This is a genomic window from Paraburkholderia steynii, assembly GCF_900100565.1.
GTDB lineage: Bacteria > Pseudomonadota > Gammaproteobacteria > Burkholderiales > Burkholderiaceae > Paraburkholderia > Paraburkholderia terrae.
This window is the reverse complement of record NZ_FNDI01000003.1, coordinates 188,080-245,750: the sequence shown is the minus strand read 5'-3', so window position 1 is coordinate 245,750 and position 57,671 is coordinate 188,080. Positions and strand designations below refer to the sequence as shown.

The window sequence follows — 57,671 nt, the reverse complement described above, 5'->3', positions numbered from 1 at the left end:
GAGGTTCATCGCCAGTTTGAAAAACAGATAGAAGTTGCCGTTCCAGAAGTGAAAGCCGAGAAAGCGCGCCGTGATGTCGTAGTCGACCGTGACGGTGGCCGTGCCGGCAAACAGGACCGCGAAGCCGTAGAAAATGAAGCGGTGCGCGCGGCCGGCCGCCGGGTCGCGGCGCGCGATCGTGCGGTGATTGAGCACGACCTGCACCATCGCGCCGACACGTGCGCGCAGATCGATCGGGCCGGCTACGGGCTTGCCGCGCCGGTACTTGCGCACCTGGATGTAGACGCCCCATGCGAACGCTGCCATCGCGGCGACGCCGGCCAGATAGAACAGCACGATCGCGAACGTGGGGAAGCCCTCGAAGAGGATCCGGGTGACGTTGACGGGGTCGAAAGTCGCTGCGCTCGACATGGGCTCGTCCGTTGAAAGAGTAAAGGGGGTCCCGCGCCACGGCACCTGCCATGCGGGCCATCCGATCCGGGTGACCCACACAGCGCGATGCTCGTGGCGTTCAGACTGCCGTGTGCAGCCGCTTACTTCTTGTAGACGATCTCGAAGGTGCCGCCGGGTTTGTGCGGCGTGCCCCAGACGGCCACTTCACGCTTGTACGGCAGCGGGATCTGGGCGTTCTTCTCTTCGATTTCGCGTGCGACGCGGTGGCCCGTGAAGGTTGCGTCGGCAATCAGGCGCGGCGCTTCGGCATCGCCGATCAGGTACACGGCCTTGATGCCCTTGCCGTCCCATTCGCCCTGGCGTTGCTTCAGTTCGCGATACAGCCCGTCGTTGGAGCGGCGGCCGGTTACGAGCACGAGCGAATCGAATTCGAGCCAGCGGTGGGTCTTGTTCTCGTCGCGTGGCAGTTGGCCCGCGCCCTTGTAGGTGCGGCGGGAACCATCGCCCCAGATGTTGTAGATCTGGATGCGGCCTGGCTCGATGCGGGTCGCGAAGTGGTCGCCGAGTTCATGCACGCCCAGTTCATGCAGGCGGCGCATCATGTTCGGATATTCGAGCGTGAAGTGCATGTAGTTGGCGAGATGCACGCCACTGACGATCGTCACTTCGTGACCAGCCGCGGCGAGCTTTTCAGCAAGACTCGGCGCCATGAAGTACGTGTCGGCATTCAGGATCACGACGCGCTTGCCGATCGGCTTCTTGCCGGCAATCACCTGTTCCGGCGTCAGCTGGTCCGGCTGCGACGCATCGGCGCCCGGAATCGGGTCGTGCGTGAGGCAGTTGGTGCCGTCGCCCACCCAATGCGAGCCCGTTGCGATCACGACCTTCTCGGCGCCGTAATCGAGCACGTCGTCGGCCGTGAGCGGCTTCTGACCCAGCGCAAGCTGGCTGTGGCGGTTCTTCTTCAGGAGCTTGTTGATTTGCGTCTCGCGGTAGTCGCGGTGATAACCCCATTCGCCGAGTCCCGGCAACGTGACCACGCTGTTCAGATGGCCGCCGATCTTGTCGGCCTGATCGACGAGGTGAACGGTGTAGCCGCGTTGCATCAGCACGCGCGCGCATTCGGAGCCGGACGGGCCCGCGCCGACCACGAGCACGGAATCGTTCGAACCGCACTCGGCGAATTTTTCCGGATGCCAGCCGCGGCGGTACTCTTCGCCGGCCGTCGCGTTCTGCGTGCAGATCATCGGCGGGCCGCCGATTTCCCAGCGCGAGATGCACACATTGCAGCCAATGCAGACGCGGATATCATCGATGCGGCCTTCGTCGACTTTCTTCGGCAGGAACGGATCGGCAATCGACGGACGGGCCGCGCCGATGATGTCGGCGATGCCCTTGGTGACGATCTCGGTCATCTTTTCAGGGTCGGTGAAACGGCCGACACCGAGCACCGGCTTCTTCGAAACCTGCTTGATAAAGCGTGTCCACGGAATCTGGTGGCCCTGCAAATTGAAGCGCGACGGGCCGGCGTCTTCACCCCATTCGGCGATGTCGCCCACGTCGACGTCCCACAGGTCCACGAGCGAATCGGCCATCTCGACGAACTTCATGCCGTCCTTCTCGACTTCGATGCCGCCGCTGCCGTACAGCGAGTCGACGGCGAAGCGCGTCGCGATCGCGCAATCGCTGCCCACTGCGCGGCGCACTTTTTCCAGCGTTTCGAGCCAGAAGCGCGCGCGGTTCTCGAGCGAGCCGCCGTAGCCGTCGGTGCGCTTGTTGTAGTACGGCGAAAGGAATTGCAGCGGCAGGTAGGAGTGCGCGCCGTACACGTAGACGATGTCGAATCCCGCATCGCGGGCGCGCAGCGCCGCATCGACGTAGAACTGCTGAACGTCGCGGATGTCGTCGAGATCCATCTCCTTGCAGTACGTGAGCGTCTCGAACTCGGACGCATACTGGCTCGGACCGCGCGGCGTCGCGCGGCTTTCCATGCAGGGGGCGTGCGCGCCGCCGTACCACATCTCGATGCCCGCCAGCGCGCCGTATTTGTGAACCTCTTCCGTCATCGCACGGAGGTTGCGCACGTCGCCTTCGTCCCAGATGCGCGCCGACAGACGGTGCGTGTCGTCCGACTCAGGGTGGATCGAGCAGTATTCGGTGTTCATCGCGGCCCAGCCGCCTTCAGCCTTCATCGAGCGGTGCGCCGCCTGAAAGCCCGGCAGGTTGCTGCCTGCGCCGATACAGTGCGGAACCTGATAGAAGCGGTTGCGCAGGGTCTTGGGGCCAATCTGGATCGGCTCGAACAGCACGTCATGACGGGGATCGCGGGGCATGGAAAGTGTCTCCTTTAACATGGACTACATGAGACAAAGGCGGGGCCCCGGTTGGGTGCCCTGGACAGTTGTTGTACTTCGCTCTGCCTCTGTCTTTCTCGTTGGGTGGCGGAACGCCGTGCGTCGTATGGCGTACCGCCGCCGTATCGTGGGTGCTGCGGGGTCAGGCGGCGACGCGGGTGCGCAGGCGCATCGGGTCGTAGAACGGTGTCTTGCTGACCACACCGCTCAACTTGCCCGCCGCATCGCGAATCTCGAGCTTCGTGCCGAGCGCGGTGTGGTTCGGCTTCAGATGCACCATCGCCAGCGACTGCATCAGATAGCGGCTGAAAATCGCGCTGGTCACGACGCCCACCTGCTCGTCGCCGATATAGATCGGCGAGCCGGCGCTCACGGCTGCATCGTGCTTGACGACGACGCCCGCCTGCTTGACTCGCTCCTTGCCGCGCGCCGCGAGCAGGGCTGCCTTGCCGGTGTAGTCGCCCGCCTTGTCGAGATCGACCATCCAGTCGAGATTGACTTCCCACGGCGTGGTGTCGCCTTCGGGCATATCGAACGGATAGAAGAGCAGGGCGGCTTCGATACGCGCGATTTCGAGCGACATCCACGAAGCGGGCACGGCGCCGTACGGCTTGCCTGCGTCGAGAATGTTGTCCCACAGCGCGACCGCGTCAGTCGACGCGCACGACACTTCGAAGCCCTGTTCACCCGAGTAGCCGCCGCGCGAGACGATGATCTTGCGGCCGAAGAGTTGCGTTTCGACGTGCGCGAAATAAGGCAGCTTGTTCAGTTCGATGCCGATGTGCGCCTGCAGGATGTCGGTCGAGCGCGGACCTTGCAGCGACAGCATGTGGACATCGAAATCCTGGCGCCATTCGACGTTGCGCTTGTGCGCGGCGCGTTCGAGCTGCGTCTGTGTCGTGCCGCCGCCATGCGAGAGCCGGAAATGCTGCGGAGCATCGTAGATCACCATCAGGTCGTCGCAGAGGCCGCCGCGTTCGTCGACCTCAGCGGCGAGCCGGGCCGTGCCGGGCTTCATGCGGCTCACGTCGATCGCGCAAATGCTGTCGATCACAGCGGCGGCATCGGGTCCCGTCACGCGCACGATGTTCAGCGCGCTGATGTCGTAGAGGCCGGCTGCCGTGCGCACGGCGACGACGTCGTCATACGGATCACCCGAGTAGTACCAGGGAATCGGCATGTCGTTCCAGGAATCGCCATCGAGCTTCGAGCCGAGCTCACGATGACGGACGTTGAGAATGGATTGCCTTGTCATGATGTTTTCCCGAAAGTGGAACCCGTTTCTGGGGATGACTGCACGCGTGTCGTGTTGCGAAGGCGGTGGTATCGGACGGCGTGACTACGCCCGCATCGATGACCGCAAGTCTCTGCTGTTCAATTTCGACCCACAATCGCCCGGTGGCACTACCTCCCTGGGGGTAGTGCGTGCTACTCCGGATGCGCCGGTGCAATCAGAAAAAGAGGGTGTGCAGCGTCGATATGAGACTGCAACGTTGTCGAAAGAGGTTGGTAAAGAAGGCGGAAAAGCCAATGCTGGCGCGGCTCGCGCAGCGACGCGCCGGGACTTCGCGGCGATGCTTTTGACGCGCCGGGCAGGGTAGCGCGAGGCAACCATTACTGCGCAGGGACTACCCCCACTGAATCATTGATAACGGATTATTGCCGGCCGATGCTTCTTCCATGAATGCAACGACGCGAAGGCACGGCATGGCTTGCCGCTCACGTCCACCCGCATCCATCCACCCGGACCTATGGAGGTGTCGACGGCATGAATGCATCGAGAACGATCCCCGTGCGTGTCACGCACGTCGAGCCGGTGACGCAAGACGTGCGACGCTTTACGCTCGAGAGCGCCAATCAAAGCCGCCTTCCGGCGTATTCGGCAGGCAGTCACGTCGTCGTGACGATGCGCGGCAAGGAGCGCATCTGGCGCAACGCTTATTCGCTGACGACGCCCGCCGGTACACGCGACGCGTATCAGATCATGGTGCGGCGCGTGCCTCAGTCGCGCGGCGGCTCGGCCTTCATGCACAGCGAAGTGCATGAAGGCAGCGAACTCGACATCTCGATGCCGTCGAATTTCTTTCCGATCGCACGATGCGGCGCCAAGCACGTGATGATCGCAGGCGGCATCGGTCTCACACCGTTTCTGTCGATGCTGCCCGAATTGGCTCAGGCGCGTGCGCGTGTCGAGATGTACCTGTGCTGCCGCCCGGAAGACGAAGCGGCGTTCACGGAGGTGATCGCAAAGCGCACTACGGGGGGCGTCGCTGTCTACACCGATTTGTGCGATGCGAAGGAACGCTTCGGCGACATGCTCGCTGCGCAACCGGCCGGCACGCATCTCTATACCTGCGGGCCCGAAGGCCTGATGAATGGCGTGGCGCGCACGGCCCGCGAGTTGGGCTGGCCCGCCAGCCATTTTCACCAGGAGAGCTTCGGCGGCGGCTCGCATGGCGAGCCTTTTATCGCCGTGCTGGCGCAAAGCGGCCGCGAGATTCGCGTGCGCAGCGACGAGAGCTTGCTGGAGGCACTGGAACGCGAGGGCGTCGACGCACCCTACATGTGCCGTGGCGGTGCATGCGGCACCTGCGCGCTGGAGGTGCTCGACGGCGAGCCGGACCATCGCGATTTCTGCCTCGGCGAAACCGAGCGGGCCACGGGAGGCCAGATGCTGCCGTGCGTGTCACGCGCGCGGGGCGAACGTCTCGTGCTGAACATCTAGGCAAAGGGGGCATCATGGCAATCGATTTCAAGACCGACGAAACCTTCCGCGATACCTTCACGTTCCGGAACAGCGACGAAGCGATCCTGCGCTTTCCGTTTCCGTTTCCCGAGGACAAGTACATGTACTCGGTCAATATCGAGCCGCATGTGAAGGAGGGCAACTCGCCCGTGTTCCGGTCCACGTTCGATATCGATGAACACTATGTCGCCGAATGCCGAGAACGCGCGCTGACGCTCGAACGCGATCCGCTGCGCTGTCAGGTGCTCGATCACATGGGTCCGGCGCAATGGGACACGCTTGAACTGATCATGGAAAGCCTCGCCGAAGACTACCCCGGGCATTTCGCGCTGGAGCGCAACGGCGACCAGTGGAAATGGACGAATCGTCCGCTCGGGCTGGAGCAGAGCTTCACATTCGGTGACGACAGCACGTTGCCCTGTGCGCCATTCGAGTACATCACGCGCCAGGCGCAAGGCGATTTCGTTCTGATCGACCAGCGTGACGACAACCTGTTCATGGACGGCGGCATGGTCACGACGCAGGCCGACTGGTCGCTCGATTTCGACCTGGGGATGAACTTCGTCGAATGGCATGGCCCCGTGCCGCTTGCGCATCAGGCGGGCATCTTCGAGCGCGCGCTCAAGTTTCTGTTGCGCATGCAGCTGGGCGCGCCCGTGCGCCGGTTGAACTGGACGATGACGGTCAACCCGCGGCTCGATACGTCGCCCGAAAGTTACCCCGAATGGGGCCCGGACCGGGCGAGCGTGACGCCGCAAAACATCGGCGACAAGCTTCATCTGCGCGTGGAATTGCAAACGCTGTTCCGCCTTCCGCGCAGTAACGCGATTCTGTTCGGCGTGCGCTGCTATCTGGGTGCGCTCGGCGATCTGGCGCGCGTGCCGAAGTGGGGCAAGCGGCTGCATCGCGTGCTCTCGTCGTTGCCGCCGGAACTGGCGGAGTACAAGGGCATCACACGCTACCGGCAGACGGCCGTCGACTGGCTCGCACCGTTGGACGACGGCTCGGCATTGTCGGGCGGCACGCATCCCGAAGTCGACCGTCTCGGGGTGGAGTTGGTGTAGGTACTGCGGGTACTGCGTCACGGGGTTATACGTCTTACTCAACTACAAGCTGTTGCAGTGTTTCCTTCCCGCGTTCGCGCCACCACGGCGCGGCCCGGGCGCATTCACGCGGAACGATTCCCACAATCGGCATTCCACCCCAAAAGGAAGACAGTTATGAGCGCGGTCTCCGAAGACTATGCCGCCGAAACGGCGGACGGTACCTTACATCGAAAGATCAGCTGGACGGGTGCATTCTGGGTGGCGAGCGGCGTGCCCGCGCTCGTGCTCTTTTCAATAGGCTCGATCGCGGCGACGGTCGGCAAGCTGTCGTGGGCGGTATGGATCGTCTCGATTGGCCTTGGCTTTATTCAGTCGTTCTCGTATGCGGAGATCGCCGGGCTGTTCCCTCACAAGTCGGGCGGCGCCTCGGTCTATGGCGCGATTGCATGGGTGCGTTATTCGAAGCTGTTCGCGCCGCTCTCCGTCTGGTGCAACTGGTTCGCGTGGTCGCCCGTACTGGCCATCGGTTCCGGGCTCGCGGCGGGGTATATCCTCTCCGTGCTGTTTCCAGCGGATGCGGCGATCAATACCTGGCAGATCACGCTGGTGAGTCTCGACTGGCTCCGTTCGGGCCTGAGCCTGCGGATCAACTCGACCTTCATACTCGGCGCGGTGGTGCTGCTCATCACCTTCGCCATTCAGCACCGCGGCATTCTGAACGCCGCGCGAATCCAGACGATACTGGGCATTGCCGCCCTGGTTCCGCTGATCCTCGTCGGCACGGTGCCGCTCATTAGCGGCGATCTGCCGCTGCACAATCTGCTTCCGCTCGTGCCGTTTGCGAAGGACAGCGCCGGTCAGATCGTCGACGGCAGCTGGAATCGCGCGGGCATCACGCTGATGGCGGGCGGGCTGTTCATCGCGGCGTGGTCCACCTACGGCTTTGAAACGGCCGTCTGCTATACGCGTGAATTCCGCAATCCGAAGGTCGATACGTTCAAGGCCATTCTGTATTCAGGCCTCTTGTGCATCTTCGTGTTTACCATCGTGCCGCTGGCGTTTCAGGGCGTGCTGGGTCTCGGCCATATGGTGACGCCCGCCGTCAAGGATGCCGCCGGCAATATCGTCACACCCGCCATCTACGACGGCATGCTCTCGCCCGATATCTATAGCGGCATGGGCGTCGCGAAAGCCATGGCGCCGATGATTCACGGCGGCCTGCTGGTCGAGCGCGTTCTGATCGTGATGCTGGTGCTGGCGCTCGTGCTGGCGATCATGACGTCGATGGCGGGGTCTTCGCGCACGCTCTACCAGGCATCCGTCGATGGCTGGTTGCCGAAGTATCTGTCGCACGTGAACGAGCACGGCGCGCCGACGCGGGCCATGTGGACGGACCTGTGCTTCAACCTCGTCCTGCTGCTGATGTCGGACTATGTGTTCGTGCTGGCGATGTCGAACGTCGGCTACATCATCTTCAACTTCCTGAACCTGAATTCCGCGTGGATTCACCGGCTGGACCGCCCGGACTGGAGCCGGCCGTTCCGTGCGCCGAACTGGCTGCTCGCGCTCGGTACGCTGTTCTCGTTCGTCAATCTCGCGCTGCTCGGCATGGGCGCGGATATCTGGGGCGCGGGCACGCTCGTCTCGGGACTGTGCTTCGCCGCGCTGATCGTGCCGGTGTTCCTGTTCCGCCACTACGTGACCGACAAGGGGCATTTCCCCGAGGCGATGAAAGAGGACATGCAACTCCTCGGCTCACAACGCGTGGCGAAGCGCGCGGGCATCTTGCCGTACGTGACCGTGGCGGCGGGCATCGTGGTGATCGTGGTGACGCATAGCCTCGCCATCTACTAAACCTCTTGCGCAACGGATGGAACAGTCATGACGTCGACCAACAGAAGCCGGCCTGAATACAGGCCGCTGGCGCCCGACCTGCACGGCACGCGCCACTGGCTCGTGACGAACGGAGCGAGCGCCGAGGATCGCGTGCGCGTGAGCCTTGCGCTCGCCGGGCTCTCGCCGATGAGCATGTGGGAGGTGAACGACCCCACACGGCACGGTGCGGGTATCACCTTCCACAGGGTGAAGGAGCGCACATTCGCCGACGACTCAGCACTTTACGCCGCGTTCGACCTGGCGCTGCGCGATACGACGACGGCGACGATCGGCTTGCGCATCTATGTGCTCGGCAGCGAGCCGTTCATCTGGTCGATCCGGCGCATCGCGCAGCACCATGCGCTTGCGCCGGAAGCTGTCCAGGTGCAGCACAGCGGCACGTTGCAGCGGCGCGTCTACTGCATTCACTGCCACGCGTTCAACGATCCCGTCACACGGAACGTGGTCGCCTGCTGCGGTTGCGGGCGGCAACTCCTCGTGCGCGATCATTTTTCGCGGCGCCTTGCTGCGTTCATGGGTGTACAGGCGGATGCCGAAGTCCCCGGCGAATTGCCCGCCATCTCTCAGCCGTATCTGTAGTCCGCTGTCGTTCTTCCCCAGTCTGATTGAGATGCACATCGCGCCGTTTTGACGGCGCGATGTGTACGCGCATGGACAGCCGCACGCCGGGTGTCCCGCTATCTGTTTGCCCAAGAGGAGACTCAAATGAAATCCGCGCTTCGCGGCGCCGCATGGGCGGCGTTGTGCCTTTGTGGAAATAGTTATGCGCAAAGTTCCGTCACGCTCTATGGCGTGCTGGATGACGGCTTGAATTACACCAGCAATTCCGGTGGACACCATGCGTTCGCCATGGTGAGCGGCGATACGGCGGAAACCAGTTTTGGCCTGAAAGGCAGTGAAGATCTGGGCGGGGGACTCAGTGCGATCTTTACCCTCGAAAGTGGCGTCAATCTGAATAGCGGTCAGCTTAACCAGGGCGGCCGCCTGTTCGGAAGACAGGCATTCGTTGGCCTGTCGTCGACACCCGCGGGCACGCTCACGCTCGGCCGGCAGTACGATGCAACCGTCGATATGTGGAGCCCCTTCACCGCCGCAGGAAACTCGATTGGCGATCTGGCGGCCCATCCGTTCGACAATGACAATGCGGATTACGATTTCCGGCTTGGTAACTCCGTCAAGTACGTCTCCCCGACACTGTATGGTTTTCAGCTGGAAGGCGTGTACGGCTTCAGCAATACGACCAACTTCTCCGCGAACCGCGCCTATAGCGCCGGGCTGACTTATAGCGCTGGCCCGATATCGCTTGCTGTCGCGTACCTGCATCTGAACGGAGTCGGCACCACGGCGGACGGGGCGGTTTCCTCGGACGCCGTGTTCGTTGCACCGAAGCAGCAGAATATCGATGCCGGCGTGAAGTGGACGTTCTCCGAAAACGCCAATGTGTCGCTCGCGTACTCGCACGTCGACGTGACGTCACCCGCCGCAAACGCGTATGCGCCGAATATCGGCACGCAGACGTGGACGTCGTGGAAGTTCGATAACATCGAGATCAACGGGCAGTATTACTTCATGCCGGACCTCTCGCTGACGGGCGCCTACACGTTCACGCATGGACGGCTTGAATCGGACGCGGGGAGCGACAGTCCGAACTGGCATCAGGTCGCGCTCATGCTGAACTACAGCCTCAGCAAGCGAACCTCGGTTTACCTCCAGGGTGCATGGCAACACACCAATGCAAGCACGGGAACGGATCTCGATGCCGCGCATATCATTGGTTCGAACGGCCTGTCCTCGTCGGGAAATCAGGTGGTCGCCCGAATCGGCTTGTCGCAGAAGTTCTAGCCTGGCAGCCGCTCAACGACTGGTTGCGCCACTGACGCCGCGTGCCTTATGTGCGGCCAGCGCGGCGGGCACGAAGTTCAATACAACACGTGAGCCCTGTTCGGCCGGCTTCAGTTCGAGCCGTCCGCCGAGGCTGCGGGCGCGCTCCCGCATGATCGCGAGGCCGTAGTGATGTTCATCGCCCTGGGTGCGGTCGATACCACGGCCGTCGTCGTCGATCGACACGGTCATCGTGTTGCCGTCCGACATCAGTTGCACCTGGGCCGTCGTGGCGCGCGCATGGCGGATCACGTTGGTCAGCGCCTCACGCACGATCTGCGCGACGTGCATCTCTTCATTGACCGTCAGGCGCATGCGCGGCACACGGTTGTCAATCGAGATTTGTACCTCGCTGCGCGAACCGAATTCTTCGGCGAGATCTTCGAGCGTGGAGGCGAGGCCGTGCGCATGCATCGGCGAGCGGAACGTGGTGAGCAGTTCGCGTAGCTGCCGATAGGCGCTGTCGATGCCTTCGCGGATGCCTTTCGCGATTTCGGCGATGTCGCTCTGCGAGAGTTCGGGCGGCAGCACGGCTTGCAGGCGGGCAAGCTGGATCTTCATATACGACAGCGATTGCGCGAGCGAGTCATGCAGTTCACGCGCAATGGAGTTGCGTTCCTCGAAGAGCGCCATGCGCCGGTCGCGCACGTCGCGGCTGACGTTCGAAATTGCATGCGCTAGCACGCTGGCAATCGTTTCCAGCAGATACAGGTGGCGCTGCTCGAAGTGCGTGTCCGGCTCGCCTTCCGCGATGAGCACGCCATAGGTGGCGAGCGGCACGCGCACTGGCGCGGCCAGCACACGCGGTGGGACTTCGCCGTCATCAAGGGGCGAAAACGTGTGGGTGCCGACGAGCGTCATCAGTTCACTGGTGACGCGCGTACGCACGATGGACGGCACATCGCCGTTCGGGGAAACGACGGAATCGACATCGAGCAGCTGCGCGGTCGATTCCGTCATCACCAGCGCAATGCGCTTCACCCGCAGGACGCCGACGAGACGTTGCAGCAGGGCCTCGAGCGTGCGGCCCGAGGGCTCTTCTTCGGCAAGCTGTGCGCAGATGTGATGGAGCAGTTCGAGAGACTGGTCGGCGAAGGCAATGTAGTCTTCGACGATCCGTTTGAGCTGGGTCGACTCATCCTGCTCGGTGCGCAGCCGGACGGCGAGCTGCGCCTGGAGCTTGAGCAGGCGGTCTATTTCATCGCGGCCTTGCGGTACCGTCTGGCCGGTTTCCGCCAGTGCCCGCAAGGCCGCGTGCGGCCGCGTGACGAGCGCGCGGCGCGCGCCCCATGCAAGCGACACCACGCCGAAGATCAGCAGGAACGCCGTACAGGCCTGCAGCAACCCGAGCACGGCCGAATGCACCTGGGCCTGGTACGCGATCTGGACGCGCAGTGCTTTGAGTGCCGCGAGCGTTTTGGCGGGCTCGGTGTCGGGCGCAGCAGCTACTGTCGAGGCCGGCAACAGCGCCGCGATTTCCGGCGTGGGCGCGCCGCGTTGCCTCCAGTCGTTCAGTAGCGTATCGTTGTGGACAAGTGAATCGGCCAGCTCAGTCAGCGCATGTGCCGTGTCTTGCGAGCGTGTCTGCAGCGTCGCTGCCGTGGTGCGCAATCTCACGGCTTCATCGAGTGAGAACAGAGTCTGCCGGAAGCCTTCATATCCTCCCTTCTGCATGAACGCGCTCACGTAGAGCAACGCGATCAGGGCGACGATGCAGGCGAGCAGCGAGCAGACCTTCGCGTAGAGCGGATAGCGGTGAACGGTCGCGGACTGGTCGGTAGTCATGGGCGGGTGAAGTGGTAGAGCGCAGCGCTTACGATCAGTGATCCTGTTTTTCGAAGCGAGAACGTCATGTCGGTTTATCTGTTCGCCACGGTCTTGTTGGCTGCCGTAGCCGCACTGGTGATTCCCAGACTTGGCTACAGTCCCGGCAGCAGTGATCTATTGTATGTCTCGATTGGGCTCGCAGGGGGGCTTGCGGCATTTCTACTCGTCATGGCATATGGCGCGCGACGTACAGCGCCGCGCGCCAGGCGCGCAACCCAGTCGCCCGAACTGGGCGCTTTTGCCGCCAACCTCTCCACGCCCGCCGTGCTGCTCGATAACGACGCGCTCGTGTTCGTCAACAGCGCGTTTCTCAAACATGCCCACTGGGAGTCGTACGCAGACGAAATTGTCGGCATGCCGTTCAGCAATCTCGTGCATCCGCAATCGTTGCTCGACCTGACCGCGTTGCTCACGCAATCGCGCGACGGGGAAGAGCGCACCTCGGGCTCGCTGCGGATCGCCTATGGCGACGGCAGTTTTCGTTCGCATCCCGTCACGGCGCTGCGCGCACGCGGTTCGCGCATGACGCTGCTGCAGTTTCCCGCTCCGTATTTGAGCGCGGACGCGCAGCGTAGCGAAGTGCAACTCCTGCAGCACTGCCAGGAAGCCGTTCTGCAATTGCCTCAAGCGCTGTTTCGTGTCGACCGCGAGTTGCGTCTGGTCTTTTCCAATCCCGCGTGGCGCAGTCTCGTGCGTGCCGTTGGCAGCGACGCGGAACTCAAGCTGTTCTCGTCGTATTTTCACCCGGAAGACGCTGAAACACTGAACGCACGTGTGAAGGTATTGCTCGATGGCCATCTGAGCGAACTGGTGACGGAAGCGCGGCTCATCCGCGCCGACAATACGACGGCGCACGTCGAACTGCGCTGCCACGCCGTGACCAATGACGAAGGCATTCTGGTCGGCGCCGTCGGTCTCGCGACGGATATCTCGAACCGGCGGCGTAACGAAGATGCACTGCGCGCAAGCCGGCGCAGCCTGCGCACGCTGCTGTCCAATCTGCGCGCGATGATCTATCGCGGCCAGAACAACCGCGACTGGTCGATGGAGTTCGTCAGTGAAGGGTGCTTTGAACTGACCGGCTATGAGGCGATCGAGCTGATCGACGAAAGCCGGATCACATTCCGCTCGCTGATTCACCCGGACGACCGCGAATTCGTCTGGAACGAAGTGCGGGCTCGCGTGCTGGCTCGCGAACCGTATGAGCTGACCTACCGGATCGTGGACCGTTCGGGGCAGACCAAATGGGTTTGGGATCAGGGCTGCGGCGTCTATTCGGCTCGCGACGAACTGATGGGGCTGGAAGGGTTCATCGTCGAAGTCGCGCGCCGGCAGATGGTCGAAGAAAATGCCAACCGGCGCTTGACGTTCGAGCATTCGACGGGGCTCACCAGCGTGTCGATGCTCATCGACCGGATGGAGTTTTCCGCAGCCATTTCGTTGCGAACGGCGCTCCCCTGTGCAATTTTCGCGATCAACGTAGGCGAACTCGAACAGGTGGCGACGCGCTTTGGCCAGGACTACGCCGATCGGGTGCTGATCGAATTCGGCAGGCGGCTCGAGGTGACACAAGGGCAACTCAACTGTGCAGCGCTGCTCGACCCGCACGTGTTCGTGGTGCTGGTCGTCGATTTCAGCGCGGACGCGCTCGCCTGGTGCGGCAACGCGCAACAACTGGCGCAGCGCATGACGACCAGCCCGGACGCGGCGCTCGATGAACTCCGGGACAATCTCCGGAGATTGATCGAGGCGCCCGTTCGGGTGGAGGGCCATGAGTTCCGGGTTTCAACCCGTGTGGGCTGCGCATCGATCGGCGACGGCACGATCGACCCGAAGAAAGTCCTTGATCACGTACTGGCCGCTTCAGGCTGGGAAGTCGGTGGCGAGGCGGGCGCAGACAAGTGAGCGCTGCATTCAGAGGTGACTGGCACAGTCCCGCTCGTCCAACAGCGCGAGAACGGGCTCGAGCGAGCGGTCCGGCATGCCTTGCGCTTCAAGGCGGGCAAATTCGAGCAACGCGCGTTCATGACGCGCCAGTGCCGTCAGTATCGCGGCGTCCTCTTCCGTGCTGTTGCGTTCCATCTCGTCGTAGAGCGCAACGAATCGGCCGATCTCCACGATAAACCACGCGATGAACGCAGGCCACGGCTGCCCGGCGTGTTGCCGGGCAAGCCGGATTCCCTTTTCACGTTGAGCCGCTTCGTCGATCCCCGTGATGCCAAGACGGGCGATCAGAGGCGTCATGCGCATACGCGTCTGATATTCGAGCTGTGCCATGACGGCGAGCTTGCGCTGTCTGTCCGGGGCCACTGCGTCGCGGGCCATCGCGGCGAACCATGCTTCTCCATAGAGTTCGCCTTCGAAGGCCGCCTTGATTCTGCTTATATATTCGGTTCTGTTCACGCACGACCTCACAGGGAGACACCGGACGGGACAACCATTACGCCGGAAACACGGCGAAGTGGTGCGACAGCCAGATCACAAGCACGGCGACAACGAGCGTCAGATAGGGCAGCATGCCGGCGCGCCGCTTCGTCGCGCCGTCGTCGGACTTCAGTTCCATGTCGTCCAGCATCGCGTCCGGGAAGCGGCCCTTGTCCTGCACATAGTGCCGAAAGATGAAGACGGGGATGATCAGCGCGATTGCTACCAGACCATTACGCAACGTGCCCGGCCCCCAGATATCCGCGCCTGCGCCAATGCACACCAGATCGATGAACCCGCACAGCGCGCCGAGCGCCAGCAGCCAGTTCGGGCATTTGAACGGACGTGCCCAGTTCGGACGGTCGAGCCGGTGAATCCAGCCGGCCTGAAGGTTCAGGAAAACAAATCCGAAGTAGCAGACATTGGACATGGCCAGTACCGCGACATTGTCCGACATCATCAGCAGGATCAGGTTGAAGCACAGGTCGGTCCACATCGCGCGCGTCGGGGCGCCGTGTTCGTTCACGTGCGACAGGTAGCGCGGCAGCCAGCCGTCGACCGACGCCTGATACAGCGTGCGGGAGGAGCCCATCATCGACGTCATCACCGACAGCAAGAGCGTGAACACGAGCATGACCACGATCAGGTAGAAGATCGTCGTGCCGCCGCCGATGATTCTCGCCATGGCTGCCGCGACACCCGTGCCGTCGTAGATGTCGGGTGCGAGCAGGCCCTTCAGTCCCATGGCGCCCTGGAATGACAGCGGCACGAGGATATACACCGCGAGGCACAGCAAACCGGAATAGAAGATCGCCTTGAACGTATCCGTTTTAGGGTTCTTGAATTCACGCGTATAGCAGACGGCCGTTTCGAAACCATAAGTCGACCAGCCGGCCACAAAGAGCCCGCCAATCATCAGCGTCACGCCTGCCGTATTCCATGTTCCCGGCACGACGTTGCCCTTGGCGTCATGCGCAAGCGGCAGCAGCGGAAACCAGTTGCTCATGTGTACGCTGCCCGTGATCAACGGTTCGAGGCCGAACACGGTCAACGGAACCAGGGCGGTAATGCCCATGTACTTTTGCAGTTTGGCGGCGCGTTCCGCGCCGTGATGCTGAACGAAGAATGTCAGCAGCAAAAGTGCTGCACCCAGAATGAAAGTCGAGTTGATGCGAAGATTCAGGCCTTCCTTGATGAAGTCGAGCTTCAGCAGGGTATACGACCACGTGTTGATCGCGGCGTCGGCGGGGAAGAGCGTCGAGAGAACATAGCTTGCGCCGAGACCCGTACCGAGTGCGAGCACGGGCGACCACGCAAACCAGTTGCACCACACGGAGACGGGCGCAAGAAACTTCGAATAGCGTACCCATGCAATCGCGCCATAGATTGACGCTCCACCCGATTTATGAGGAAAGAGCCCGGAAATTTCCGCATACGTGAAGCACTGAATGAACCCGATGGTGATGGACGCGATCCAGATGATCCACGCTGGCTGGCCGACGGTTGCGGCAATGGCGCCCAGCGTAAACAGAACAAAGGCCGGCGAGCCGCTCGCTACCCAGAAGGCGTCCTTCCACGTCAGCGAACGCTTGAGGGTTGACCGCACGCCGTCGTCGGACAGTCCCTCCAGGCGGTGAATTTCTTCGGTTGCACTCAATTTACGTCTCCTTGAGCACGAACCGGACGTTTCGTCACGGCAGTGCTCTTTAGTTTTGAGGATTCAGTTTGCGGCGGGCGGCTGGGTGACGGTTATTGTCAACCGGCTTACCCGACTGCCGTGCGCTTTTTCTTGTCGGGGTCGTCGAAGGGCAGCGCTGCAGCGCTCGCGTGGGCTTCGAGACTGCCTTTTACGTCGAGCGCAACGCCTTCCCGAGCCTGGGCGACGTTCAGGCGTGCAATGGCGAGTGAACGGCCAGTGAGCCGCGAGTACATGCCGCAGGTGATGACGCCGACCTGTTCGCCGTTGTGCCACAGGGTGTCGCCAGCAGCCGCAGGGCGCGAGGCGGCGACATCGACGCCGTAGATCCGGAAGCGCTCTTTTCCGGCGAGCCGGAAATGTTCTCGTGCGCCACAGAATTCGGTCTTGCCGGGCGAAACAGTAAAGTCGAGACCCAGTTCCCACAAGGTATCGCCCGCTTTTTCATCCGCGAATGGGTACATCTCGGAGTTATCGTAGGGGAAGAAGAGCAGATAACTCTCGACGCGCAACCAGTCCAACGCAAGGAACGCACACGGCACGATGCCGAACCCGGCGCCCTTTTGCAGGATGGTGTCCCAGATCAGCGGGGCATCGGCGGCCTTGCAGAAGATTTCGTAGCCGCGCTCGCCCGTATAGCCGGTACGCGAGATCATCACGGGCCGGCCAAAAAGACGTGTTTGCACGTGATGAAAGTAGGGCAGATCGCGTATGCCGGGCACATGTTCCGCCAGAAACTCGACGGCACGCGGCCCTTGCAACGACAGGTCATGCAGGTCGTCGTCGAACAGCACGGCGACCTGACGGCCTTGCGCGGAACGCACCAGGCGTTCGTAGCCCGTGCCCGCGCCATGCACGACCATGAACGCGTTGGGACCCGTGCGGTACACGATGCAGTCGTCGACGAACTTGCCCTCCTCGTTGAGGATGGCGGCGTAGGCGGACTTGCCCGGGTAGAGCTTGCCGATGTCGCGTGTCGTTGCCCAATCGAGCAGGGATTCGGCATGAGGGCCCACGTAGTGAACCTTTTTCAGGCCGGAGACATCCATCAGTCCCGCTCTGGTGCGGATGGCTTCGTGATGGTCGGCGAGATCCGTGGAGTAGGTCCACGCGGTGCCCATGCCGTTCCAGTCCTCCAGCTGAGAGCCCAACGCGCGATGACGGTCCGCGAGTGCTGAGATGCGCCATGAATTTGCCATATGACACTCCGTGAAATGGACGGTATGAATTGGAGGGGAGTGCGCATCGTGGGAATTCGTGAACAGGACGAATTGAAGCTACGCAGCATTGTCTCCGTAGGTAAGATCGTTTCCGATCTGGGACAAATGCTCAATCCTGTCGACGGGGTATAACCGGTGAGGTAGGGCTGTCGTGAAGGGAGTACATTTACCCCTCACGAAGCAATTGGATTCAGGCGGAGAGCGAGGTAGAGGTGATGCAGGCGATCAGGCGACAGCGCGATTCCGAAACATCTCCCACCGGAATCTCGCGATGAAATACGCGTCCATCACCGCGATGGCGTAGACAAAAAGCCCGCCGGCATGCCGTCCAGCAAAAGACCGTTCGGGCGCGGCGAGCTGCATCGTGACAAACCCTAACGACAGCATGAAGAACATCATGATCAGCGCGCGCGTCGGCATCCGGTTGATCACCTGGCCCGCGCCGGGTAAAAGGACTGCCGCCACCAGCACGAGATAAGGGTGCAACGGCCGTCTGCTGTGTGTGGCCTCACGCTTGGCCATGGACACCTCCTTTCATCATATCGGTACACACGTGCATGGCCTGGTCCAGCAGCGACTTGACGAGCGCTGCGGGGAGCCGTGCCTCGCGAAACACGGCCCGGCGTAGCACCAGATAATCGCCACGGTCTGCAGCGTGCGCCTGATAGACCATTCTCACGCCGTGGCGCGTGACGAGCATCTCCTTCGCACGCGGATCGGCAAAGAAGCGCTTCACGTGAGGGTCCAGCACGGCGAGTGGAAGTTCCGCTGCAGGTCTGTCGGCTTTGATCGTCATTTGGCGAGGCCACGCATGCGGCGTCGTGACCCGCACAGGCAAACCGTCGGCGGGTGAATAGAATTCCGTGTTCTGTGCGCGCGCGAGCAGATCGACGGCGCCCGTCATCGGCAATGTGCGTTTCACCGTGACGAGCAGCCAGAGCGACGGCACCTTGCGAAAGGCGACGTCGTCGACGAGCGGCTCGATGCGCACTTCATGCCCGCCATAGCGCCCGGCAAGCGCAGGCCAGGCGACGGCGTCCTGCGTCAGCCGATGCTGCTCGAAGAGCGCGAGGCACGCATCGAACAGCTTGCCACGCTCCGCTCGCAGTGCGTTGCGATCGCGCCAGTACATCAGGCCAAGCGTGGCGAGAAACAGCACGGTCAGTGCGATGCCCATCAATTGCATGTCGAAGCGCTCCATGTTGGCGCGGGCCGCGTCAATAATTCTTCGGACGCGGCCAGTCCATCGTGAACTGATCGCCGCGCTTCACGTACTTGTAGCGATGCAGCGCGAACCAGATCGAGGCCGTGATATAGAACGCCATGATCGACAGCAGCGAAGCGCCATAGCCCAGATAAGTCGCGAAGTAAGTGGCGGTACACAGCACCGCCAGCACGATCGCGGGAATGGGATGGAACGGATGTATGTAGCCGCGATTGATGCTGCCAAGCGGCCACTGCCGGCGGAACTTGACGATATTGATCGACATGAACGTGTAACCGAGCAGGCCGGAGAGAATCGAGAACGTGATCACCTGGTCGAGCAGGCCCGTGAACGCGAACGAAATGGCGATCGGCACGAGAAAGATGATCGCGCGGTAAGGCGTGCGATAGCGCGGATGCACGGCGCCGAACCACATCGGCATATAGCGGTCGCGCGACATCGAGAACCACGCTCGCGACGCGTCGTTGATGCAGCCGTTTGCGGAGGCGACTGCCGAGAACAGGGTGCCCACGAACAGCAGTGTCTGCAAGGACTTGCTGCCCGACAGACGCGCGGCGTCGTAGAGCGGGGTCACCGCCTGGCCCAGATACTCCCACGGCATAAGTCCCGTGGCGACATACCAGGTCATGGCTGCCGCGATCAGCAGCGTAATCATGCCGCACATGGTCCCGAGCGGAATCGAGCGGCCCGCCGAGCGAACTTCTTCCGCCGCCTGACAGGTGCCTTCGATCCCGAGGTAATACCACATGCCGAACTGCAAGGCGGCGACGACGCCGAGCCATCCATAGGGCAACTGCGTGAGCAGTTCGTGATGAATCAGCGTTTGCCCCGGATGCCAGGGCGCAACACCCAGGAACAGCACGACGATCGCGATGAATGCGACGGCCGTGATCACGAAGTTGACCGTGAGCGTCACAAACACGCCGCGATAGTTGAGGAGCGCGAGAAACGCGATCGTCACGAGCGTGAACGGCCGCGAGTCGAAGTTCGCGTAGCCTGAGTCGGCGGCCACGGCCTTGATCAGATCGCCGACCACGAGCGCATCCGCGGCTTCGAGCATCGTGTACGCCATCACGAGATAGAGCCCCACGTTGAACGCCATGAGCGGCCCGATGATGTGCTTTGCCTGCGTGTACTGTCCGCCTGCCGCGGCGACAGTGGACGTCACTTCCGAGTCGATCATGGCGACGCACGTATAGAGCAGGCCGATGATCCAGCACGCGATCAGCGATCCATATGCACCGCCTTTGGCGACGGAAAAGTTCCATCCCATGAACTCGCCGACGAGCACGATGCCGACGCCGAGCGCCCATACGTGAATCGGTCCCAACACTTTCAGCAACGCGATGCGCTCGCCTGTCTGTCCTGCTGTTGCGTCACTCATGAGCCGCTCCTCCGCGGGTTGATGCCTAAGGTCTTATTCCTTGCCTTCCGTGGAACTCATCAGGAAGTCGTCGTTGTAGTCGCGCCCGACCTTGAATGCGTCGATGAGGATCCACGCGAAGATCAGGATCGACAGGCACCACGCGGCATTGCTCGACCATTGCCAGAAGTTCATCGCGTCACTCCCCGAATTTTTCGGCGATCACCTGCCGATACTGCCTGTCCGACACGCGCAACACGAACCCGAAATAGCCGACGATCACGAGTGCCGTCACGATCAGCGAGACAGGTTCGATCTGATAGTCGAAGCGGGTGGTAATGATGGGCTTGGCCTGCTCGGCGTCGTAGCCGAGCTTGCGCCATTGCGCTTCCATCGCCGGGTTTTGTCCGAGTTCCCGCCAGGACACCTGCGTTTTCGCGGTTTGCGCTTCGGGTGGCTTGTCGGGTGCCTTGAGCAACAGCGGCGCAAGCAGGCTGCAGTACACGAGCAAGAGGAGAAAGACGCTATCTACAAGCTGCCCGAAGCCTTTCTGAACGGGCGGGACGTAATCGGTTGTCATAGTGAGTTGCTCCTCGCGGGTCGGCGTCGGGTTGGCATGTTCAAGGGCAATGCGGGTACCGCTCAGTTGCCGGCGTGGCAACTGAGGGCGTATCGAAACACGGTGAAAATAAGGCCCGAACGCTTACTTGACGGCTGGACTGAGCGACTCGTCGTTGCGTCTTGCGAGTTCTGCCTTGCTGGCGCGGTTTTCGTCCAGGTGGCGTATGTCGAGGCCGTAGATGTGATCCTTGTCTTCTTCGTAATGGCGGATCATGGCAAGGATCGAGGCGGAGTTGAAAACGAGCACGGCACCCACGCCGATGGTGAGCGCGACGCGAACGGATGTATCCGTTGTCTGGGCGGTCATCGCGAAATAGACGTAGCCCAAGGTGACCCAGAGCGCCAGAAGAGCGATTTGCGCCATGCGCCGGTCGCGCAAGAACATTTGATTAATACGCTTGCGGATTGCGTGTTCCATCTCGGCAACTCCTTGTCGTGCCGGCGACGCCGGCGGTGGTCAATGATCTGGCTGTTTCTCCGTGATTCCCGTGCGTCAACAAAGTTTCCTGACAATATTTGTGCTTTGATGCACGCTTGTCAATATGGTTTGAGGGGGTAGATGGCTGGAAGCCCCGAGCTACGGTGCCCGATACGGGTTGTCGAGGACAGCGGAAATTCGATCGAGGCTCGACGTCGCCGGGCAGCATCGAAGTCGTACAACTGCCGACGGGGCAGGCAGGCGTGGTCAAGACGTACGGCGCTTGCACACCCTGGGGTTTGCTTTCTGATTCGCCGCGGGTTCAGATGAACCGCACCATCAGATCGGCGTCATGAAACACGCCGTCGATGCAGAGCGCGTCCGGCTCCGTTCCGTACACACGAAATCCCAGCGATTCATACAGCGCGCGAGCCGAACCGTTCGCGCTCGTGACTAGCAAAACGACCTGCCGCAAACCGTCGATCTGCGCAGCGCGCATGAGCAACTCCGTCAGCAGCGCACGCCCGACGCCGCGTCCCGCGGCTTCATCGGCGACGTACATGCCGATCACGTAGCCCTTGTGGCGCTCCTTGTGCCGTGTCTCGCGCAGCAGCCCGACCGTACCGACGAGCGCGTCATCTATCGATGAAAACGCGCCCAGCAGGAAGTTGCCGGACGCGGCATGCGTGCCGTCCAGCATCGCATCGTGTTGCGACGGGCCACGCTCGACGGCCTCTTCATAGCTTTGCCCGAACGCGGCGGGGTGCGTTTTCAAACCGCGCAGCCGCAGCGCGAAAAACGCGTCGCGGTCGGTTGGCTCCAGTTGGCGGATCGAAATGTTTTCGTGCATGCGCGTCCCTCAGTCGCCCACAGCGTCCGACGACGCGCGCGTATCCGCGAACTTGCGCAGTGCGTCGGCCGTCTGCGGATCGGCGGGGAAGAAGGCTTCGATCGCGAGTTCCGACAGCGTGACGTCGACGGGCGTGCCGAACACGGTCGTCGTGCTGAAGAACGACAGCACGCCGATTTCGGTGCGCAGGCGCAGCGGCACGGCAATCTGTTCGAGCGGCGAGGCGGGGCTCTCGTCGGCGGGTTCGGCGTCGGGCGGCGTCGGGTAGGCGGCCAGCTCGTCGTAGAGCGCGGCGAGCGTCGGGTCGGCGCTGACGTCGACCTGGCGCTGCAGGCGCGACAGCAGATGCGCGCGCCAGGCATGCCAGTTGGCGATCTGCGACGCGATGCCGTCAGGATGCATCGACAGGCGCAGCGCGTTGACGGGCGCTTCGAGCAGCGCGGGCTTCGCGGCCGTCAGCAGCGGCGCGAGCGCGTTGTTCGCGGCGACGATCGTCCAGTGCCGGTCGATGGCGACAGCGGGATACGGCTCGTGGCCCTTGAGGACGAGATCGATCGCTGCGCGCGCCGCGTCCAGTTGCGGGTCGCTCAGTTGCCGCTCGCGGTAGAGCGGCGCATAGCCCGCTGCGACCAGCAGCGCATTGCGCGCCCGCAGCGGTACGTCCAGCCGTTCGGCCAGATGCATGACCATTTCGCGGCTCGGCTGCGCGCGGCCCGATTCGACGAAGCTCAGGTGGCGCGTCGAAATCTCGGCTTCGGAGGCGAGCAGCAACTGGCTCATCCGGCGCCGCTGGCGCCAGTCGCGCAGCATGTCGCCGACCGTGCGGCTCATCGAAGGGGCGCCCGAGGGCGCGGACAAGGTGGCAGTGAGCGTGTTCATGGCGTCGATGATAGCCAAACCCGGGAGCAATTCCATTACCTGCGAGGTAATGCGTCGCCGCACGCACAGTCGCCGGCACGGCCAAACGCGCTCATACTGAAGTCCCTAGCGACCGTTCCGGAGGCGAACATGTGGGACAAGATCGAGCACAACGGCCAGGAAGTCTGGGTGCTTCCCGTCACGGCCTATGGGCCGCCCGTGCCGGAGACCTTGTGGCACTACGTCGGCTATGTGTGCCATCACGGCGCCGACGCGCATCTTGCAGGACAAAGCCGCCGCTTCCAGGAACTCGTCGCGACGTTTCACAGCGAAGACGAAGCGCGCGAAGCCGGCTATGACGCAGGCCGGCGGCTCGCCGATCAGATCAGCACCGCGAACGCGTAGCGCGCGTTCGGAGCATCCACTCCGCATGACTTCCTCTCCGGCACCTGCCAGCTGTGAAGCGGCGGGTGCCGCCGGATCATTACCTCCCGCGTAATCGACTCACGTACGTTCATCGACGAATCTTCAGTCCGAGGCCGCCGCAAACACGCAGCACGCGGCGGACTTCCCGACCCTCCATCGACTGAAGGAATCCATGATGAACGCGCATACCGCACTGATCGACCGTTACTTCGACGCCTGGAACGAAACCGATACCGGCCGCCGCCGCGAGCTGATTTCAGCGACCTGGGCGAACGATGCCGCTTACCTCGATCCGCTTCTGTCCGGCAACGGGCACGACGGCATCGACGCGATGATCCACGCCGTCCATGAACGCTTTCCGCACCACACGTTTCGCCGCACGACCGAGGTCGACGGCTTCGCGGATCGCCTGCGCTTCTCGTGGGAATTGCTGACGCCCTCGGGCGCTTCGATCGTGAAGGGCTCCGACTTCGGCGTCGTCGAGTCGGGCGGCCGGTTGCAGTCCGTCACTGGCTTTCTCGACGAAGCGCCCGGCGCAGCCTGACGCATAGCCAGCAATAACCCGCCATCCCACATACCAAGACAGGAGAACGATCATGCATGAGCCCGCCGTCACCTTGAACGCCGACGCGTATGCACGCGTGCAGGACGCAATCGATGCGGCATCGGGTGCCATCGCCGGATTCGCGCTGCTCGCGGGCGCCCGCGCATTCACGTTCATCGCGCTCGTCGCGTGGCGTGAGCCGGTACTCGGCGGCGCGGGGCTCATGCTGCTCGCGCTGGTCGGCTGGCTCAGATGGTGTTTGTGTCCGAATATGTCACATCAGAACCGTTGACGCCGTTGTTCGTCGTGACTAAAGTGCTGCGCAAGCGTAATGCAGATGTCAGATTTGAACTTCAACAAGACCTCGGGGAACGCAAGACCATGCAAACGACGAACAACATCGGAACGATGGGCACGGGCAGCACGAACAGCGCGGTTGGCAGCAGTGCCGGCACGCAAGCGGGCAACAAGCCGAGCTTCAAGGAACTGCTCGATCAGCTGACCGATTATACGAAAGGCACCACGGGCGAGCGAATCGAGAAGATGATTCTCGCGAAGCTCGGCATCACGGAAGAAGACCTGAAGAAGATGTCGCCCGAAGAGCGCGAAAAGGTCATGCAGAAAGTCCGCGACATGATGAAGAAAGAACTCGAAGCGCAGAAGCAGCTCGAGGAAATGCAGAAGGACCACAAGATCCGCGTGTCAGTTTGATGACGCGAAACCGGCCGACGTGACAGCAGCGGAAAGACGCTAAAGCAAAGGCAAGGCGAGGGGCTCGCGTACAATCGGTTCCTCCGTCCTCGGGCGCGACGCGGTGTTGCGCCGAACCGCTGCATCATGAATCACGATATCGCCCAAAGCCTCGCTGACGCACAGCAGAAGTTCACCGCCGGCCAATACGACGAAGCGGCAGCGCTGCTGCACGGCATTCTGTCGATCGATCCAGACCACCACGAAACACTCGAAGCGCTCGGCTATGTCGCGGCGAAGCAGGGTGACTACACGCGCGCAGCCGACTATGCGATGCGCGCCGCGCAGCCCGCATCGACAACCCCGCAGCAGCTTCATTTCGCCGCGCATATCTGTCAGCTCGCGGGGCGTCATGGCGACGCCATCGCGCTTTACGAGCGCGTGCTTGCCGCGTATCCCGATCACGCGGAATCGCTGCATGGCGTGGCAATGTCGCTCGTCGCGACGGGCGAGCACGAACGCGCGCTGCAACGTCTCGCGCGCCTGACGCAGCGCTATCCGCAATCTGCCGAAGTGCATTACAACCGCGGCACGCTGCTTGGGCAGATGGAGCGGTATGACGAAGAACTTGCGGCGTATCGCCAGGCGATTGCGTTGAAGCCCAATTTCGTGCGTGCGTATGTGAATCTGGGCGTCGCGTTGCGCGATCTGCATCGTTTCGACGAAGCGTTGCAGCAGTTCAAGAAGGCCGTGTCGATCGATGCGAATGATGCCGGCGCGCGCACCAACCGCGCGCAGACCAATCTGCTGCTAGGCGAGTTCGAACATGGCTGGCGCGAATACGAATGGCGCTGGCTCGACGGCACGATGAGTCACGGCTTGCCCGACGCGACGCTGTGGACAGGCAAGCAGCCGCTCGACGGCAAGACGGTGCTCGTGCATGGCGAGCAGGGTTTCGGCGACACGGTACAGTTCATCCGTTTCGTCGGGCGTCTGAGTGCGATGGGCGCGCGCGTTGTCGTGCGGGTTCAGGATGCGTTATTGCCGCTGTTGCGCGGCTATCCCGGCTCGGCCGATGTGATCGGCGAAACCGCGCCGCTGCCCGCGTTCGACTACCACCTTCCGATGCTCAGTCTCGTGTTCGCGCTGAAGATACGCGAAACCGATCTGGGCGCTGCAAGCCCCTATATTCATGCAGATTCGCAACTCGCCGCGCAATGGGCCGACGTATTCGCGCAAGGCGATGCAAGGCCGCGCGTGGGCATCGTATGGTCGGGCAGCCGCACGCATCTAAACGACCGCAACCGATCGATTCCGCTCGCGCAGTGCGCGCCGCTGTTCGATGCGAACGCGCAGTTCGTGTCGCTGGTAAAGGACGTGCGCGACAGCGATCGTGCGTGTCTCGATGAATGCGTGGCGCGCGGCGTGTTGCGTGACGTGTCCGACCGGCTGACGACTTTCGCCGAGACGGCCGCGCTGGTCGCGCAACTCGATCTCGTGATCACCGTCGATACGGCCGTTGCACATGTTGCCGGCGCGCTCGGCAAGCCCGTATGGATCGCGTTGCCGTTCACACCCGACTGGCGCTGGCAACTGAAGCGCGACGACAGTCCGTGGTATCCGCAAATGCGCCTGTTCCGTCAGTCGAACCGCAATGACTGGAGCGACGTCATAGGGAACTTGCGAGCCGCGCTGGATTTACAGGCATAGCGCAACGCAGCCTTGTTTTGCGCAGACAAAAAGGAGCACTGACAGGTGCTCCTTTTTCACTTCGATAAAGCGCTTAGCCGAGTTTCACTTCGATCCGCCGCGGCTGCGCCTGCTCGCGGCGCGGAATGACGAGCTTCAGCACGCCATCTTTCAAGTTGGCTTCGATCTTCGACGTGTCGAAGTCGTCGCTTATCGAAAAGCGCCGCGCGAAGAAGGGCGCCCGCACTTCCGCGTGCGAGAGCCGCACATTCGACGAAGCCGGGACGACGGATTCACCTTCGATCGTCAGGCTGCCGTCGTGGACGCGAATGTCGAGCTTGTCCTTCGACACGCCGGGCAGATCCGCGAATAGCGTCACCGCCTTGCTGTCCTCGACGATATCGACGGGCGGCGTCAAGGTCACGCGGCGTTCCTGCTGGCGCGCGCCGTTGCGGCTCACCGCGCTCTCGTCGCGCTGGGTCACTTGAGTGTTGTCGCTCATGATGTTTTCCTCGCCCTTATTGAACCGTGATTGCGCGCGGCTTCGACGCTTCGCGCTTGCCGACCGTGATCACCAGACAGCCGTCCACATAACGCGCCTGCACATTGTCGGGATCGGCCTGCTGCGGCAGTTCGACGACACGGCGGAACGCGCCGTTGAAGCGCTCCTGTGCATAGGCACGCGCGCCTTCTTCCTGCGCCGGGCGTGCCGCCGTGCGCTCGCCTGCGATGGTCAACAGGCCCTTGTCGATCGACAGTTCCAGCTTTGACGGATCGATGCCGGGCGCGAACGCGACGATCTCGATTGCTTCGTCGGTCGTGCCGATGTTGAGGCTCGGGAACGTGCCCGCACGGCTCGAACGCAGGCTCGAAGGGAAGCCGTTGAACACGCTCGACATGTGCCGCTGCAAGCGGTCGAGTTCGCTGAACACATCGGTTCCAAAATACAAGTCACTCATGGTCGCTCTCTCCTCTGAGCGGCGAGGCGCGCCGGCCTGAGTGTGCCGGTTTGCCTGTCATGCCGCGACGAACGAATGGATACATGCAGCGCCGTCATGTCGATGCAGCGGCTGCCCTGATGAGTCGATAGATAGGAAGCCTGCGCAAACTTTCAAGTGCGATTTCTGCAAAAAAAGAGGCCTTGAAATGGGCTGGCGGCGACCCCAGTTAAGCGCGTTCACGGGGCGCGGCCTGTGTTTCCGATGCCCGAAAACACCATCTCGACTTCGTCGACATGTGCGGCCCTCACTCTCCTGAGCGATTCGGCTGTCAAGTGTGGTGGAGCTATTTGCCCGCCAACGGATGGTGCACATTCTTCCCGTAGAACTTAAGCCCCGTTCACCAACCTTTGTCGTGTTTACGCGTAAGGATGCGCATCTCTCGACGGCGGCACGCGCACTTTGTGCAGGCGCTTCGTCAGCGCCGGCCCGACGCTGAGGCTTAATCGACAAGGGTTCCGGGCAGATGCCAGGCGAAAAATAATGCGCCCATGCTGTACTGCAGCGAACGTCAATACGACGTCGCCTGTCCGCCAAACCTCGCTCTGTCGACGCTACTGGTTATCACCGATATAACCTATCGCGTTCACGTGATTGGAAGGTTTCATTACCCGTACGCAAGTCGCATCAGTACACTCAAATTGTCAGTGTGATGGCACGTCTTGCAATCCTCGGATCGGTAGCGCTGCGAATCACGAATGCCGGGCGGAAGCGATTCGAGGTTGGTGATGCGCTCACAATGCGACCGTGTGTCAGTACGCTATGCCATTACCCAATGGGGTAGTGAATTCGGCAATACATCTCCTCACACTGGCACAAACGACTGGACCCCTTCGAAATCCGGCTGATGTTAAAGGCCTGATTGCTGAGCGTGCCTGAAAGCACAAGTGACACAGCCGCTGGTAGCAGAAGCTCGACCGGCGCAGTTATTCATTGATAGACCTGCCTCAGGAGTGACATTGAAGATAGCTCAACACCTCGACCCGGCCACCATCAGCACGTTGGCGCTGGAAGAAATCGACGGACAGATTCTTGTGATTCGGTTGAACCGTCCAGAAGTGTCGAATGCAATCAGTACGCCGATGGGCCATGAGCTAATTAAAGTCTTTGGGGCGCTGGAAGTCGACCCGACGCAATACCGTTGCGCGATTCTCACGGGAACGGGCGAGCGGGCTTTCTGCGGCGGCGCCGACCTGAAGCAGCGCGAAGGGATGACGGATGAGCAGTTCAGCACGCAGCACTATCTGTTTGAAAGAATGGTGCGCGCAATCACCCACTGTCCGATTCCTCTTATCTGTGCTGTCAATGGGTCAGCCGTGGCAGGCGGGCTCGAACTGTTGCTGGCGTGTGATTTCGCGTACGCGTCGAAGAATGCAGTGTTCGGATTTACCGAAGTGAAGCGCGGAATCATGCCGGGCGGCGGTGGCACCCAGCAACTCCCGCGCACGATTGGTACGCGTCGCTCGAAAGAACTGATTTTCCGCGGTTCGAAGTTTTCGGCGGAAGAAGCACTGGCTTGGGGCGTCGTGAACCAGTTGTACGAGCCGGGCCAGGTGCTGGCGCGCGCGATTGAAGCTGCCCGGGATATCTGCACGAGCGCGCCGCTCTCGGTCTCGCAAGCAAAGAAGGCAATTGACCTTGGCATGCAGAGCGACCTGAACACGGGTCTTTACATCGAAATCGAAGCATACAACCGGCTTATTCCGACGCAAGACCGTCTGGAAGGTATCAGCGCATATAACGAAAAACGACAGCCCGTCTTCAAGGGTCGCTAGTCGCACAACAAAGGGAAGCCGTCAGTCGATGCTGGCGGCCTGCTAACCGGCCTCGACGGCTGGAGGAGACATGCATGAATTTGCCCATCGACGCTGCAGCTAACCCGCAAGCCGAGCAGACGTACCGCAAAATCACCAGACGCCTGATTCCTTTCCTGTTCCTTTGCTATGTGTTCGCTTTCCTCGACCGCGTGAACGTCGGCATCGCACAGCTTGATATGAAGCACGACGTTGGCTTCAGCGACTTGACTTACAGCATCGGGGCAGGGATTTTCTTTCTCGGCTATGTACTGATGGAGGTGCCGAGCAACCTCCTGCTGACAAAAATCGGCGTGAAGCGCACGTTTTCGCGAATTATGGTCCTGTGGGGCATCCTGGCCGCAGCGACGGCATTCGTGACGCTTCCGATGCATTTCTACACCGTGCGTTTCCTGCTCGGCCTTGCTGAGGCCGGTCTCTATCCGGGCATCATTTTCTACCTGACGCGCTGGTATCCCGTGGAACGTCGCGCAAAGGCCATCGCAATCTTCACCTGTGCAACAGGTATCGCAGGTTTGCTTGGTGGACCGATGTCCGGTTGGCTGATGACCCACATGGAAGGTATTCGAGCGCTGCACGGCTGGCAGTGGATGTTCGTCGTTCAAGGACTGCCGGCAAGCTTTCTGGGCGTCGTAGCCTTCTTCTTCCTGGATGACGGTCCCGAGAAAGCGAAATGGCTGAGCGACGAGGAAAAGGCACAGGTGCTCGCCGACATCAACAAGAGCTCTGGCGTGAGCGACAAGCATGCGGAACACACTTTCGGGCGCGCACTTCTTGACCCACGCGTGTATGTGATGGGGTTCGTCTGGTTTGCACAGATTGCGGGTGTGTTCGCAATCGGCTTCTGGTTGCCCACGCTTATCAAGAGCACGGGGCTGAGCAGTCCGCTGGAAATCGGTCTCTACTCGGCGATTCCGTACTTTGTGAGCTGGCTTGCGCTCATTGGGATGAACTGGAACTCCGACCGGACAATGGAGCGTCGCTGGCACTGCGGCATCACCATGATTATCGGAGCGACTGGATTGTTCGCGGCAGGCCTGATTCACGGCAGCCTTGCGTGGTCCATCGTTGCTTTATCCGTTGCGACGGCCGGGATTCTTGCTCCCAATCCGCTTATCTGGGCGATTTCGACGGATTACATCCGCGGTAGTGGCGCTGCAGGTGGCGTGGCTTTGGTGAACTGCATCGGTCTGCTTGGTGGTTTCGTTAGCCCGATGATCATCGGGTCCATCAAGACAGCGACTAACAGCATGGTTGGAGGCCTTGGCGCGATCTCTTTGCTCATGGTCCTTGGCGCGCTTGCCGCGATTGTGCTCGCTCCCAAAACGACGGGAGCCAGCTCGGGCGCCGAACTTGCCGCTGGCAAGCTGGATGACTCGGTGGCAGCAAACGCAATGCTTTGACAGGTGCCCGGACGGGTCATCTGGTTACGACGGAGATTCTGGAATGACGACGCGTGAAAAGGTGCAAGTGCGCGAGGTAGGTCTGCGCGATGGTCTGCAAATGGTCCAGACGATTCTGTCGACCGGGCAGAAGCTCGAGTGGTGCCGACGGATGGTGGATGCAGGGTCGGTTGAGATTGAGGTGACATCGTTTGTGCCTCCAAAGATCGTGCCGCAATTTGCCGATGCAGCTGAAGTCGCGCGTGGCGCGCTGGAGATACCAAACCTTCACGCCGCTGCACTCGTGCCCAATCTGAAAGGCGCACAACGAGCATTAGAAGTTGGCTTGCGAAAAGTACACTACGTGCTGTCAGCCAGTAACGAGCACAACCTTAAAAACGTTCGTCGAACGACCGCGGAGTCTGCTGAAGATTTTCGACGGATTGTTGTCGAACGTGATGCAGGCGGCACTACGCCGCACAGCGTTACGCTCGGCGCCGGCGTAGCGACAGCATTCGGCTGCACCCTCTCCGGCCGGGTCGAGGAAAGTACGGTACTTGGTCTCGTCGAAACACTTCTGGAAGCTGGCGCCGACGAAATCACGATTGCCGACACGGTGGGCTATGCAAACCCTGGGCAGGTCAGGGCGCTGATGCGTCAGGTTCTCGCCATCACTAAAGACGTACCGGTTGCCTGCCACTTCCACGACACGCGTGGCCTTGGTCTTGCAAATGTCGTCGCCGCGCTCGACGCAGGGGTGCGCAGCTTTGACTCGTCACTTGGCGGCCTTGGTGGATGTCCGTTCGCACCCAATGCAACTGGGAACATCAACACTGAAGATACGGTATTCCTGCTGGAATCCGAAGGTCTCGATACGGGCATTGATATCAATGCGCTGCTTGCAATACGAGAGACGATTGCAGGCTGGTTACCGGGCGAACCGTTCACGGGTGCGATTGCGCGTGCAGGCTTGCCGAAGACATTCGATTTACGCGAGGCCGCGGTGGCCTAGTGCATTGCGTCAAACACCATTTTTTGAATTGAAAGAAGGAGCGCGCAGTGCAGGTCCAGAAAATTGGCGATATCGAGATTCGCAAAGTGAGTGAGATTGATAGTCTGGAATTTGAGCCGAATTGGCTCTTTCCTACCGTCGACCTCGACTTTGTAAAAGAGCAGCGGAGTTGGCTCGGCCCCCATCTCATTGAGCCGACAGAACTCAAGCTGTATCTCAGCTTCCACAGTTACGTCGTCAAGACCCGTCATCACACGATTCTCGTGGACACCTGCAACGGCAATCACAAGCAGCGACCGTCGATGCCCTCATGGAGCAATCTGCAGACTCCGTACATCGAGAATCTGGCCGCAATCGGCATCCGACCGGAAGATATCGATTACGTCATGTGTACGCACCTGCATACTGACCACGTCGGCTGGAACACCCGTCTCGAAGATGGCCGTTGGGTTCCGACCTTCCCGCGTGCGAAATATATCTTCTCGCGCGTCGAGTACGACCATCTGCTGAAGCTGCATCAATCGAACCCGGAGATGCCCGTCAACCGGGGCTCGTTTGTTGACAGCGTCCTGCCTGTCGTCGAACACGGTCAGGCGACGTTTGTGGAAATGGACCACTCTTTCGAACACGAACTCGGCAAGGACGTATGGCTGTCCCCGGCAGTGGGCCACACGGCGGGGCATGTTCTCGTCCACATTGGGCACGAGCATGGCGAGCATGCTGTCATGACGGGTGACGTTATCCATCACCCAATCCAGTTTGTTGACCCTTCGCTTGCCAACGCTGCAGATTTCGACGCAAAGCTGGCTCACGAGGCGCGCCTGGGCGTGATGAGCCGGTACGCAGACACGTCAACAAAGCTTCTTACGGCCCACTTCCCGTCGCCAACGGCAGGTCGGATAGTGAGTCACGGCGACGCGTTCCGCTTCGCTTTCGATAAGGCATAGCGGTCGCGGCGCAGGCGCACACTTGCCTCGAAGGTCACATTTCCGCGATGCGGCTCTGGCAAAGTTCGATGAACTTCTGAACAGGCTGCGTCAGTGTTGCGCCTCGTCGTGTCGCGATGCCGTAGGGAGCGCCTCTTCGTTCGATGTAGAAGGGCAGTATCTTGACCAGGCCACCTGCAGCGAAATACTCGGCAACCTTGCGGGGTATCAGGCCGACCGTGCCGCTTCCCGTCTGAAGCAGAGCAAGCGTGGCGAAGGTTGAAGACGTCTCCATCGCGTAGCGTGGAAAGCTCAGGCCCTCGTCATCCAGCAACTGCTCGAAAAGCGAGCGCATCGGAAGCGTTGCCTGCGGAACGATCCATGGGTTGCCGATGATGTCCGCCAGTTTTACCTCGGTTGTGTCACCCAGCGGGTCGGCGCCGTCAACGACGAGGCAGATTTCTTCGACCTCCAGTGGGATGAAATCGTAGGCTTCTGGGTGGACGCTGACACTGGGCCGCCCGATAACGAGGTCCAGCAAGCGCTGGTCGAGCATGGCGAGCAGGCGCGCACTGTTGTCTTCCCAGACCTCGATCGAGGTATCGGGTTGGGCCTCACGCAACGCCTTCACGGTGGGCGCCAGCCATACTGGCAGCGAGCCCATTACGGCGCCAATCGCCAGGGTGCCGCCGCCACCTCGCAGGATTGCGGCCAGTTCATCTCGCATCGTTCCAACGTCCGCCCGAAGAGTTCTGGCGTGACGGATGACGCATCTGCCAAGGTCGTTGGGAACAATCCCCCGAGGCGAACGGGAAAACAGTTCGACACCGAAGATGGCTTCGAGCTCTTGCAGCGATTTGGTTATCGCCGGCTGCGACAGCGAAATCTGGTGGGCTGCCTTGCGCAGCGACCCGTGGTCGTCGAGCGCGATGAGCAGCGCAATATGGGCCCCGCGAAGGCGCCGCAGAATCGCATCGTTACTGGTTATCACGGATATAACCCCAGACGTTCACCTGATTCAAACCTTTCATTATCTGCATGGGAAGGGGCGTCAGTACACTGGACTTGTCGATGGACGCATGCGCGATTCGGACGGCAATGCCCGCCAAAGCAGGGCGCCTGACGATACGGCGCGAGGCGTTTGGCGGTGGGTGATAACTCGCACGAATCACTGCCGCGCAGTGTAACCGCGATTTCTGCCTCGCTGCATGTGGACTGCATCTACGTCCGCGCTGTGATGGGCTACGCGTATCAGCGTCCGACCGGCATTTCCAGAAGGCTCATACCTGTCAACGGAGACAAACAAGCGTGAAACGGATAGGGATTGACGTCGGCGGCACCTTCACCGACGTTGTGATGGTGGACGACTCGACGGGTGCGGTGTGGTCGACCAAGGTGCCTACAACGCCTCAAGACCGGGTCGTAGGAACGGTCGAAGGTTTCCGAAGAATTCTTGAAATCTCGGGCTCGAAAAGTGCCGATATTGCCTTTCTTGGCCACGGTACGACGATGGCCACGAACATGGTCGTGGAGGGCACGGGCGCCAAAACTGCACTGGTCACCACTCGCGGCTTCCGCGACATCCTTGAACTACGGCGCGCGTCGCGCCATGACCGTGCTGACCTCTATGACCTGCTGTTCGATAACCCCAGGGCGCTAGTGGAGCGCCGTTGGCGGCTCGAGGTGACGGAGCGTCTACGTTTTGACGGAAGCGTTGAGACGCCGCTCTCGCACGAAGAGCTGACGGGGATTGCTGCACGCATCCGTGAGTCCGACGTGGAAGCCGTCGCGGTGTGTTTGCTGCACGCGCACGTCAATCCGGAGCACGAGAAGGCTGCCGTCGCGGTGCTGCGTGAAATGCTGCCCGACAGGTTCGTGAGTGCGTCCCATGAGGTCAATCCTGAAGCCATGGAGTATGAGCGGACCAGCTCGACGGTCATCAACGCGATGCTCGGGCCGGTCTGTGGGCGCTACATCGGTCGTCTGGTCGATGCACTTGCGCAACTGGGCTTTGCCGGCAAGTTTCTCTTCATGCAGTCAAACGGTGGCCTTGCAAGCCCTGCACGCGTTGCGGACCGTCCGATCGTGCTGCTGGAATCGGGCCCCGCAGGTGGCGTCAGCGCTGCAATCCGCAATTGCGAGCGTGGCGACTTGCGCAACGCCATTCTCGGCGACATGGGCGGCACCACGTTTGACGTTTCGCTAATCCGGGATTTTCGACCTGAGATCCGGAACAAGAGCCTGTTGCATAGCTACACCGTGCGTTCGCCCAGCATCGACATCGACTCCGTGGGCGCGGGTGGCGGCTCCATTGTGTGGATCGACGCGGGCGGAGGCGTTCGAATCGGCCCTGAAAGCGCCGCGGCTGACCCGGGACCGGCATGTTACGGCCGTGGTGGCAAGCGACCAACGGTCACGGACTGCAACCTCGTGCTCGGCTACATCGACCCGGACAATTTCCTGGGTGGCGAATTCCAGCTGGACGCGAAGGCGGCATGGCGAGTCGTCGAAGAGGTTATCGCAAAGCCCTTGGGAATGAGTGTGCCCGAGGCGGCGCAGGCCGTGCGCTCTGTCGCGAACGCGTTGATGGCGCAGGCGATTCGCATCATGACGGTAGAGCGGGGTTACGACCCGCGTGAATTTTCGTACATTTGCTACGGCGGCGCGGGTCCCGTCCACGCAGTCGACCTTGCCCACGAAATGGGGATCCGCCGCGTGGTGATTCCGCCATTGCCTGGGCTCTTCAGCGCGTTCGGCATGATGGTCGCCGACCAGCAGTATGACTATCAACGTCCGGTTGAATGCGACCTTGCCAGGCTCGGCGATGAAAGGTTGCATTCGGAGTTCGACGAACTGCTCGCGCTCGGTCGAAGCGAGGCGGAGCGTCACGGCGTGGAGGCGAATCAGACCCGCGCAGTGCGGCTGGCGGATTGCCGATATGCCGGTCAGCCAGATGTCATCACGGTCGAGGTATCCGACGACGCATCATGCGCTGCGCTGGCGAGCGAGTTTGAAGCGGCACATCAGCGGCTCTGGAACTTTGTCAGCAAGGACAAGCCGATTGTGGTCGCGAATTTGCGTTTGCAGCTCATCGCGACGAGCGGTTGGCGAGGCGGCGTGGCGCACTCGGACGACGAAGCGGCCGTTGCTCCCATTCGTACACGCGACGTCTACATCGATGGCAATGTTCGCGCCTTGCCGGTCTTTGCTCGAAGCCGGCTTCCCGTGGGCGCCCAGATTGAGGGACCCGCTGTTATCGAAGAGCACAGTAGCTGCGCGGTCCTGAAGGCGTCGCACACAGCGCGCGTCGACGACGACCTGAACCTTGTGATTGAACTGGCGGCATGAACATGGACATCGTTACATACGAAATCATCCGTAGCAGTCTGTTTGCGGTTGCGCGGGAAATGAAGATTGCCATGATGCGCACAGCGGGAAGCCCGCTGATGCACGCGAGTGGCGACTCATCTGCCGCTATCTTCGACGCTGACATGCAACTCGTTGCTCAAGGCAACGACATCCCCACGATGTTGGGCTCGGCAGTCATTTCCACCCGTGTCTCGGTCGAGGCCATTGGTCGCGAAAACCTGCGGCCCGGCGACGTCATTGTCAGCAACGACGCTTACGTCGGCGGCGGCAATCACCAGCCGGACGTCCAGTTCACGCGCCCGGTTTTCGTTGACGGTGAAATCGTTGCCTTCGTGATGACACGTGGGCACTGGACGGACATCGGTGGGCAGTCACCTGGCAGCTATGCAATCGCCACGTGGGACGTGTTCGCCGAGGGCATCCGGATTCCCCCCGTCCTTCTCTATCGGAACGACGAGCCGGTGCGTGACGTACTGGAAATCCTGACGCGCAATAGCCGAAACGCGCATGAGTTGCGCCTGGACATTCAGGCGCAATATGCGGGCACCTTCGTGGGTGATCGCCGCATCGTGGACCTGGTTGCAAAGTATGGCGCCAACGCGTTGCGTGACGTGATGAGCCAGAGTCTCGACCACTCGGAGAAGCTCATCCGCGCAGAGATTGCGAAGATTCCGGATGGCGTCTACGAGGCCGAGGAATATCTCGACCCCATCGAGGCGCCGGGCTGGAAACACGAGCGCCCGCTGCTGAAGGTCAAGGTCACCGTGAAGGATGACCACATCACGTTCGACTTCACAGGCACAGGCGCTCAGGTGCGAGGCGGAATCAACTGTCCGTTCTCCGTCACCTGCAACAGCACCTGGTTCACAGTCAAAGCGTTGACGGACCTTAGCATCCCGATCAACCAGGGTTGCTATCGGCCGGTGACCATCATTGCCCCGCAGGGCAGCGTTCTCAATTGCGAATATCCGGCGTCGGTCGTATCTGGCAACACCGAAACATCGCCGCGGGTCATCGACCTTCTCCTGAAGGCCCTCGCGCCCGCAGTTCCCAATCGCATTCTCGGACAAAGCAACTGCGCGGCGTGCGCGGGCATCTTTAGCGGACGCGATACGAATCAGGCTCGTGTTGCGGAGACTGGCGAAAAATTCGTCACGATGCACGACGTGCATGCTGGCGGGATGGGCGCGCGAGCAGCCAGGGATGGGGTGAGCGGCATCCGGGTCTATGTCGGCAATGCCGGCAGCCAGTCGATTGAAATGATTGAACGAACTTCGCCGTTGCTGGTTGAAGAATGGTCGCTCGTACCCGATACGGGTGGCGCTGGCCGGCAACGCGGGGGCCTGACTTCCCGCCGTGTGTACCGCGTCGAATATGACGAAGCCACGTTCACGGTTTCGGGAGAGCGTGGGCACACGGCGCCGGAAGGCCATTTCGGCGGACTCGCCGGCAGCGCGTTCGTTTGCAAGGTGCAGCGAGCTGACGGGCACGAAATGGTGGTGCCCGCGAAAGGTGGCCAGACAGTCGTGTATCGGAATGACCGCGTCGTTGTGCAGCCGGCAGGTAGCGGTGGATTTGGCGAGCCGCTGGAGCGCGAGCGCGCATTGGTCCTGGCGGACGTCGCCGACGGCTATATCAGTCGGGACGCAGCCGTTCGCCTCTATCAGCTTGACCGCGAACTGATTCAGTCGGAGCAGATTGAAGTCGCCGCGGAGGCAACGTAAGCCGGTGACTGGAAACAAACGGAGTATGGAAATGACGAAGCAGCTTCCACTCGATGGCGTTTGCGTTATCGAGATTGGACACAGTCTCGCTGCGCCTTATGCCGGCATGATATTGCGGGCACTTGGCGCGGAAGTCATCAAGATTGAAAGTGCGGAAGGCGGGGACCATGCGAGAGACTGGGGTCCCCCTTTCATCGATGGTGCTGCGGCACTTTTTCACGCGGTGAACCACGGAAAATCGAGCATCGCAATGTCGCTGTCGGACCTCCGGCAGGCGGACCTGTTGCGGGACCTCATCGCGCGACGCGCAGATGTTGTGTTGCAGAACCTGAAAGCAGGCGGTACCGAGAAGTACGGGCTTGGCGGCGAGCAGATGTTGAAAGCCAAGCCGTCGCTGGTGTACTGCAATCTCGGCGCCTTCGGAACGGTCGGGCCGCTGCGCGACAAGCCTGGATATGACCCGCTCGCCCAGGCGTTCAGCGGCCTGATGAGTTTCATGGGTCAACCCGATGAGGCGTTGAGCCGGATTCCCATCTCGGTGAACGACATGGGCACGGGTCTGTGGGCAGCGATTGGCGTGCTATCTGCGCTGTTCCGCAGGCAGACCACGGGCGTTGGTGAAGTCGTTTCGGTGTCGCTTTATGAAACCGCGCTCTCGTGGGGCGGTATGCAGATTGCCGACTACCTTGCGTGTGGAGCGCTTCCGGGACGGTGGGGTTCCGGCACGGCAGCCATCGTGCCGCACCAGGCGTTTGAGTGCGCCGATTCGACCATCATGGTGGCAGCAGGTAACGACCGGCTCTTTCGTCGGCTCTGCGAGGTTCTGTCAGTCAATGAGTTGGCGGACGACAGCCGCTTTGCTACCAATGGAGCGCGAGTCAGCAATCGTGTGGAGCTCATTGCGATTCTGCAGCACGAGTTCGGCAAGAACACGGCTGCACATTGGCTTGAGCGCCTCGACAAGGTGGGGATTCCCTGCGGACCGATTCAGACTGTCGACCAGGTCGTCGTCCATGAGCAGACGAAAGCGTTGGATATCCTGCAGAAGACTGAGGACGGCGCGGCGACGTTTGTGGGGCTTCCCATATCGTTTGGCGGAAAGCGGCCTGCCGATATCGGGTCCACACCGAAGCTCGGAGAGCATAACCATCTGCTCACTGACGCACTTCAAGAAACCTCCTGAGCTCGCATGGCGGCTGGTTGTCGTGTCTGGCGGATTGCGCTCCACCGACCATGAGTGCAACGCCGCATCCCGGACAAAACATCGCGTCGGGCACGATATGCCGGATAGGCAACGGGAATCGATACGTGAGCGACTACAGCGAGGTTCCATCCGGGCGACGACCTGGTCGCCGCCCGCATCATTCGAAAGCCGAGCGCGCGACTACGAAGTAATGGTCTGATAACTGATTTCGCGTCTCTCTGCAGTCAACGTACGAATCGGCTCGCCCTTAATCCACGCGCGAATGTTTTCAACGGATTCGCCATAGTAGAACTCATACGAACCCTCGGTGACATAGCCGAGGTGTGCCGTCGCAATGACGTTATCCATCGTCCGGAACGGGTGGGTGACCGGAAGCGGTTCGATATCAAACACGTCCAGCGCGGCGCCAGCAATCTGTTTGCGCGACAAAGCCGCAATCAATGCGTCCTCGTCCACGATCGGTCCACGTGCTGTGTTCACAAGTAAGGCATGGGGTTGCATCAGGGAGAGTTCACGAGCACCGATCAGACCTCTCGTACGTTCGGACAGGCGAACGTGGATCGACAGGATGTCACTGGACGCAAGCAATTCGTCTTTTGATACGTACTGAGCGCCATGCATGGCAGCGGATTCTGCCGTCATGTTCTGGCTCCAGGCGATTGTCTTCATGCCAAAGGCCTGTGCGACGCGTGCTGTGACGCTGCCGGAGTAGCCTAAACCAAGCAGACCGATGGTCTTGCCGCTCAGGTCTCTGCCGACGGAGACTTGCCATCCACCATTTCTGAACGAACTGACCTCGGCGGGGATATGACGCGCGGCCGCGAGAATGAGTGCCCACGTGTGTTCAGCCGCTGCCGTCAGCGACGATGCCGTCCCGCAGACGGTGATACCCAGTTCGTCCGCGGCTTCGATGTCAATGGCAGCGTTCCACGGGCCCGTGCTTGCAAGCATTTTGAGGTTCTTGAGTCTCGACAGGACGCTTCTCGGGAACCAGGTTCGTTCCCGCATCACGCACAGGACGTCGTACGGTTGGAGCCGTTCGACCAGGGCATCCTCATTGTCGATATGGTCAGTGAAGATGGTGATGTCGGCATGCTTGCGCAGGCTGTCCCAGTTTCCGAACTTCATCGAGGTGTTCTGGAAGTCGTCGAGGATGGCGATTTTGTGCATGAGTTTCTTTACTGTTGATGCCGGATGGGCGTGTCGACCGCACACCCGGCGGGTCGTTCAAAGAAGAAGTGAGCTGCTGCTGATTACCGTTTCGATGGAACCTCGCTGGCGGTCACGCGGGTTCGGCTGCTTTCGGCTTGAATCCTACGAACATGACGAAGATTCCGAGAAAGAGGACGGCGGTCATCACGTAAAGGCCACTATTGAGCGACCCGGTCATTGTCTTCAGCCATCCGATAATGAAAGGGCTGCAGAATCCACTGAGCAGACCGATGCAGTTCACGAACGCAATGCTTCCAGCTGCAGCAGGCGAGCCGTGGAGATAGCCGGAAGCCATTGACCAGATCAGCACGTTTATCGAGAAGATGCCGACACAAGCGACGGTCAGCAAAGCGATTGTCACCACAGCTGAGCTCATCGACTGCGACACAAGAAGAAGCGCTATCGCACCGATGACGCCGGCAATGGTCGCATGCCAGCGCCGCTCGAGCGTGCGGTCCGAGTTTCGGCTAATTACGACCATCCCTATGGCGCCAATACCGTACGGAATGGCCGACAGCCATCCAAGTTGCGAGAGGTTCGATATGCCCGAACTCTTCATGACGGTAGGAAGCCAGAACGTGACCGAATAGGTTCCGCAAACGAAGGCGAAGTCGATGAACGCAAGCATGTAGACCTTGGGGTCCGCGAGCGCTTGCGCGAGCGTTCCGTGGCCGTTCTGGTTGTTCTTGCGTTTGCGTTCCGTTTCGGCTCGAAACCCTTCCCGCAGGGTGTTCTTTTCTGCGTCAGTCAGCCATTTCGCTTTGTCGATGTTGTCATCCAGGATGAACAGCGTAAGGATGCCAAGTGCGACGGCAGGCAGCGCCTCCACGATGTAGAGCCACTGCCACCCCGCCATGTTGGCAACGTTCGCAAGCGCTGTCATCGCCCATCCGGAGATGGGGCCGCCGACCAGGCCAGCAACGGGAAAGCCGACCATGAAGCATGAAATGATGACGCCGCGCCTGTTCTCAGGGAACCAGGAGCTGAGATAGAAAATCACGCCGGGAAAGAAGCCAGCCTCGAATACGCCGAGCAGTAACCGGACGAGGTAGAACTCGGTCACGTTGGAGACAAACGCCGTCAAGGTCCCGACGATCCCCCAGCAAATCATGATTCGAGCGATGGTCTTCTTCGCTCCCATACGCTTCAGAAGCAGGGCGCTTGGCACCTCGAGCAGACAGTACGAGAGGAAAAAGATCCCTGCGCCCAGGCCGTACACTGCATCGCTGAAACCAAGGGCGTCCTGCATTTGCAGCTTGGCAAATCCGACGTTGATGCGGTCGAGAAAGGCGACGACATAGCAAACGAAGAGCAGCGGCACGATGCGAAGCGCGACGCGCAGGTAAAGCCTGCGCTCCTCCGCGCTCACGGCCGCGACGGACGGCGGTTCGTCCGATGATGTCGGAGTCGGTTCAAGAAAGGTCTGGCTCAATTGCTGTCTCCTGATTGTCCCGATTCGTCTGGCAATTGAGGCCAACGTCCGAGAACGCTTAGTGGAAGTGTGGGTGAAACTTGGAATGAATTCACGACGGATACAACTCGCGTCTTAATCGCACTCCTGTCGCAAAAGGTCGTCTTCGCGGTCGCGTGCTGGCGGTTTTGTCAGCAAGTGGTTGTGTTCACCAAGGCCGGGTGTGTTCCCGGGCAAGGGCGGGCGTTGGCCGTCGAAGGAGACAGGCAGCGCGACGGTCCTCGTTCGTCCATCGGGTGTCTCGCGAAGGATATCGAGTGACACCGTCTGTTCGTCCGTGACCACGCGGTCGACCGTCTGCAAGGGGCCGCAAGGAATCGATTCCGCTTCAAGATTCGCAAGCCAGTCGCTAGCGGTCTTCTGCTTGAACCTGACTTCGAGAAGTGCAATCAGGGCCTTTCGGTTCAAGACGCGGTCACCATTGGTCGCAAACCGTGGGTCGTCGGCCAGTGACGGCAGGTCCATCACATTGCAGAGGCGGCGATAGAGCGTGTCGTTACCTGCGGCGACAAGGATTTCGCCATCTGAGCAGTCGAATACCTGATAGGGCACGATGTTTGGGCTACCGGACCCTATGCGGGCGGGTTCCGGGCCGCCGGCAAGGCAATCCGAAAGGGGTACTGTCATCCAGGCCAGCGCGGTCTCGTAGAGCGACACGTCGATGACCTGGCCGCGCTCACGGTCGCCACGGTCTTTGCCCCGCAGCGCGGCAAGGACGCCAATGACGGCCCACATGCCTGTGCCCATGTCATTGATCGAGACGGGAACGCGGCTGGGCGCGTCGTCGGCATGCCCCACGATGCTCATCATCCCGCTGTAGGCCTGTACCAACGGGTCGTAGCCGGGCTTGCTTCGCAAAGGGCCTGTGGCGCCAAAGGCGCCGAGGTTGCAATAGACCAGCGACGGGCACAGTTCCGTCAGGTCCTTTGCCCCGAGGCCGTAACGGTCGAGATTGCCGGGCTTCAGGTTCTGCAGGACCACGTCGGCATTGGCGACGATGAACTCTCGAATGAGTTGGGTGCAGGCCGGGTCGCTGAAATCGGCGCTGATGCTTTCCTTGCCGTGGTTCATTGCATGAAAGAGCGCGGAGGCTCCGTCGATGAAGGGCGGCCCCCATCCGCGGGCGTAGTCCCCCTGGGCTGCGTTCTCGATCTTCACGACGCGGGCGCCGAGGTGCGCGAAGATGATGCCCGCGTACGGTGCCGCAAGGCTGTGTCCAATCTCCACGACGCAAATGCCGTCCAGCGGGAGCGGTCGCGTCATTTGTCCCTCAGCCATGGCACATCCCCTTGCCAGGATTGGCTGTGCTCCGCAATTCGTCCGTTCGCACGGCGTGCGGGCATGTTCCTCCAGTAGCGCTTCTGAGGCAGGTCACGGTATCTCGCAGATGTATTTGATGAAACGTTTCCAAAATTTAACGTATGACTAGAAGCTATTTCGTCTACGTGGTTTGGATCTTGATGAAACGTTTCCAATGATAGATCGAAGGGCGTCTTTGTCAAGGCGGTCGTTCCCTGGCGGATGTACCGTCGCTTTTTGGTGATGCTCCGCGCAGGACCTTCCACCGGCGGAAGCAAGTCTCGAAGGGGAACCCGTTCACCCGGCTTGACAAAGTAGGTGAGGCAGGGAAAATTGGGAACGTTTCCACCGCGTTGTCGAATGGAAGGCAGGGCGCGTGCGACATCCTCGTCGCCCAGCAAGGAGGCGAGGCTGGATCTGAACGCGGGGCCGGCTGTGCGGGGCGTCGGCTCTCCCGGGTGTTCCGTTTTCGCAGTCGTAGCTCTTGAAAGAGCTGGGCTTACCGAGGGCGGTGCGCAGTAGTTTTGCTAACGGCCTGATGCAGGCTTTGCCGACAGAATGAGTATCGAATCCAAAGGCAATATGACACGCCGAACTTCGGCCGCAGCTGACGTCGCATCACCTGACGATGAACGCAAACCGTCAATCCGGGACGTCGCGCAACTGGCGGACGTCAGTCTGGGCACAGTGTCGCGGGTAATCAACGCGCATCCCAACGTGCGCGAGGACACACGCAAGCGCGTGAAGGCTGCCATCGTCGAACTGGGTTATGTGCCGAATATGGTGGCCCAGAGCATGCGCAGTAACAGGTCGATGACCTTCGCATGCGTCATGCGCGACTTCACCGTCCCTGTGCTCAGCTTGTTCGTCGACTCGATGCAAAAGGAGATTGAAGGTTTCGGCTTCTCGCTGATGGTCGCATCCAGCTACCACGACCTCAAGCGCGAACGAGAACTGCTGCTCGGCTTCCAGCAGCGACGGATTGACGGGCTGGTCATCGCCACGTCGTCGGAGGAGGACCCAGCGCTTCTGACGATGCTGCGGGAAGCACAATTTCCAATCGTGTTGCTGGACCGCGAGTTGCCTGCCGAGCTTGATTCCGTCTCCGTGAATCACGCCGCAGGCGTGCGGCAAGCGGTGCTTCACCTCGCCGACCTGGGACATCGCCGCATTGCAATCATTTCGGGTGAACCGGGAGTACATCCGACGCAAAGCCGGTTGAAGGGTTTCGCCGATGCATTCAAAGAGCGTGGCCTGACGCTGGAGCCAGAACTGATCCGGCACGCCACATTTGCCAGAGACGCCGGCTATACCGAAACGAGGCATTTGTTGGAGCTCGACAAACCACCTACGGCTATCGTTGCCGGCGGAACATCGTTGCTTCCTGGCGTAATGCAGGCAACGCGGGAACGTGGACTCGTGATACCGCAAGACCTTTCGGTTGTCGCCGGAGCGGACAGTGACGTTGCGCTTCTCGCGACGCCTGCGTTCACTGTGGTTCGATGGAACCATGACCAACTGGGGAAGGCGGCGGGGAGATTCCTGATGGAGCGTTTGGATAACCCGAAACTGCCCCGCAGGAGACTGACGGTGGACGCGGAACTGGTGATGCGAGGTTCGTGCGCGTCACCGCGTCGGACGGTGGCTCTGAGGGGTTGACGCTATCGCTGGTCGACTCTGCGCTGGTCCAATCCCAGATAACTAGCCAGGCATTCGCCAGCGCCTTTCCAGCGAGCCTGGTCGACATCGATCTCGCAAGAATTCGCGCAGTACTGCTCTATCGACATGCGGTTGAAGCGAGTCAGATATTTCCCAGGCGAGCGCCGATTTGCAAAGCCATCTTCGCTATTGCAAGGCGAATCCGCTTCTCTCGCTTCTGGTCGATGCGACCGATGGGGATGCTCGTGCTGACGGCAAGTCTTTTCCCATAGGCTGTCTGCCCGACATAGGCAGCAAAACAGGCCAGTCCAGCGGCAGACTCCTCGAACTCGCTCGCCTGGCCATTTTCCCGGACAACTGCGAGCTCACGTAGCAGGACAGCGCGTCGCGTGATTGTCCTTGGCGTCACTGGGGGGAGCTTTTCCGGCAGCAGTTCAATCAACTCTGCCTCAGAAAGCGTTGCAAGCAGCGCTTTTCCCAACGCTGAGCAATGGGCCGGCAGCCGGGAGCCAAGGTCCGATACGAGTCGCACCGGTCGTCGCGAATCCTCTCGGGCGATGTAGACAACGTCGGTTCCGTCGAGCGTCGCCAACTGCACCACTTCGTCATGTGCGGCCACGAAGGAAGCTGCCAACGCACGGAACACAGACTGATAGCCGTCGTGTCGCACATATGCGTTCCCTAACTCGAAAAGCTTCACGCCGATGAGGTAGCCGTCGCCGTGTTTTTCAACCCAATGCTGCCGCTGAAGTGAGTCCAGCAGCAGATAGAGCGTACTGCGCGACAGGCCGGTTGTCTCGCGCAACGCCGACACGCGCACGGGCTCCCGCGCCCCGGACAGAACGTCGAGGATGTCTTGTGCTCGCTTCAGAGCCGGTACCTCGTAGACCTTTTCCATGGCAACCAGATTCGCGGGAAACTTGAAAATGAATTGTCCAACCAGTTGGACATATTTTCAACATAATGGACACCCCCTTGCCGCAACAATAGGATTTGCGCTTCCCTCTCCTTGATAGGCGATAAGCATAGATGGCTATTTCCTCGGCACATTCACACCTTCCTGCAGATGCAGAGCGAGCGGTACTCATTGGTCGCGTATGGCGACCGGCGCCGCACAATGGCCCGTCAGTCGTAGTCGTTCGAAACGATGAGGTCTTCGACATCACAGAAACCGTTGTAACGACGGCAGACCTGTTCGACCGCGCGGACGCACTGGAAATTGCTCGTAACGCGCCGGGTGAGTCACTCGGGGGCGTGGACGCAGTGATAGCCAGGAGTCTCGATCCCAATGCGACCGGACTCAGGTTGCTCGCGCCTTGCGACGTTCAAGCCATCAAGGCTTGCGGCGTGACGTTTGCGGTTAGCTTGCTCGAGCGCGTGATTGAGGAGCAGGCGGGCGGTGATGCAAGCAAAGCACGGAAATCCGGGAGACGATTAACACACTGATTGGTGCGGACCTCTCCAGGATTAAACCAGCCTCGGAAGGCGCGCAGAAATTGAAAGCGGAAATGGAGCGGCGGGGCGCCTGGTCGCAGTACATGGAGGTCGGCATCGGCCCGGACGCAGAGGTGTTTTCGAAGTCGCAGCCAATGTCGGCGGTGGGGCTTGGCGCGAATATCGGCCTCTACAAAACGTCAGTCTGGAATAACCCGGAACCGGAGATTGTGCTTGCAGTGAACAGCGCCGGTCTTATCGTCGGTGCGGCGCTCGGAAACGACGTCAATTTGAGAGATATCGAGGGTCGCAGTGCATTGCTGCTCGGGAAGGCGAAGGACAACAACGCTTCGTGCGCCATTGGCCCGTTCGTTCGCCTCTTTGACGAGCATTTCACGCTTGATTCCGTCCGGAAGGAAAGTGTGTCGCTGAAGATTGACGGCATCGACGACGGTTTCGTCCTCGAAGGCGTCAGTCATATGAGCGAGATTAGCCGCGACCCGGTCGATCTGGTGAACCAGACGTATGGTCCGCACCATCAATATCCCGATGGCTTCATGCTTTTCCTCGGCACAATGTTTTCGCCAATCAAGGATCGGGACGCGGAAGGTGCGGGGTTCACCCATCACCTTGGTGACGTCGTGACTATCTCGGCGCCCTCGCTGGGTGCGTTGGTCAACATCGTGCGGCGCTCCGACGAAATCACGCCCTGGACGTTTGGCGTACGTGCCCTGTACGGCAATCTGGCGGCGCGTGGTCTGCTGAACGGAAAAGCATCGGGGGTTTGACCGATAGTGCGTGCAGAGTGCCCGACGTCGCCGCTTCGCCGGCGTGGTCCATACGCGTGACCGACTCGCCAGATGGAACTTCACGGAGAAACAGATGAGAATTGCGGTAGCGGGTGCAACCGGCCGAATGGGCCGGATGTTGATTGAGGCGGTGTTGGCAGCGGATGATACGACACTCGTCGGCGCATTGAGCAAGGACGGTGGCTCCGCTTTGGGTCAGGACGCGGGCGCGTTTATCGGTAAGACGACGGGAGTTGCAATCACAGCCGATATCGACACCGTACTTTCGTCATCTGATGTCCTGCTCGATTTCACCCGGCCGTCAGGCACGCTCGCTTATCTCGAGGCAGCGAAGCGGCACGGGGTAAAAATGGTTATCGGAACAACGGGCTTCGACGCCGAGCAATTGCGGTTGATAGAACAGACAGCCAGGAGCACCGCGATTGTGTTCGCATCCAGTACGAGTGTCAGTCTCAACGTGACGCTTCAGCTTATCGAATTGGCTGCAAAGAACTTCTCCAAAGGCTACGACATTGAAGTCGTCGAAGCGCACCATCGACACAAGGTGGACGCGCCGTCGGGGACCGCGCTGACGATTGGCGAGACCATCGCCGATGCGCTTGGCCGCAATCTGGCCGATTGTGCAGTGTTCGCGCGTGAGGGGATGACTGGCGCACGGGACCCCTCGACGATTGGGTTTTCCTCAATTCGCGGTGGCGACATCGTTGGAGAGCACACGGTCCTGTTCATCGGGGAAGGGGAGCGAATCGAAATCACGCACAAGACGCTCAACAGATTGCCCTATGTCAATGGCGCGTTGCGAGCCGCGCGCTTCCTGATGAAGCAGGAAAGTGGCCTGTTTGATATGCAGGACGTGTTGCGGCGATGACCGTTCTCAGACGCCGATAGGCCACTTGTGGCCGGAGACGGCAAGGTTCAGCGATTTCGCGTTCCAGACAGCATCGTGCCGTGGTCTCCCGTGAACAAATCCGTAGTGACAACAGGATTTTGGTGGGCGCAGTACGGATTTGTTTGCGAAGAACCGTTGTGACATCCCACATACCCCCGCGCACTTCCGATCACACCCTGGTGAAAACACCAATGCCCGCTGTCGACTAGGCTAAAAGCCTTGCCGGACAAGCCTTCCGCCCATACCCACATGGTCGTCCGCGTCCGTGAACGCTGGAAACGATCGTAACGAAGCTTGTTAGAATCCTATCAAGCGATGTACGATACATGCAAATAAACCATCAGCCGTTGCGGTGCATTGCACAAACCTGCGGATGTCTATGCCTGAAGCTCCTACCCAGTCCTCGTCGGTCGTCGCGCTGCGGCGCGCGGCCCACGTCCATCCCGCCCGTAATCCGGGTGTGCCTTTCGATCTCGCGTGGCTCGACGGCTTGCGCGTCAACCAGTCGGCCGTAGAGCGCCGCACGGCGACGCTCGGCACGCGCCGCACCGTCAAGAAGGATGCGCAGGCCGCATGGCTGTTGAAAGCCGTGACCTGCATCGACCTCACGACGCTCAACGGTGACGACACGGAAGGCCGCGTGCGGCGTCTTTGCGCGAAGGCCAGACAGCCGGTGCGCGCCGACATTCTCGCGGCGCTCGGCGTGCCGCCGCACACCATTACGACGGGCGCCGTGTGCGTGTATCACCGCTACGTCGCGGCCGCCGTCGATGCACTCGCCGGCAGCGGCATTCCCGTTGCGGCCGTATCGACGGGCTTCCCCGCCGGTCTGATTCCGCATCCGCTGAAGCTGAAGGAAATCGAGGCATCGGTGGCCGACGGTGCGCAGGAAATCGACATCGTCGTCACGCGCGAATATGTGCTGACAGGCAACTGGCAGGCCCTCTATGACGAAGTGCGCGAGTTCCGCGCCGCGTGCGGCGAAGCGCATCTGAAAGCGATTCTCGCGACGGGCGATATCCAGACGCTGTCGAACGTTGCGCGCGCATCGATGATCTGCATGATGGCAGGCGCCGATTTCATCAAGACGTCGACGGGCAAGGAGGGCGTCAACGCGACGCTCGACGTGTCGCTCGTGATGGCGCGCATGATCCGCGAATACCACGGGCGCACGGGCATCCTGATCGGCTTCAAGCCGGCGGGCGGCGTGTCGAATGCGAAGACGGCGCTGCTGTATCAGATCCTGATGAAAGAAGAACTGGGCCGCGCGTGGCTCGAGCCCGAACTGTTCCGCTTCGGCGCATCCAGTCTTCTCGCCGATATCGAACGCCAGGTCGAGCATTACGCGACTGGCCGTTATTCCGCCTTCAACCGTCACCCTGTTGCCTGAGCAGATCGATCCCATGAGCGTAGCCGAGTATTTTTCATCGATGGAGTACGGTCCCGCACCCGAGGACGATCAGCCCGCGCGTGCGTGGCTCGCGCAGCATGACGCGACGTTCGGTCATTTCGTCGATGGTGGATGGCGTGCGCCCGCAGCGGGCGAACGTTTCGCATCACACGAACCCGCGACGGGCGCACTGCTCGCGCATATCGCGCAAGGCGATGCAGCCGACGTCGATGCCGCCGTCGCCGCCGCGCGCGCCGCGCAGCCGGGCTGGCTGGCGCTGGGCGGCGCGGGACGGGCGCGGCATCTGTATGCGCTGTCGCGGATGGTGCAGCGGCACAGCCGACTGTTTGCCGTGCTCGAAGCGCTCGACAACGGCAAGCCGATCCGCGAAACGCGCGACATCGATATCCCTCTTGTGGCAAGGCACTTTCTGCATCACGCAGGCTGGGCGCAACTGCAGGACAGCGAGTTCAAGGACTTCGCGCCGCTCGGCGTGATCGGCCAGATCGTGCCGTGGAATTTCCCGCTGCTGATGCTCGCGTGGAAGATCGCGCCTGCCATCGCGACGGGCAATTGCGTCGTGCTGAAGCCCGCTGAATACACGCCGCTCACCGCATTGCTGTTCGCCGAGCTCGCACAGCGCGCGGGCTTGCCGAAGGGCGTACTGAATGTCGTCACAGGCGACGGACGCACGGGCGCCGCGCTCGTTGAACATGCTGGCGTCGACAAGATCGCATTCACGGGCTCGACGGAAGTGGGTCGCGTGATCCGAGCGGCGACGGCGGGCACGGGCAAGTCGTTGACGCTGGAGTTGGGCGGCAAGTCGCCGTTCATCGTGTTCGACGATGCGGACCTCGACGGCGCGGTGGAAGGCGTGGTCGACGCGATCTGGTTCAACCAGGGGCAGGTGTGCTGCGCCGGCTCGCGTCTGCTCGTGCAGGAAGGCGTCGCTGAGCGCTTCATCGACAAGCTCAAGCGCCGCATGGCGACGCTGCGCGTCGGCCCGTCGCTCGACAAGAGCATCGATATCGGCGCGATCGTCGACAAGGTGCAACTGGAACGCATCGACTCGCTCGTCGAAGCGGGCCGCCTGGAAGGTTGCGAGATCTATCAGTCGACGCAAACGACGGTGCCCACGGGCGGCTGCTTCTATCCGCCGACGCTCGTCACGGGCGTCGCGCCCGCCTCGACGTTGGCGCAGGAAGAAATCTTCGGCCCCGTGCTCGTGACGATGACGTTCCGCACGCCCGACGAAGCCGTCGCGCTCGCAAACAACACGCGCTATGGACTCGCCGCGAGCATCTGGAGCGAGACGATCGGCCGCGCACTCGATATCGCGCCGCGCCTCGCGTGCGGCGTCGTGTGGCTCAATGCGACGAATCTGTTCGATGCGGCGGTCGGCTTCGGCGGCTATCGCGAGTCGGGCTATGGACGCGAAGGCGGCCGCGAAGGCATCTACGAATACGTGAAGCCGAAGGCATGGCTCGCGCTCGGCGAGCGTCGCCCGGTGCATCGCGTGACGGACGTGTCGGCGCAAGCGCATGAGGCTCAGCCAACTGCCGATGTGCTGGCGATCGACCGCACCGCAAAGCTTTTTATCGGCGGCAAGCAGGCGCGGCCGGATAGCGGCTACACGCTGCCCGTGTATGGCGCCGATGGCGCGCTCGTCGGCGAAGTGGGCGAAGGCAATCGCAAGGACATTCGCAATGCCGTCGCGGCGGCGCGTGGCGCGCAGAAGTGGTCGCAGGCTACCGCGCACAACCGCGCCCAGGTGATCTATTACCTCGCTGAAAATCTCGCGGTGCGCGCCCATGAATTCGTGCATCAACTGGTTCGACGCACGGGTGTCAGCGAGACGCAAGCGCGCCGCGAAGTGGACGCATCGGTGACACGGCTCTTCACGTATGCCGCCTGGGCCGACAAGTTCGACGGCGCAGTGCATGCTCCGCCGCTGCGCGGCGTTGCGCTTGCGATGAACGAGCCGCTCGGCGTGATCGGCATTGCGTGCCCGGATGAAGCGCCGCTGCTGTCTTTCATTTCGCTGATCGCGCCCGCGCTTGCAATGGGTAATCGCGTCGTTGCCTTGCCGAGTTCGACGAGTCCGCTTACAGTGACCGACTTCTATCAGATTGTGGAGACGTCGGACGTGCCAGCGGGCGTGCTCAACATCGTGACGGGCGAACGCGGCGCACTGTTGCCGGCGCTCGCGAAGCACGACGATGTCGATGCGCTCTGGTGCTTCGGCTCCGCGAAAGATTCGGCGCTTGCTGAACGCGAGTCGGTTGGCAACCTGAAGCGTACGTTCGTCGATCATGGCCGCGCGTTCGACTGGTTCGACACATCGAGCGAAGGCCCGGCGTTTCTGCGCCATGCAACACAAGTCAAGAACATCTGGATACCGTATGGCGACTGATCGCTGTCTGATCGCCTGACAGGGCATGACAGAACGCTAGCGCGCCAACCGAATAACGGAGGAGACAACGTGCTGAAGAATCTGGACCCGCTGTTGAACGCCGATGTGCTGCACGCGCTGCGCGCGATGGGCCACGGCGACGAAGTGGTGATTTGCGACGCGAACTTTCCGGGCGACTCGGTCGCGCGGGAGTCCGTGACGGGCAAACTGCTGCGGCTCGATGGCGTCGATGCGCCGCGCGCAATTCGCGCGCTGCTGTCGGTGCTGCCGCTCGATACCTTCGTCGACGATCCTGCCTCGCGCATGGAAGTGGTCGGCGAGCCGAACACCATTCCCGCCGTGCAGCGCGAAGCGCAAGCCGAAGTGAACGAGGCCGAAGGGCGCAATGTGCCGTTCGTCGGCATCGAGCGCTTTGCGTTCTATGCGCGCGCGAAGAAAGCCTACTGCGTGATCGCCACGGGCGAAACGCGCGGCTACGGCTGCTTCATCTTCAAGAAGGGCGTGCTGCTCGCGCCCGACGCACCGAAGGAATGACGACAATGGCCACGCAACAGAAAGAAGGCCGCGTCGTTATTCTCGGCATCTTCGTGACGGACCTCACGTTTCGCGCGGACCGCATGCCGCTGATCGGCGAAACGATCGCGGGCAATGCGTTCAAGATGGGCCCCGGCGGCAAGGGCTCGAACCAGGCGGTCGCGGCGGCGCGCGCGGGCGCTGACGTGGTGTTCTGCACGCGCATCGGCAACGATGCGTTTGGCCAGATTGCGCGAGCCACCTGGGACGCCGAAGGCATCACGGCGCGCGCGTCGGTGATCGACGGCGCATCGACGGGCGCAGCGCACATTTTCGTCGACGACATTACCGGCAAGAACGCGATCATCGTCGTCTCCGGCGCGGCAGCGACGATGAATGCGGGCGACGTCGACGCGATCGAAGCGGATATCGCCTCGGCGCGCGTGTTCGTCACGCAACTCGAACAGCCGGTCGGCGCAGCGAAACGTGGCCTCGAAGTCGCGCGCAAGCATGGCGTGACGACCGTGTTCAATCCCGCGCCCGCGTTGCCACTCGATGACAGCATCTTCCCGCTGTGCGACTACATCACGCCGAATGAAACGGAGACGACCGCGTTGACGGGCATCGAGGTCAGCAATGTCGACGATGCGCGCCGTGCCGCTGACGTGCTGCTTAAAAAGGGCGTGCGCAATGTCATCGTGACGCTCGGCGAAGCGGGCGCGTTGCTGCATTCGGCGGAGCAATCGGTGTTCGTGCCCGCGTTCCAGTGTGGTCGCGTGGTTGAAACGGCAGGCGCGGGCGACGGCTTCACAGGCGGCTTCGCGGCGGCGCTCGCTCGTGGCGCGGATGCCGTCGAAGCGACGCGCTTCGGCTGCGCGCTGGCGGGCATTTCGGTCACTCGGCCCGGCACCGCACCTTCGATGCCGACGCTCGCCGAAGTCAACGAAGTGCTGGCCCAGGCCGGTCATCCGCTTTCAACGCATTGAGCGCGTGCGCCGCTTGATGCGGCGCGCGGCATGAAGGAGTTCGTTTCGACATGAAGTCCTCGCTTTCCGCCGGGCTGTTTCGCGACCGGCAACTGAACTTTCTGCTAGCGGTGAACGTGCTCGTCGTGCTCGCCGCGACGTGGATTTCGCACGGCCAGTTCGTTTCGCTCGACAACCTTCAGTCGATGGGCGGGCAGTTGCCCGAGCTTGGGCTGCTCGCGCTCGGCATCATGCTGTCGATGGTGTCGGGCAACGGCGGCATCGACCTGTCGGGCGTCGGGCTCGCGAACCTGTCGGGCATGGTCGCGGCGCTGATCGTGCCGAAGTTCATCAGCGGCGACGATTCGCCGATGCTCTATACGAGCGTGTTCTGCGCGATCGTCGTGTGCATGGGCGCAATTGGCGGGCTGGTGAATGGCGTGGTGATCGCGCGCTTGCGCCTCACGCCGATTCTCTGCACGCTCGGCACGCAGCTGCTGTTCACGGGTTGTGCCGTCGTGTTGAGCAATGGCGCGTCGGTACACGTCGATTATGTCGAGCCGCTGTCGGATATTGGCAATGGCACGTGGTTCCAGGTGCCTGTTTCGTTCGTGATCTTCATTGCGGCTGTGGTGGTGCTCGGCTGGCTGCTGCGGCGCAGCCCGTTCGGTTTGCGTCTGTATCTGATGGGAACGAACCCGAAAGCCGCGTTCTACGCGGGCATTCCGCGCGTGCGGATGCTGGTTCTTACATACATGATGTGCGGAATTCTCGCGTCGCTCGCGGGATTGATCAGCGTCACGCACACGTCAAGCGCGAAGTGGGACTACGGCAATTCGTATCTGTTGATCGCGATCCTGATTGCCGTGATGGGCGGCGTGAATCCTGCGGGCGGTTACGGCCGCATCGTCTGTGTGTTCTTTGCGGCGACGGTGCTGCAGTTCCTGTCGAGCTTCTTCAATCTGCTCGGCGTGTCGCAGTTCTTTGGCGATTGCGCGTGGGGTTTCCTGCTGCTGGCGTCACTCGCATTTGCGGGCGGCGAGCGCGTGCGTGCGATCTTCGGTTTCGCGCAGCCGAATCAAAGGCGTTAGCGCTGCAGCGATAGTTTCAGCGGACATCGGGGCCCTGGATTTCCGCGTGCATATGAAGGGGCGACACTCATTCAATGACTAAATCACTAAAGGCAACGGAGACAAACGCATGAAACTGACCCGACTGAGCGCCGCCCTCGCAACCGGCGCACTCGCGCTCGGCGTGATCGCCGCCGCGCAAGCCGCGACCAATGAAACGATCGTCACGGTCGTCAAGGTAACGGGCATCAACTGGTTCAACCGGATGGACGAAGGCGTCAAGGAGTTCGCGAAGGACAACCCCGGCGTGCAGGCGTATCAGACGGGTCCGGGCCGCGCCGACGCCGCGCAGCAGCTGAAGATCATCGAAGACCTGATCGCGAAGAAAGTGACGGCCATCGCCGTCGTTCCGTACGATCCGCCGACGCTCGAACCCGCACTGAAGAAAGCAATGGATCGCGGCATCAAGGTTGTCACGCATGAAGCGGACAACGCGAAGAACACGATGGTCGACATCGAGGCCTTCGACAACTCCGCGTACGGCGCGGGCCTGAACGAGCGCCTCGCGTCGTGCATGCATCAGGACGGCAAGTGGGCCGTGCTGGTCGGCTCGCTCGGCAGCCGCTCGCAGGTGCAATGGGCCGACGGCGGCATCAACAACGCGAAGGCCAAGTACCCGAAGTTGAATCTCGTCGAGCCGAAGCTCGAAACGAACAACGACGGCGAGAAAGCCTATGAAGTCGCGAAGGAAGTGCTGCGCAAGCATCCCGACCTGAAGGGCTTCCAGGGTTCGTCGTCGCTGGACGTGATCGGTATCGGCCGCGCGGTTGAAGAGGCGGGCATGCAAGGCAAGATCTGCGTGTACGGCACGGGCTTGCCGACGGAAGCGGGTAAGTTCCTCGAAAGCGGCGCGGTGAACGGCATTGCGTTCTGGGACCCGAAACAGGCCGGTCTCGCGATGAACAAGGTTGCGCAGATGCTGGTCGAAGGCAAGACCGTGCAGAACGGCGCGGACCTCGGCATTCCGGGCTATACGAAGGTGACGGTCGAGAAGGGTCCGGGCAAGGGCATCATCGTGCGCGGCCAGGGCTGGGTGAACGTCGACAAGACGAACTACAAGCAATACAACTTCTGATCGTGGCATCACCGCGTGCGGGCTTTCGCGAGCGAGCGCCCGCACGCTTCGACATTCATCTGGAGCACGGCTTTTCAGCATGAATCAAAACGTTTCCTCCACGCCGTTCCTGCAGGTGGTCGGCGTACACAAGCGGTTCACGGGCGTGCATGCATTGCGCGGCGTGAGCCTGTCTTTCGAGCGCGGGCAGATCTATCACCTGCTCGGCGAAAACGGCTGCGGCAAGAGCACGCTGATCAAGATCATCTCCGGCGCGCAGCCGCCCGATGAAGGCGAGTTGATCATCGAAGGCGTTTCGCACGCGCGGCTCTCGGCGCTCGAATCGCTCGCGGCCGGTATCGAGACGGTCTATCAGGACCTGTCGCTGCTGCCGAACATGAGCGTCGCCGAAAACGTCGCGCTGACGTCGGAGCTTGCGGAGCACAACGGGCGCCTCACGCGCACGTTCGACCGCAAGGCGCTCGCGCGCACCGCAGCGAAGGCACTCGAAGCCGTGGGCCTGCCAGGCGATGCCGAATTCCAGTCGACGCTAATCGAACAACTGCCGCTCGCGACGCGGCAACTCGTGGCGATTGCGCGCGCGATTGCGAGCGAAGCGAAGTTCGTCATCATGGACGAGCCGACTACGTCGCTCACGCAAAAAGAAGTGGACAACCTGATCGCCGTGCTCGCCAATCTGCGCGCGCAGGGCGTGACTGTGCTGTTCGTGAGCCACAAGCTCGACGAGTGCTATGCGATCGGCGGCGAAGTGATCGTATTGCGTGACGGCCAGAAGATGGCGCAAGGCCCGATTGCCGATTACACGAAAACGCAGATCAGCGAGTTGATGACGGGCCGTCATCTGTCGAGCGAGCGGTATCGCGAAGGCGAAGTCGGCAAGGAAGTCGTGCTCGACGTGAAGGGTTACACGCGCGGCACGCAGTTCCGCGATGTGTCGTTCGCGCTGCATCGCGGAGAGATTCTCGGCGTGACGGGGCTGCTCGATTCGGGCCGTAACGAACTGGCGCGCGCGCTGGCGGGCGTCGCGCCGGCCGAGAGCGGCACGGTCACGCTCGAGGGCAAGCACGTTGTGTTGCGCACGCCGTCGGACGCGAAGGACCATCGGATCGGTTATGTGCCCGAAGACCGCCTCAACGAAGGGCTTTTCCTCGACAAGCCGATTCGCGACAACGTGATCACGGCGATGATTTCGAGCTTGCGAGACCGCTTTGGACAGATCGACCGTGCTCGTGCGCAGCAGCTTGCCGAGCAGACGGTGAAGGACTTGCAGATTGCGACGCCTGGCGTCGACAAGCCGGTGCAGTCGCTGTCGGGTGGCAACCAGCAGCGTGTGCTGATTGGCCGCTGGCTCGCGATCGATCCGCATGTGCTGATCCTGCATGGGCCGACTGTCGGCGTGGATGTCGGCTCGAAGGACATCATTTATCGGATCATGCAGAAGCTGTCGCAGCGCGGCATCGGCATCATTCTGATCAGCGATGACTTGCCCGAGCTGCTGCAGAACTGCGATCGCATTCTGATGATGAAGAAGGGCCGCGTGGCGAACCAGTATCGCGCGGATCAGTTGAACGAAGCGGAGCTGTATCACGCTTTGCTGTCAGAGGCTGCATAAGATGTCGTCTATCATGGACCGGACCGTGACTACCCCCAACGTCGTCGAAATCGCGCCCGAGGTGAAGCCGCCTACGTGGCGCGCGAAGCTCTCGCGCAACCCGGAGTGGTTCACGGCGGCGCTGATCGTCGTGACGTGCGTGATCGTTGGCGCGATCAATCCGCGTTTCTTTCAGCTGGCGACGCTGTTCGATCTGCTGCATTCGGCGACGACGATGTCGCTGTTCGCGCTTGGGACGCTCGTGGTGCTCGCGTCGGGTGGTATCGACGTGTCGTTCACGGCGATTGGTGCGCTCACCATGTATGCGATTACCAAGGCTGTGTTTGTCTGGTGGCCGGATGCGCCGTTTGCGCTGATTCTTGTTGTTGGCGCGCTGGGCGGCATTGTGCTTGGGGTGATTAATGGCGTGCTCGTGCATCGGCTGAAGGCGCCTTCGCTGATCGTGACGATTGGCACGCAGTATCTGTATCGCGGGATTTTGCTGACGTTTATCGGCACGACGTTCTTTATGAACATTCCGCACAGCATGGATCATTTTGGGCGTATTCCGCTGTTTTTTTATCACACTGCCGATGGGCTAAGGGCGGTGTTGCCGGTTTCTGTGTTGGCGCTTGTGATTGCTTCTGTTGTCACCTGGTGGTTGCTTAACCGTACGATGATGGGGCGGGGTGTTTATGCCATGGGTGGCAGTCTGGCCATTGCCGAGCGGCTTGGTTATAACCTGCGGGCTATTCATCTTTTTGTCTTCGGTTATACGGGGATGCTCGCGGGGATTGCTGGCATTCTGCATGTGTCGAATAACCGGCTCGCGAATCCTTTTGATCTTGTCGGGACTGAACTCGATGTGATCGCTGCAGTGATTTTGGGCGGGGCCCGGATTACTGGTGGGACCGGGACTGTTGTTGGCACGCTGCTTGGGGTTGTGCTTGTTACGCTTATTAATAGCGTGCTTATTCTGGTTGGGGTGCCTAGTACCTGGCAGAAGGTTATTATCGGGGCCTTTATTTTGATTGCTGGGACGTTGTTTGCTTTGCAGCGGAAGGGGTGAGGTTTTTTGTCTGCGACGCTGGTCGGTGCTTTTATGTTTTTGCTGGCATCCGCGTTTTGTTAGCGTGCTTCAAGCGTCGCCCCTGTGCGGGGCGGCACCTACTTTTCTTTGCCGCCGCAAAGAAAAGTAGGCAAAAGAAAGCGGCTAACACCGCCA

Annotated in this window: 51 protein-coding genes and 1 pseudogene (1 of these 52 running past the window's edge); 30 read left to right on the top strand and 22 right to left on the bottom strand. The window is 61.3% G+C overall.

Annotated features, from left to right (window positions below; genetic code table 11):
- The 3 genes from BLT65_RS07530 to BLT65_RS07520 form a co-directional block, all read right to left on the bottom strand.
- Window positions 1–411, bottom strand: partial view of a heterodisulfide reductase-related iron-sulfur binding cluster gene (locus BLT65_RS07530; protein ID WP_091776587.1) — the start only. Its footprint begins 1,752 nt before the window's first position; only the first 411 of its 2,163 coding nucleotides appear in the window; the start codon lies at window positions 409–411; the stop codon falls past the left edge of the window.
- 122 nt (window positions 412–533) lie between these two features.
- Window positions 534–2,726 (bottom strand): oxidoreductase, encoded by a 2,193-nt coding sequence (locus BLT65_RS07525; protein WP_091776585.1) that lies wholly within the window; start codon window positions 2,724–2,726, stop codon window positions 534–536.
- A gap of 163 nt (window positions 2,727–2,889) precedes the next feature.
- A complete protein-coding gene (locus BLT65_RS07520; protein WP_091776583.1) occupies window positions 2,890–4,002 on the bottom strand; it encodes an aminomethyl transferase family protein in 1,113 nt (370 codons plus the stop codon).
- Between BLT65_RS07520 and BLT65_RS46365 the strand changes: the two genes are divergently transcribed.
- The 6 genes from BLT65_RS46365 to BLT65_RS07495 all read left to right on the top strand — a co-directional run bounded on the left by BLT65_RS46365 (window position 4,001) and on the right by BLT65_RS07495 (window position 10,277).
- Window positions 4,001–4,348 (top strand): hypothetical protein, encoded by a 348-nt coding sequence (locus BLT65_RS46365; RefSeq protein WP_143036493.1) that lies wholly within the window; start codon window positions 4,001–4,003, stop codon window positions 4,346–4,348. The genes BLT65_RS07520 and BLT65_RS46365 overlap by 2 nt on opposite strands.
- 167 nt (window positions 4,349–4,515) lie before the next feature.
- On the top strand, window positions 4,516–5,472 hold the full coding sequence (locus BLT65_RS07515) for a PDR/VanB family oxidoreductase (protein WP_091776581.1): 957 nt from the start codon (window positions 4,516–4,518) through the stop codon (window positions 5,470–5,472).
- 14 nt (window positions 5,473–5,486) lie between these two features.
- Entirely contained in the window at window positions 5,487–6,557 is a 1,071-nt protein-coding gene (locus BLT65_RS07510; protein ID WP_091776579.1) for a heme-dependent oxidative N-demethylase family protein, read from the top strand.
- 156 nt (window positions 6,558–6,713) lie between these two features.
- A complete protein-coding gene (locus BLT65_RS07505; protein ID WP_042306473.1) occupies window positions 6,714–8,393 on the top strand; it encodes an APC family permease in 1,680 nt (559 codons plus the stop codon).
- A gap of 27 nt (window positions 8,394–8,420) precedes the next feature.
- On the top strand, window positions 8,421–9,014 hold the full coding sequence (locus BLT65_RS07500) for a dimethylamine monooxygenase subunit DmmA family protein (RefSeq protein ID WP_091776577.1): 594 nt from the start codon (window positions 8,421–8,423) through the stop codon (window positions 9,012–9,014).
- 126 nt (window positions 9,015–9,140) lie between these two features.
- On the top strand, window positions 9,141–10,277 hold the full coding sequence (locus tag BLT65_RS07495) for a porin (protein ID WP_091776575.1): 1,137 nt from the start codon (window positions 9,141–9,143) through the stop codon (window positions 10,275–10,277).
- 12 nt (window positions 10,278–10,289) lie between these two features.
- Here BLT65_RS07495 and BLT65_RS07490 read toward each other — a convergent pair whose 3' ends face one another.
- Window positions 10,290–12,101, bottom strand: a complete 1,812-nt coding sequence (locus BLT65_RS07490) for a histidine kinase (RefSeq protein WP_091776573.1) — start codon at window positions 12,099–12,101, stop codon at window positions 10,290–10,292.
- Window positions 12,102–12,167: 66 nt separating this feature from the next.
- On the opposite strand from BLT65_RS07490, the gene BLT65_RS07485 reads away from it, so the two are divergent.
- Complete coding sequence (locus BLT65_RS07485) at window positions 12,168–14,048, top strand: sensor domain-containing diguanylate cyclase (protein ID WP_091776571.1); 1,881 nt, start codon at window positions 12,168–12,170, stop codon at window positions 14,046–14,048.
- A gap of 9 nt (window positions 14,049–14,057) precedes the next feature.
- Here the strand turns inward: BLT65_RS07485 and BLT65_RS07480 are convergent, their stop codons facing one another.
- The 11 genes from BLT65_RS07480 to BLT65_RS07435 all read right to left on the bottom strand — a co-directional run bounded on the left by BLT65_RS07480 (window position 14,058) and on the right by BLT65_RS07435 (window position 22,839).
- The gene (locus BLT65_RS07480) at window positions 14,058–14,546 is read right to left on the bottom strand and encodes a hypothetical protein (RefSeq protein ID WP_091776569.1); all 489 of its coding nucleotides are present in this window, start codon (window positions 14,544–14,546) and stop codon (window positions 14,058–14,060) included.
- A 37-nt stretch (window positions 14,547–14,583) separates the two neighbouring features.
- A complete protein-coding gene (locus BLT65_RS07475; protein ID WP_091776567.1) occupies window positions 14,584–16,224 on the bottom strand; it encodes a trimethylamine N-oxide permease in 1,641 nt (546 codons plus the stop codon).
- A 107-nt stretch (window positions 16,225–16,331) separates the two neighbouring features.
- Entirely contained in the window at window positions 16,332–17,462 is a 1,131-nt protein-coding gene (locus tag BLT65_RS07470; protein ID WP_091776565.1) for an aminomethyl transferase family protein, read from the bottom strand.
- Window positions 17,463–17,708: 246 nt separating this feature from the next.
- The gene (locus tag BLT65_RS07465) at window positions 17,709–18,005 is read right to left on the bottom strand and encodes a hypothetical protein (protein ID WP_091776563.1); all 297 of its coding nucleotides are present in this window, start codon (window positions 18,003–18,005) and stop codon (window positions 17,709–17,711) included.
- Window positions 17,992–18,669, bottom strand: a complete 678-nt coding sequence (locus tag BLT65_RS07460; protein WP_244186450.1) for a hypothetical protein — start codon at window positions 18,667–18,669, stop codon at window positions 17,992–17,994. The genes BLT65_RS07465 and BLT65_RS07460 overlap by 14 nt, the downstream gene beginning before the upstream one ends.
- A 31-nt stretch (window positions 18,670–18,700) precedes the next feature.
- On the bottom strand, window positions 18,701–20,092 hold the full coding sequence (locus BLT65_RS07455; protein ID WP_007585690.1) for an APC family permease: 1,392 nt from the start codon (window positions 20,090–20,092) through the stop codon (window positions 18,701–18,703).
- Between the two features lie 33 nt (window positions 20,093–20,125).
- Window positions 20,126–20,266, bottom strand: coding sequence for a hypothetical protein (locus BLT65_RS47145; RefSeq protein ID WP_007748593.1), 141 nt, complete (start codon window positions 20,264–20,266; stop codon window positions 20,126–20,128).
- A 4-nt stretch (window positions 20,267–20,270) separates the two neighbouring features.
- A complete protein-coding gene (locus tag BLT65_RS07450; RefSeq protein ID WP_007585688.1) occupies window positions 20,271–20,651 on the bottom strand; it encodes a hypothetical protein in 381 nt (126 codons plus the stop codon).
- A 123-nt stretch (window positions 20,652–20,774) separates the two neighbouring features.
- The gene (locus tag BLT65_RS07445; protein ID WP_091776559.1) at window positions 20,775–21,110 is read right to left on the bottom strand and encodes a hypothetical protein; all 336 of its coding nucleotides are present in this window, start codon (window positions 21,108–21,110) and stop codon (window positions 20,775–20,777) included.
- A gap of 322 nt (window positions 21,111–21,432) precedes the next feature.
- Complete coding sequence (locus BLT65_RS07440; protein ID WP_091776557.1) at window positions 21,433–21,960, bottom strand: GNAT family N-acetyltransferase; 528 nt, start codon at window positions 21,958–21,960, stop codon at window positions 21,433–21,435.
- A 9-nt stretch (window positions 21,961–21,969) separates the two neighbouring features.
- Window positions 21,970–22,839, bottom strand: a complete 870-nt coding sequence (locus tag BLT65_RS07435) for a helix-turn-helix domain-containing protein (protein ID WP_439650409.1) — start codon at window positions 22,837–22,839, stop codon at window positions 21,970–21,972.
- Window positions 22,840–22,968: 129 nt separating this feature from the next.
- On the opposite strand from BLT65_RS07435, the gene BLT65_RS07430 reads away from it, so the two are divergent.
- The 5 genes from BLT65_RS07430 (at window position 22,969) to BLT65_RS07410 (ending at window position 26,188) form a co-directional block, all read left to right on the top strand.
- A complete protein-coding gene (locus tag BLT65_RS07430; RefSeq protein ID WP_091776555.1) occupies window positions 22,969–23,223 on the top strand; it encodes a hypothetical protein in 255 nt (84 codons plus the stop codon).
- A gap of 196 nt (window positions 23,224–23,419) precedes the next feature.
- Window positions 23,420–23,788, top strand: a complete 369-nt coding sequence (locus BLT65_RS07425) for a nuclear transport factor 2 family protein (RefSeq protein ID WP_007585679.1) — start codon at window positions 23,420–23,422, stop codon at window positions 23,786–23,788.
- 52 nt (window positions 23,789–23,840) lie between these two features.
- Window positions 23,841–24,080 carry a hypothetical protein gene (locus BLT65_RS07420; protein WP_042306460.1) on the top strand — a complete coding sequence of 80 codons (240 nt, stop codon included), beginning with the start codon at window positions 23,841–23,843 and terminating at the stop codon, window positions 24,078–24,080.
- An 89-nt stretch (window positions 24,081–24,169) separates the two neighbouring features.
- On the top strand, window positions 24,170–24,499 hold the full coding sequence (locus tag BLT65_RS07415; protein ID WP_229514738.1) for a hypothetical protein: 330 nt from the start codon (window positions 24,170–24,172) through the stop codon (window positions 24,497–24,499).
- 126 nt (window positions 24,500–24,625) lie between these two features.
- Window positions 24,626–26,188, top strand: coding sequence for a tetratricopeptide repeat protein (locus tag BLT65_RS07410; RefSeq protein ID WP_091776549.1), 1,563 nt, complete (start codon window positions 24,626–24,628; stop codon window positions 26,186–26,188).
- A gap of 73 nt (window positions 26,189–26,261) precedes the next feature.
- Here the strand turns inward: BLT65_RS07410 and BLT65_RS07405 are convergent, their stop codons facing one another.
- Window positions 26,262–26,669: an Hsp20/alpha crystallin family protein gene (locus tag BLT65_RS07405; RefSeq protein WP_091776547.1), complete on the bottom strand. Its 408-nt coding sequence runs from the start codon at window positions 26,667–26,669 to the stop codon at window positions 26,262–26,264.
- A 16-nt stretch (window positions 26,670–26,685) separates the two neighbouring features.
- Window positions 26,686–27,126: an Hsp20/alpha crystallin family protein gene (locus BLT65_RS07400; protein WP_007748619.1), complete on the bottom strand. Its 441-nt coding sequence runs from the start codon at window positions 27,124–27,126 to the stop codon at window positions 26,686–26,688.
- 998 nt (window positions 27,127–28,124) lie between these two features.
- Here BLT65_RS07400 and BLT65_RS07395 point away from each other — a divergent pair.
- From BLT65_RS07395 to BLT65_RS07380, 4 genes are all read left to right on the top strand, one after another.
- Complete coding sequence (locus BLT65_RS07395) at window positions 28,125–28,940, top strand: enoyl-CoA hydratase/isomerase family protein (RefSeq protein ID WP_007585669.1); 816 nt, start codon at window positions 28,125–28,127, stop codon at window positions 28,938–28,940.
- A gap of 74 nt (window positions 28,941–29,014) precedes the next feature.
- Window positions 29,015–30,382 carry an MFS transporter gene (locus BLT65_RS07390; RefSeq protein WP_091776545.1) on the top strand — a complete coding sequence of 456 codons (1,368 nt, stop codon included), beginning with the start codon at window positions 29,015–29,017 and terminating at the stop codon, window positions 30,380–30,382.
- 43 nt (window positions 30,383–30,425) lie between these two features.
- Window positions 30,426–31,373: a hydroxymethylglutaryl-CoA lyase gene (locus BLT65_RS07385; RefSeq protein ID WP_091776543.1), complete on the top strand. Its 948-nt coding sequence runs from the start codon at window positions 30,426–30,428 to the stop codon at window positions 31,371–31,373.
- Between the two features lie 47 nt (window positions 31,374–31,420).
- The gene (locus tag BLT65_RS07380; RefSeq protein WP_042306454.1) at window positions 31,421–32,320 is read left to right on the top strand and encodes an MBL fold metallo-hydrolase; all 900 of its coding nucleotides are present in this window, start codon (window positions 31,421–31,423) and stop codon (window positions 32,318–32,320) included.
- Between the two features lie 34 nt (window positions 32,321–32,354).
- On the opposite strand, the gene BLT65_RS07375 is transcribed toward BLT65_RS07380, so the two are convergent.
- Window positions 32,355–33,290: a LysR family transcriptional regulator gene (locus tag BLT65_RS07375; RefSeq protein ID WP_042306453.1), complete on the bottom strand. Its 936-nt coding sequence runs from the start codon at window positions 33,288–33,290 to the stop codon at window positions 32,355–32,357.
- A 317-nt stretch (window positions 33,291–33,607) separates the two neighbouring features.
- Between BLT65_RS07375 and BLT65_RS07370 the strand changes: the two genes are divergently transcribed.
- From BLT65_RS07370 to BLT65_RS07360, 3 genes are read left to right on the top strand one after another with little or no spacing between them, the layout of a single operon-like run.
- Window positions 33,608–35,647 carry a hydantoinase/oxoprolinase family protein gene (locus BLT65_RS07370; protein ID WP_091776541.1) on the top strand — a complete coding sequence of 680 codons (2,040 nt, stop codon included), beginning with the start codon at window positions 33,608–33,610 and terminating at the stop codon, window positions 35,645–35,647.
- On the top strand, window positions 35,644–37,392 hold the full coding sequence (locus BLT65_RS07365; RefSeq protein WP_091776539.1) for a hydantoinase B/oxoprolinase family protein: 1,749 nt from the start codon (window positions 35,644–35,646) through the stop codon (window positions 37,390–37,392). The genes BLT65_RS07370 and BLT65_RS07365 overlap by 4 nt, the downstream gene beginning before the upstream one ends.
- A 25-nt stretch (window positions 37,393–37,417) precedes the next feature.
- Window positions 37,418–38,575 (top strand): CaiB/BaiF CoA transferase family protein, encoded by a 1,158-nt coding sequence (locus tag BLT65_RS07360; RefSeq protein ID WP_091776537.1) that lies wholly within the window; start codon window positions 37,418–37,420, stop codon window positions 38,573–38,575.
- 201 nt (window positions 38,576–38,776) lie between these two features.
- On the opposite strand, the gene BLT65_RS07355 is transcribed toward BLT65_RS07360, so the two are convergent.
- From BLT65_RS07355 to BLT65_RS07345, 3 genes are all read right to left on the bottom strand, one after another.
- A complete protein-coding gene (locus tag BLT65_RS07355) occupies window positions 38,777–39,766 on the bottom strand; it encodes a D-2-hydroxyacid dehydrogenase family protein (RefSeq protein ID WP_091776535.1) in 990 nt (329 codons plus the stop codon).
- 112 nt (window positions 39,767–39,878) lie between these two features.
- A complete protein-coding gene (locus tag BLT65_RS07350) occupies window positions 39,879–41,240 on the bottom strand; it encodes an MFS transporter (RefSeq protein ID WP_091776533.1) in 1,362 nt (453 codons plus the stop codon).
- 114 nt (window positions 41,241–41,354) lie between these two features.
- Entirely contained in the window at window positions 41,355–42,557 is a 1,203-nt protein-coding gene (locus tag BLT65_RS07345; protein ID WP_042306448.1) for a CaiB/BaiF CoA transferase family protein, read from the bottom strand.
- Window positions 42,558–43,136: 579 nt separating this feature from the next.
- Here BLT65_RS07345 and BLT65_RS07340 point away from each other — a divergent pair.
- A complete protein-coding gene (locus BLT65_RS07340; RefSeq protein WP_244186447.1) occupies window positions 43,137–44,237 on the top strand; it encodes a LacI family DNA-binding transcriptional regulator in 1,101 nt (366 codons plus the stop codon).
- A 142-nt stretch (window positions 44,238–44,379) separates the two neighbouring features.
- Here BLT65_RS07340 and BLT65_RS07335 read toward each other — a convergent pair whose 3' ends face one another.
- The gene (locus tag BLT65_RS07335; RefSeq protein ID WP_091776531.1) at window positions 44,380–45,135 is read right to left on the bottom strand and encodes an IclR family transcriptional regulator; all 756 of its coding nucleotides are present in this window, start codon (window positions 45,133–45,135) and stop codon (window positions 44,380–44,382) included.
- Between the two features lie 131 nt (window positions 45,136–45,266).
- Here BLT65_RS07335 and BLT65_RS07330 point away from each other — a divergent pair.
- The 10 genes and pseudogenes from BLT65_RS07330 (at window position 45,267) to BLT65_RS07285 (ending at window position 57,515) form a co-directional block, all read left to right on the top strand.
- Window positions 45,267–46,459, top strand: a pseudogene (locus tag BLT65_RS07330) (fumarylacetoacetate hydrolase family protein).
- 94 nt (window positions 46,460–46,553) lie between these two features.
- Complete coding sequence (dapB, locus tag BLT65_RS07325; RefSeq protein WP_091776529.1) at window positions 46,554–47,348, top strand: 4-hydroxy-tetrahydrodipicolinate reductase; 795 nt, start codon at window positions 46,554–46,556, stop codon at window positions 47,346–47,348.
- 400 nt (window positions 47,349–47,748) lie between these two features.
- The gene (gene deoC / locus BLT65_RS07320) at window positions 47,749–48,759 is read left to right on the top strand and encodes a deoxyribose-phosphate aldolase (RefSeq protein ID WP_091776527.1); all 1,011 of its coding nucleotides are present in this window, start codon (window positions 47,749–47,751) and stop codon (window positions 48,757–48,759) included.
- A 13-nt stretch (window positions 48,760–48,772) separates the two neighbouring features.
- Window positions 48,773–51,172, top strand: coding sequence for an aldehyde dehydrogenase family protein (locus BLT65_RS07315; RefSeq protein WP_091776962.1), 2,400 nt, complete (start codon window positions 48,773–48,775; stop codon window positions 51,170–51,172).
- Window positions 51,173–51,241: 69 nt separating this feature from the next.
- On the top strand, window positions 51,242–51,706 hold the full coding sequence (locus BLT65_RS07310) for an RbsD/FucU family protein (protein WP_091776525.1): 465 nt from the start codon (window positions 51,242–51,244) through the stop codon (window positions 51,704–51,706).
- A gap of 5 nt (window positions 51,707–51,711) precedes the next feature.
- On the top strand, window positions 51,712–52,671 hold the full coding sequence (rbsK, locus tag BLT65_RS07305; RefSeq protein ID WP_042306543.1) for a ribokinase: 960 nt from the start codon (window positions 51,712–51,714) through the stop codon (window positions 52,669–52,671).
- A 50-nt stretch (window positions 52,672–52,721) separates the two neighbouring features.
- On the top strand, window positions 52,722–53,741 hold the full coding sequence (locus tag BLT65_RS07300; protein ID WP_042306441.1) for an ABC transporter permease: 1,020 nt from the start codon (window positions 52,722–52,724) through the stop codon (window positions 53,739–53,741).
- A 109-nt stretch (window positions 53,742–53,850) separates the two neighbouring features.
- Window positions 53,851–54,855 carry a substrate-binding domain-containing protein gene (locus BLT65_RS07295; protein WP_007585635.1) on the top strand — a complete coding sequence of 335 codons (1,005 nt, stop codon included), beginning with the start codon at window positions 53,851–53,853 and terminating at the stop codon, window positions 54,853–54,855.
- 79 nt (window positions 54,856–54,934) lie between these two features.
- A complete protein-coding gene (locus BLT65_RS07290; RefSeq protein WP_091776522.1) occupies window positions 54,935–56,467 on the top strand; it encodes a sugar ABC transporter ATP-binding protein in 1,533 nt (510 codons plus the stop codon).
- Window position 56,468: 1 nt separating this feature from the next.
- Entirely contained in the window at window positions 56,469–57,515 is a 1,047-nt protein-coding gene (locus BLT65_RS07285) for an ABC transporter permease (RefSeq protein ID WP_091776520.1), read from the top strand.
- Window positions 57,516–57,671 lie beyond the last annotated feature (156 nt).

What these genes read in the sequence shown, in the direction of transcription:
- deoC (WP_091776527.1), top strand. Translation starts at nt 47,749, where the DNA reads ATGCCTGAAGCTCCTACCCAGTCCTCGTCGGTCGTCGCGCTGCGGCGC.
- BLT65_RS07340 (WP_244186447.1), top strand. Translation starts at nt 43,137, where the DNA reads ATGAGTATCGAATCCAAAGGCAATATGACACGCCGAACTTCGGCCGCA.
- BLT65_RS07315 (WP_091776962.1), top strand. Translation starts at nt 48,773, where the DNA reads ATGAGCGTAGCCGAGTATTTTTCATCGATGGAGTACGGTCCCGCACCC.
- BLT65_RS07445 (WP_091776559.1), bottom strand. Translation starts at nt 21,110, where the DNA reads ATGGAACACGCAATCCGCAAGCGTATTAATCAAATGTTCTTGCGCGAC.
- BLT65_RS07390 (WP_091776545.1), top strand. Translation starts at nt 29,015, where the DNA reads ATGAATTTGCCCATCGACGCTGCAGCTAACCCGCAAGCCGAGCAGACG.
- BLT65_RS07290 (WP_091776522.1), top strand. Translation starts at nt 54,935, where the DNA reads ATGAATCAAAACGTTTCCTCCACGCCGTTCCTGCAGGTGGTCGGCGTA.
- BLT65_RS07415 (WP_229514738.1), top strand. Translation starts at nt 24,170, where the DNA reads ATGCAAACGACGAACAACATCGGAACGATGGGCACGGGCAGCACGAAC.
- BLT65_RS07420 (WP_042306460.1), top strand. Translation starts at nt 23,841, where the DNA reads ATGCATGAGCCCGCCGTCACCTTGAACGCCGACGCGTATGCACGCGTG.
- BLT65_RS07360 (WP_091776537.1), top strand. Translation starts at nt 37,418, where the DNA reads ATGGAAATGACGAAGCAGCTTCCACTCGATGGCGTTTGCGTTATCGAG.
- BLT65_RS07500 (WP_091776577.1), top strand. Translation starts at nt 8,421, where the DNA reads ATGACGTCGACCAACAGAAGCCGGCCTGAATACAGGCCGCTGGCGCCC.
- BLT65_RS07455 (WP_007585690.1), bottom strand. Translation starts at nt 20,092, where the DNA reads ATGAGTGACGCAACAGCAGGACAGACAGGCGAGCGCATCGCGTTGCTG.
- BLT65_RS07505 (WP_042306473.1), top strand. Translation starts at nt 6,714, where the DNA reads ATGAGCGCGGTCTCCGAAGACTATGCCGCCGAAACGGCGGACGGTACC.
- BLT65_RS07410 (WP_091776549.1), top strand. Translation starts at nt 24,626, where the DNA reads ATGAATCACGATATCGCCCAAAGCCTCGCTGACGCACAGCAGAAGTTC.
- BLT65_RS07300 (WP_042306441.1), top strand. Translation starts at nt 52,722, where the DNA reads ATGAAGTCCTCGCTTTCCGCCGGGCTGTTTCGCGACCGGCAACTGAAC.
- BLT65_RS07490 (WP_091776573.1), bottom strand. Translation starts at nt 12,101, where the DNA reads ATGACTACCGACCAGTCCGCGACCGTTCACCGCTATCCGCTCTACGCG.
- BLT65_RS07460 (WP_244186450.1), bottom strand. Translation starts at nt 18,669, where the DNA reads ATGCAATTGATGGGCATCGCACTGACCGTGCTGTTTCTCGCCACGCTT.
- BLT65_RS07335 (WP_091776531.1), bottom strand. Translation starts at nt 45,135, where the DNA reads ATGGAAAAGGTCTACGAGGTACCGGCTCTGAAGCGAGCACAAGACATC.
- dapB (WP_091776529.1), top strand. Translation starts at nt 46,554, where the DNA reads ATGAGAATTGCGGTAGCGGGTGCAACCGGCCGAATGGGCCGGATGTTG.
- BLT65_RS07465 (WP_091776563.1), bottom strand. Translation starts at nt 18,005, where the DNA reads ATGGCCAAGCGTGAGGCCACACACAGCAGACGGCCGTTGCACCCTTAT.
- BLT65_RS07425 (WP_007585679.1), top strand. Translation starts at nt 23,420, where the DNA reads ATGAACGCGCATACCGCACTGATCGACCGTTACTTCGACGCCTGGAAC.
- rbsK (WP_042306543.1), top strand. Translation starts at nt 51,712, where the DNA reads ATGGCCACGCAACAGAAAGAAGGCCGCGTCGTTATTCTCGGCATCTTC.
- BLT65_RS07510 (WP_091776579.1), top strand. Translation starts at nt 5,487, where the DNA reads ATGGCAATCGATTTCAAGACCGACGAAACCTTCCGCGATACCTTCACG.
- BLT65_RS07485 (WP_091776571.1), top strand. Translation starts at nt 12,168, where the DNA reads ATGTCGGTTTATCTGTTCGCCACGGTCTTGTTGGCTGCCGTAGCCGCA.
- BLT65_RS07345 (WP_042306448.1), bottom strand. Translation starts at nt 42,557, where the DNA reads ATGGCTGAGGGACAAATGACGCGACCGCTCCCGCTGGACGGCATTTGC.
- BLT65_RS07295 (WP_007585635.1), top strand. Translation starts at nt 53,851, where the DNA reads ATGAAACTGACCCGACTGAGCGCCGCCCTCGCAACCGGCGCACTCGCG.
- BLT65_RS07495 (WP_091776575.1), top strand. Translation starts at nt 9,141, where the DNA reads ATGAAATCCGCGCTTCGCGGCGCCGCATGGGCGGCGTTGTGCCTTTGT.
- BLT65_RS47145 (WP_007748593.1), bottom strand. Translation starts at nt 20,266, where the DNA reads ATGAACTTCTGGCAATGGTCGAGCAATGCCGCGTGGTGCCTGTCGATC.
- BLT65_RS07470 (WP_091776565.1), bottom strand. Translation starts at nt 17,462, where the DNA reads ATGGCAAATTCATGGCGCATCTCAGCACTCGCGGACCGTCATCGCGCG.
- BLT65_RS07435 (WP_439650409.1), bottom strand. Translation starts at nt 22,839, where the DNA reads ATGAACACGCTCACTGCCACCTTGTCCGCGCCCTCGGGCGCCCCTTCG.
- BLT65_RS07430 (WP_091776555.1), top strand. Translation starts at nt 22,969, where the DNA reads ATGTGGGACAAGATCGAGCACAACGGCCAGGAAGTCTGGGTGCTTCCC.
- BLT65_RS07365 (WP_091776539.1), top strand. Translation starts at nt 35,644, where the DNA reads ATGAACATGGACATCGTTACATACGAAATCATCCGTAGCAGTCTGTTT.
- BLT65_RS07285 (WP_091776520.1), top strand. Translation starts at nt 56,469, where the DNA reads ATGTCGTCTATCATGGACCGGACCGTGACTACCCCCAACGTCGTCGAA.
- BLT65_RS07355 (WP_091776535.1), bottom strand. Translation starts at nt 39,766, where the DNA reads ATGCACAAAATCGCCATCCTCGACGACTTCCAGAACACCTCGATGAAG.
- BLT65_RS07450 (WP_007585688.1), bottom strand. Translation starts at nt 20,651, where the DNA reads ATGACAACCGATTACGTCCCGCCCGTTCAGAAAGGCTTCGGGCAGCTT.
- BLT65_RS07515 (WP_091776581.1), top strand. Translation starts at nt 4,516, where the DNA reads ATGAATGCATCGAGAACGATCCCCGTGCGTGTCACGCACGTCGAGCCG.
- BLT65_RS07440 (WP_091776557.1), bottom strand. Translation starts at nt 21,960, where the DNA reads ATGCACGAAAACATTTCGATCCGCCAACTGGAGCCAACCGACCGCGAC.
- BLT65_RS07525 (WP_091776585.1), bottom strand. Translation starts at nt 2,726, where the DNA reads ATGCCCCGCGATCCCCGTCATGACGTGCTGTTCGAGCCGATCCAGATT.
- BLT65_RS07520 (WP_091776583.1), bottom strand. Translation starts at nt 4,002, where the DNA reads ATGACAAGGCAATCCATTCTCAACGTCCGTCATCGTGAGCTCGGCTCG.
- BLT65_RS07400 (WP_007748619.1), bottom strand. Translation starts at nt 27,126, where the DNA reads ATGAGTGACTTGTATTTTGGAACCGATGTGTTCAGCGAACTCGACCGC.
- BLT65_RS46365 (WP_143036493.1), top strand. Translation starts at nt 4,001, where the DNA reads ATGATGTTTTCCCGAAAGTGGAACCCGTTTCTGGGGATGACTGCACGC.
- BLT65_RS07405 (WP_091776547.1), bottom strand. Translation starts at nt 26,669, where the DNA reads ATGAGCGACAACACTCAAGTGACCCAGCGCGACGAGAGCGCGGTGAGC.
- BLT65_RS07385 (WP_091776543.1), top strand. Translation starts at nt 30,426, where the DNA reads ATGACGACGCGTGAAAAGGTGCAAGTGCGCGAGGTAGGTCTGCGCGAT.